The organism is Methanomassiliicoccales archaeon (assembly GCA_029907465.1).
Lineage (GTDB): Archaea > Thermoplasmatota > Thermoplasmata > Methanomassiliicoccales > JACIVX01 > JACIVX01.
In genome coordinates, this window is the sequence record JARYLV010000005.1 from 57,672 (window position 1) to 115,342 (window position 57,671).

51 protein-coding genes and 1 tRNA gene (2 of these 52 cut by a window edge) are annotated in these 57,671 nt (G+C 46.7%); 27 read left to right on the plus strand and 25 right to left on the minus strand.

Features of this window, described 5'->3' with window-relative positions:
• A protein-coding gene (gene radA / locus QHH00_03295; GenBank protein MDH7508406.1) for a DNA repair and recombination protein RadA crosses the window boundary here: on the plus strand, nt 1-1,255 show its 3' portion. The gene continues 209 nt to the left of window position 1, outside the view; 1,255 of the gene's 1,464 nt are visible here — the last part of the coding sequence; its start codon lies beyond the left edge, outside the window; its stop codon occupies nt 1,253-1,255.
• The gene (locus QHH00_03300) at nt 1,248-2,255 is read left to right on the plus strand and encodes a methyltransferase domain-containing protein (GenBank protein ID MDH7508407.1); all 1,008 of its coding nucleotides are present in this window, start codon (nt 1,248-1,250) and stop codon (nt 2,253-2,255) included. Before radA ends, QHH00_03300 begins: the two co-directional genes overlap by 8 nt.
• On the opposite strand, the gene QHH00_03305 is transcribed toward QHH00_03300, so the two are convergent.
• Nucleotides 2,239-3,690 carry a site-2 protease family protein gene (locus QHH00_03305; protein MDH7508408.1) on the minus strand — a complete coding sequence of 484 codons (1,452 nt, stop codon included), beginning with the start codon at nt 3,688-3,690 and terminating at the stop codon, nt 2,239-2,241. The genes QHH00_03300 and QHH00_03305 overlap by 17 nt on opposite strands.
• A gap of 116 nt (nt 3,691-3,806) precedes the next feature.
• On the opposite strand from QHH00_03305, the gene QHH00_03310 reads away from it, so the two are divergent.
• Together QHH00_03310 and QHH00_03315 are read left to right on the plus strand one after the other, a co-directional pair.
• A complete protein-coding gene (locus QHH00_03310; protein ID MDH7508409.1) occupies nt 3,807-4,622 on the plus strand; it encodes a UbiA family prenyltransferase in 816 nt (271 codons plus the stop codon).
• Entirely contained in the window at nt 4,619-5,353 is a 735-nt protein-coding gene (locus QHH00_03315) for a geranylgeranylglyceryl/heptaprenylglyceryl phosphate synthase (GenBank protein MDH7508410.1), read from the plus strand. The genes QHH00_03310 and QHH00_03315 overlap by 4 nt, the downstream gene beginning before the upstream one ends.
• A gap of 161 nt (nt 5,354-5,514) precedes the next feature.
• On the opposite strand, the gene pdxT is transcribed toward QHH00_03315, so the two are convergent.
• Complete coding sequence (pdxT, locus tag QHH00_03320) at nt 5,515-6,105, minus strand: pyridoxal 5'-phosphate synthase glutaminase subunit PdxT (protein ID MDH7508411.1); 591 nt, start codon at nt 6,103-6,105, stop codon at nt 5,515-5,517.
• Between the two features lie 54 nt (nt 6,106-6,159).
• The gene (locus tag QHH00_03325) at nt 6,160-7,611 is read right to left on the minus strand and encodes an AMP-binding protein (protein ID MDH7508412.1); all 1,452 of its coding nucleotides are present in this window, start codon (nt 7,609-7,611) and stop codon (nt 6,160-6,162) included.
• Between the two features lie 148 nt (nt 7,612-7,759).
• Between QHH00_03325 and QHH00_03330 the strand changes: the two genes are divergently transcribed.
• Entirely contained in the window at nt 7,760-8,533 is a 774-nt protein-coding gene (locus tag QHH00_03330; GenBank protein MDH7508413.1) for a DUF169 domain-containing protein, read from the plus strand.
• A 152-nt stretch (nt 8,534-8,685) separates the two neighbouring features.
• Nucleotides 8,686-8,991, plus strand: a complete 306-nt coding sequence (locus tag QHH00_03335) for a hypothetical protein (GenBank protein MDH7508414.1) — start codon at nt 8,686-8,688, stop codon at nt 8,989-8,991.
• Here QHH00_03335 and QHH00_03340 read toward each other — a convergent pair.
• The 5 genes from QHH00_03340 to amrS form a co-directional block, all read right to left on the minus strand.
• Nucleotides 8,988-10,355, minus strand: a complete 1,368-nt coding sequence (locus QHH00_03340; GenBank protein ID MDH7508415.1) for a radical SAM protein — start codon at nt 10,353-10,355, stop codon at nt 8,988-8,990. The genes QHH00_03335 and QHH00_03340 overlap by 4 nt on opposite strands.
• 222 nt (nt 10,356-10,577) lie before the next feature.
• Nucleotides 10,578-11,036, minus strand: a complete 459-nt coding sequence (locus tag QHH00_03345; protein ID MDH7508416.1) for a hypothetical protein — start codon at nt 11,034-11,036, stop codon at nt 10,578-10,580.
• 11 nt (nt 11,037-11,047) lie between these two features.
• The gene (locus tag QHH00_03350) at nt 11,048-12,166 is read right to left on the minus strand and encodes a uroporphyrinogen decarboxylase family protein (protein MDH7508417.1); all 1,119 of its coding nucleotides are present in this window, start codon (nt 12,164-12,166) and stop codon (nt 11,048-11,050) included.
• Nucleotides 12,167-12,529: 363 nt separating this feature from the next.
• A complete protein-coding gene (locus tag QHH00_03355; GenBank protein MDH7508418.1) occupies nt 12,530-14,062 on the minus strand; it encodes an MBL fold metallo-hydrolase RNA specificity domain-containing protein in 1,533 nt (510 codons plus the stop codon).
• Between the two features lie 204 nt (nt 14,063-14,266).
• On the minus strand, nt 14,267-15,337 hold the full coding sequence (gene amrS, locus QHH00_03360; GenBank protein ID MDH7508419.1) for an AmmeMemoRadiSam system radical SAM enzyme: 1,071 nt from the start codon (nt 15,335-15,337) through the stop codon (nt 14,267-14,269).
• A 528-nt stretch (nt 15,338-15,865) separates the two neighbouring features.
• Here amrS and QHH00_03365 point away from each other — a divergent pair.
• Entirely contained in the window at nt 15,866-16,456 is a 591-nt protein-coding gene (locus QHH00_03365; protein ID MDH7508420.1) for a gamma-glutamyl-gamma-aminobutyrate hydrolase family protein, read from the plus strand.
• Nucleotides 16,457-16,698: 242 nt separating this feature from the next.
• On the opposite strand, the gene QHH00_03370 is transcribed toward QHH00_03365, so the two are convergent.
• Nucleotides 16,699-16,811 (minus strand) — tRNA-Leu (locus QHH00_03370).
• Nucleotides 16,812-16,949: 138 nt separating this feature from the next.
• A complete protein-coding gene (locus QHH00_03375) occupies nt 16,950-18,284 on the minus strand; it encodes a cyclic 2,3-diphosphoglycerate synthase (GenBank protein ID MDH7508421.1) in 1,335 nt (444 codons plus the stop codon).
• A 230-nt stretch (nt 18,285-18,514) separates the two neighbouring features.
• Between QHH00_03375 and QHH00_03380 the strand changes: the two genes are divergently transcribed.
• From QHH00_03380 to QHH00_03390, 3 genes are all read left to right on the plus strand, one after another.
• Entirely contained in the window at nt 18,515-18,940 is a 426-nt protein-coding gene (locus QHH00_03380) for a hypothetical protein (protein MDH7508422.1), read from the plus strand.
• A gap of 189 nt (nt 18,941-19,129) precedes the next feature.
• On the plus strand, nt 19,130-19,321 hold the full coding sequence (locus QHH00_03385) for a CooT family nickel-binding protein (GenBank protein ID MDH7508423.1): 192 nt from the start codon (nt 19,130-19,132) through the stop codon (nt 19,319-19,321).
• Nucleotides 19,322-20,131: an AAA family ATPase gene (locus QHH00_03390; protein ID MDH7508424.1), complete on the plus strand. Its 810-nt coding sequence runs from the start codon at nt 19,322-19,324 to the stop codon at nt 20,129-20,131.
• On the opposite strand, the gene QHH00_03395 is transcribed toward QHH00_03390, so the two are convergent.
• Nucleotides 20,118-20,900 (minus strand): short-chain-enoyl-CoA hydratase, encoded by a 783-nt coding sequence (locus tag QHH00_03395; GenBank protein ID MDH7508425.1) that lies wholly within the window; start codon nt 20,898-20,900, stop codon nt 20,118-20,120. The genes QHH00_03390 and QHH00_03395 overlap by 14 nt on opposite strands.
• 468 nt (nt 20,901-21,368) lie before the next feature.
• On the opposite strand from QHH00_03395, the gene QHH00_03400 reads away from it, so the two are divergent.
• The 7 genes from QHH00_03400 to acsC all read left to right on the plus strand — a co-directional run bounded on the left by QHH00_03400 (nt 21,369) and on the right by acsC (nt 32,103).
• Entirely contained in the window at nt 21,369-21,905 is a 537-nt protein-coding gene (locus QHH00_03400; GenBank protein ID MDH7508426.1) for a PadR family transcriptional regulator, read from the plus strand.
• Nucleotides 21,902-22,909 (plus strand): ATP-binding cassette domain-containing protein, encoded by a 1,008-nt coding sequence (locus tag QHH00_03405; GenBank protein ID MDH7508427.1) that lies wholly within the window; start codon nt 21,902-21,904, stop codon nt 22,907-22,909. The genes QHH00_03400 and QHH00_03405 overlap by 4 nt, the downstream gene beginning before the upstream one ends.
• Entirely contained in the window at nt 22,910-23,773 is an 864-nt protein-coding gene (locus QHH00_03410) for an ABC transporter permease (protein MDH7508428.1), read from the plus strand.
• Nucleotides 23,774-24,011: 238 nt separating this feature from the next.
• Nucleotides 24,012-24,947, plus strand: coding sequence for a hypothetical protein (locus tag QHH00_03415; protein MDH7508429.1), 936 nt, complete (start codon nt 24,012-24,014; stop codon nt 24,945-24,947).
• 771 nt (nt 24,948-25,718) lie between these two features.
• Entirely contained in the window at nt 25,719-29,795 is a 4,077-nt protein-coding gene (acsB, locus tag QHH00_03420; GenBank protein ID MDH7508430.1) for an acetyl-CoA decarbonylase/synthase complex subunit alpha/beta, read from the plus strand.
• 21 nt (nt 29,796-29,816) lie between these two features.
• Nucleotides 29,817-30,773 carry an acetyl-CoA decarbonylase/synthase complex subunit delta gene (locus QHH00_03425; GenBank protein ID MDH7508431.1) on the plus strand — a complete coding sequence of 319 codons (957 nt, stop codon included), beginning with the start codon at nt 29,817-29,819 and terminating at the stop codon, nt 30,771-30,773.
• Complete coding sequence (gene acsC / locus QHH00_03430; GenBank protein MDH7508432.1) at nt 30,751-32,103, plus strand: acetyl-CoA decarbonylase/synthase complex subunit gamma; 1,353 nt, start codon at nt 30,751-30,753, stop codon at nt 32,101-32,103. The genes QHH00_03425 and acsC overlap by 23 nt, the downstream gene beginning before the upstream one ends.
• Before the next feature lie 65 nt (nt 32,104-32,168).
• Here the strand turns inward: acsC and QHH00_03435 are convergent, their stop codons facing one another.
• From QHH00_03435 to QHH00_03445, 3 genes are all read right to left on the minus strand, one after another.
• Nucleotides 32,169-32,921 (minus strand): AAA family ATPase, encoded by a 753-nt coding sequence (locus QHH00_03435; GenBank protein ID MDH7508433.1) that lies wholly within the window; start codon nt 32,919-32,921, stop codon nt 32,169-32,171.
• On the minus strand, nt 32,918-33,949 hold the full coding sequence (locus QHH00_03440) for a hypothetical protein (protein ID MDH7508434.1): 1,032 nt from the start codon (nt 33,947-33,949) through the stop codon (nt 32,918-32,920). Before QHH00_03440 ends, QHH00_03435 begins: the two co-directional genes overlap by 4 nt.
• Before the next feature lie 284 nt (nt 33,950-34,233).
• Complete coding sequence (locus tag QHH00_03445; protein ID MDH7508435.1) at nt 34,234-36,183, minus strand: ASKHA domain-containing protein; 1,950 nt, start codon at nt 36,181-36,183, stop codon at nt 34,234-34,236.
• A 499-nt stretch (nt 36,184-36,682) separates the two neighbouring features.
• On the opposite strand from QHH00_03445, the gene QHH00_03450 reads away from it, so the two are divergent.
• The 5 genes from QHH00_03450 to albA all read left to right on the plus strand — a co-directional run bounded on the left by QHH00_03450 (nt 36,683) and on the right by albA (nt 40,511).
• Complete coding sequence (locus QHH00_03450) at nt 36,683-37,933, plus strand: Glu/Leu/Phe/Val dehydrogenase (GenBank protein ID MDH7508436.1); 1,251 nt, start codon at nt 36,683-36,685, stop codon at nt 37,931-37,933.
• Nucleotides 37,934-37,946: 13 nt separating this feature from the next.
• Nucleotides 37,947-38,588 (plus strand): helix-turn-helix domain-containing protein, encoded by a 642-nt coding sequence (locus QHH00_03455; protein ID MDH7508437.1) that lies wholly within the window; start codon nt 37,947-37,949, stop codon nt 38,586-38,588.
• Nucleotides 38,589-38,731: 143 nt separating this feature from the next.
• Nucleotides 38,732-38,908 (plus strand): ferredoxin family protein, encoded by a 177-nt coding sequence (locus QHH00_03460; GenBank protein ID MDH7508438.1) that lies wholly within the window; start codon nt 38,732-38,734, stop codon nt 38,906-38,908.
• A gap of 40 nt (nt 38,909-38,948) precedes the next feature.
• Nucleotides 38,949-40,097 (plus strand): DUF166 family protein, encoded by a 1,149-nt coding sequence (locus QHH00_03465; GenBank protein ID MDH7508439.1) that lies wholly within the window; start codon nt 38,949-38,951, stop codon nt 40,095-40,097.
• A 141-nt stretch (nt 40,098-40,238) separates the two neighbouring features.
• A complete protein-coding gene (gene albA / locus QHH00_03470) occupies nt 40,239-40,511 on the plus strand; it encodes a DNA-binding protein Alba (protein ID MDH7508440.1) in 273 nt (90 codons plus the stop codon).
• Nucleotides 40,512-40,642: 131 nt separating this feature from the next.
• Here the strand turns inward: albA and QHH00_03475 are convergent, their stop codons facing one another.
• A complete protein-coding gene (locus QHH00_03475; protein MDH7508441.1) occupies nt 40,643-41,383 on the minus strand; it encodes a DUF835 domain-containing protein in 741 nt (246 codons plus the stop codon).
• A 100-nt stretch (nt 41,384-41,483) separates the two neighbouring features.
• Here QHH00_03475 and QHH00_03480 point away from each other — a divergent pair, with 100 nt between their 5' ends.
• A complete protein-coding gene (locus tag QHH00_03480; GenBank protein ID MDH7508442.1) occupies nt 41,484-43,022 on the plus strand; it encodes a hypothetical protein in 1,539 nt (512 codons plus the stop codon).
• An 18-nt stretch (nt 43,023-43,040) separates the two neighbouring features.
• Here the strand turns inward: QHH00_03480 and QHH00_03485 are convergent, their stop codons facing one another.
• From QHH00_03485 to QHH00_03510, 6 genes are all read right to left on the minus strand, one after another.
• Nucleotides 43,041-44,063 carry a class I SAM-dependent methyltransferase family protein gene (locus QHH00_03485; protein ID MDH7508443.1) on the minus strand — a complete coding sequence of 341 codons (1,023 nt, stop codon included), beginning with the start codon at nt 44,061-44,063 and terminating at the stop codon, nt 43,041-43,043.
• A gap of 50 nt (nt 44,064-44,113) precedes the next feature.
• The gene (locus QHH00_03490; protein ID MDH7508444.1) at nt 44,114-45,283 is read right to left on the minus strand and encodes an NAD(P)/FAD-dependent oxidoreductase; all 1,170 of its coding nucleotides are present in this window, start codon (nt 45,281-45,283) and stop codon (nt 44,114-44,116) included.
• A gap of 151 nt (nt 45,284-45,434) precedes the next feature.
• A complete protein-coding gene (locus QHH00_03495) occupies nt 45,435-47,027 on the minus strand; it encodes an ATP-dependent DNA ligase (GenBank protein ID MDH7508445.1) in 1,593 nt (530 codons plus the stop codon).
• A 70-nt stretch (nt 47,028-47,097) separates the two neighbouring features.
• Complete coding sequence (gene fsa / locus QHH00_03500) at nt 47,098-47,745, minus strand: fructose-6-phosphate aldolase (GenBank protein ID MDH7508446.1); 648 nt, start codon at nt 47,743-47,745, stop codon at nt 47,098-47,100.
• Nucleotides 47,742-48,689 (minus strand): transketolase family protein, encoded by a 948-nt coding sequence (locus tag QHH00_03505; protein ID MDH7508447.1) that lies wholly within the window; start codon nt 48,687-48,689, stop codon nt 47,742-47,744. Before QHH00_03505 ends, fsa begins: the two co-directional genes overlap by 4 nt.
• Nucleotides 48,686-49,522 (minus strand): transketolase, encoded by an 837-nt coding sequence (locus tag QHH00_03510; GenBank protein ID MDH7508448.1) that lies wholly within the window; start codon nt 49,520-49,522, stop codon nt 48,686-48,688. The genes QHH00_03505 and QHH00_03510 overlap by 4 nt, the downstream gene beginning before the upstream one ends.
• 135 nt (nt 49,523-49,657) lie before the next feature.
• Here QHH00_03510 and QHH00_03515 point away from each other — a divergent pair, with 135 nt between their 5' ends.
• Nucleotides 49,658-50,434 (plus strand): HD domain-containing protein, encoded by a 777-nt coding sequence (locus QHH00_03515; protein MDH7508449.1) that lies wholly within the window; start codon nt 49,658-49,660, stop codon nt 50,432-50,434.
• Here the strand turns inward: QHH00_03515 and pcn are convergent.
• The 4 genes from pcn to QHH00_03535 all read right to left on the minus strand — a co-directional run bounded on the left by pcn (nt 50,431) and on the right by QHH00_03535 (nt 53,334).
• Entirely contained in the window at nt 50,431-51,168 is a 738-nt protein-coding gene (gene pcn, locus QHH00_03520) for a proliferating cell nuclear antigen (pcna) (protein MDH7508450.1), read from the minus strand. The two genes, QHH00_03515 and pcn, sit on opposite strands and share 4 nt — an antisense overlap.
• 68 nt (nt 51,169-51,236) lie before the next feature.
• Entirely contained in the window at nt 51,237-51,536 is a 300-nt protein-coding gene (locus QHH00_03525) for a transcription factor S (protein ID MDH7508451.1), read from the minus strand.
• A gap of 260 nt (nt 51,537-51,796) precedes the next feature.
• Nucleotides 51,797-52,828 carry a hypothetical protein gene (locus QHH00_03530; GenBank protein ID MDH7508452.1) on the minus strand — a complete coding sequence of 344 codons (1,032 nt, stop codon included), beginning with the start codon at nt 52,826-52,828 and terminating at the stop codon, nt 51,797-51,799.
• A gap of 140 nt (nt 52,829-52,968) precedes the next feature.
• Nucleotides 52,969-53,334: a hypothetical protein gene (locus QHH00_03535; GenBank protein MDH7508453.1), complete on the minus strand. Its 366-nt coding sequence runs from the start codon at nt 53,332-53,334 to the stop codon at nt 52,969-52,971.
• Between the two features lie 366 nt (nt 53,335-53,700).
• Between QHH00_03535 and QHH00_03540 the strand changes: the two genes are divergently transcribed.
• The 3 genes from QHH00_03540 to nadC all read left to right on the plus strand — a co-directional run.
• Nucleotides 53,701-54,117 (plus strand): secondary thiamine-phosphate synthase enzyme YjbQ, encoded by a 417-nt coding sequence (locus QHH00_03540; protein MDH7508454.1) that lies wholly within the window; start codon nt 53,701-53,703, stop codon nt 54,115-54,117.
• A gap of 25 nt (nt 54,118-54,142) precedes the next feature.
• Nucleotides 54,143-55,372, plus strand: a complete 1,230-nt coding sequence (locus tag QHH00_03545) for an MBL fold metallo-hydrolase (GenBank protein ID MDH7508455.1) — start codon at nt 54,143-54,145, stop codon at nt 55,370-55,372.
• A gap of 1,523 nt (nt 55,373-56,895) precedes the next feature.
• Nucleotides 56,896-57,671, plus strand: partial view of a carboxylating nicotinate-nucleotide diphosphorylase gene (gene nadC / locus QHH00_03550; protein ID MDH7508456.1) — the 5' portion only. It continues 61 nt past the right edge of the window; only the first 776 of its 837 coding nucleotides appear in the window; its start codon is at nt 56,896-56,898; the stop codon falls past the right edge of the window.

The window sequence follows — 57,671 nt, forward strand, 5'->3', positions numbered from 1 at the left end:
TCAAGTCCTCGAAAGGAGAAAGAATATCCACAAACTGACCTCCTGTTCTAAGGCCCTCGACGAGTTGATGGGGGGAGGATTTGAAACCCAATCAATTGTCGAATTTTATGGCGAATTCGGGAGCGGGAAGTGTGTTTCTGCCGGAACACCCGTCATCTTTGAGTACGGTAGGTCACCATTAGTATCCACTATAGAAGATGTTTTTGACATTTACAAAGAAGAAAACGGAAAGGAGACTTTCGATAACGGCGAAATTGTTTCAACTCATGGTACGAGAGTCCTAGGCTTCATCAATGGAGTGGTCAAACCAGTATATGCATCACATATCTATAGAGAGAGGGTCAAGGAGCTTGTTGAAATTGAGACCGTAAAGGGACGCACGATTGCACTCAGTATGGCTCACAGACTCCCAGTTGTCGTTGACGGGGGGGTTCAATGGCTTCGAGCGAGTCATATCAAAAGGGATCAAAAAATTGCGGTCGTAAATGCCGTCTATGATGAACTTCTTCGATCATTCGATAAGGGTCAAAAAGTCTTCTCAGATAGGGTCAAATCTATACGAATAAACCAGTACAATGATTACATCTACGATTTCGTGGTTCCTGAGGGTCATTCATTTGTCGGCGGGTCCTTGCCAACAATTCTCCACAACACTCAACTGTGTTTTCAGCTCGCGGTTAATACGACGATGCCCGTTGAAAGGGGTGGATTGGAGGGCGAAGTCGTAGTCATTGATACGGAAAACACATTCAGGCCAGAGAGGATCGTTCAAATGGCGACAGCCCTTGATCTTGACCCTATCGAGACTCTGCGAAAAATTCACGTCGCAAGGGCTTACAATTCGCATCATCAGATGCTTCTCGTCGAAAAGGCAGCAGACCTTGCGAAAGAGCGACCGATCAGGTTGATGGTCGTCGACTCGCTCACAGCCCATTTCAGAGCGGAATACATCGGGAGGGGAGCGCTCGCAGAGAGGCAGCAGACTCTCAATAAACACATGCATGATCTCATGAAGTTCGCGGATGTCAATAACGCCGTCATCGCTGTGACAAATCAGGTCGCAGCGAAGCCAGACGCATTTTTCGGAGATCCCACGCGTCCCATCGGAGGACATATCGTCGGACACACAGCGACTTTCAGGATTTATCTCAGGAAAAGCAAAGGGGGAAAGCGTATCGCAAGATTGATCGATTCGCCGAACCTCCCCGAAGCAGAGGTCGTCATCACGATCTCAGAGGAAGGAATTCGTGACTGAGGACTCTTTCCTATTCGAGCTCTCGGGTGAACATCCCACACTCCCGAAGGCTGAAGCGCTCGCATGTGTATACGCTGAATGCGAGCAGTACTCAATCATCGCATCCGGTCCAGGATATCTTGTTTGCCGTTTCTCGCCAGAGAAACTCGATCGAATCGCGTATCGTCTCGCGCTCTCGCACCGCATCGGACGATATCTTGGGTCTTGCAGGATACAAGAGCTCAGCGAATTTGTCGACGGCCTAGACCTCCCAGGTGGAACCTTTTGCGTTCGCGTGAAAAGATATCAACAGTACATGCAGGAAGTTGATTCACTAAGTGTTGCGAAAAAAGTCGGGGAGATCATTGGTAAGGAAAGAACCGTGAACCTCAAGTCCCCAGATCTCGAAATCCGAGTCCTCCTTTCTGATGCGCTACACTTTTTTATAAATGATCGCGCCATTGACAGAAAGCAATATGATCGCCGAAAGGTAGCACTACGACCGTTCTTTTCACCAATTTCGCTACACCCGCGGTACGCAAGAGCACTCGTTAATTTATCTAGGGTAAGAGCTAATGAAACCCTGTTGGACCCGTTTTGCGGTACTGGTGGTATTCTCATAGAAGCGAGCTTAATTGGCGCAAGAGTGTTCGGATCTGATGTGTCAGAGGAGATGATCGAGGGGTGCAAGAAAAACATGCAACATTTCGGAGCGAAGTGGGAAGATATGAAGGCCATCGATGTTGGCTCGATTGCCGAGGAGTTCGATCAAATTGATGCTGTCGTAACGGATCCGCCCTATGGCCGTTCGGCGACGACAAAAAAGGAGCTGCCGAAACAATTATACGAGAGGGCAATGGGAGCGATTGCTGATACCCTGAAGACCAATGGACACCTGAGTATCGTGTTCCCCTCACCCTGCCATTCAACACATGACAAACTCAAGCTACAGGAAATCCATACACAGAAAGTTCATAGATCACTGACAAGGCACTATTGTGTATTCACCCGTTTACCGTAATTTGAAAATTGATCGTCCGTGATTCACTCTGTGACGAGGTATCGAGCACGATTGTGCGCAGCCCTTCCTCTGCGTTCTCAGGAACGGTAATCTCCACGGTCACATTCGCCGATCTCTTATATGGAATCTCGAATTCGAGCGCGTTCGTCGCGTTTTCTCGCGACTGGTTACTCAAATAAATGATAGCACTCCAGTTCTGAGGGACTTGTTTCATAACGAAGTTGAGATGCAAGTACGTGTTACCAGTGTTGTTCACAACCATGTAGAATACCACGTTCTGACCTGGAGTGACATTCACAGAGGACGATTGTGGCTCTATCAAAACGATCTCGTATGAGTGATCTGGGGGTATTTCGACCACTGGGATTGGAACAAATGTCAATAGGAGTATAACCAGAGCTGCGGCGCCAATCGCTTTCCTCTTATTATCCACTTTGGAGATATCGTTAAGCGGGGCAGGGTGTCTTAGACCGAGAAGGAATATCAATAACGCGAAGAAAAGCCAGCCGATGTAAAAGAAGGACATGATGAAAAGGAGAGCGATTGTCGCATAACTCAGGTATCTCGACTTGTCTCCAAGAAGCCCCCTTGCGATGTGTCCACCATCAAGCTGTCCTGCTGGCAATAGATTAATCGCCGTTACGAGTAGACCGACCCAGGCCGCAAATGCCGTGGGGTGAAGGGCAACGCCTTCAGGAACAGGTACAAAAAGCATAAAGAACTGGTAAAGTGGTTGGACGACGATCGCGATGGCACCACCTGTACCAAGCTCACCAGACTGGACTTCACCATGTGCTGTGAGATAAAGACCAATAATGACGAGTGGAATTGCAACAATAAGACCTCCGATTGGCCCAGCTACTCCTATGTCCACTAGAGCCTTTCTGTCGGGCATCGGCTCACGCATTGAGATAAACGCTCCGAATGTCCCGAGAGGGGGAACTGAGGGAATGAAATATGGAAGGGAGGCTTCGACGCCATGTTTCTTTGAAGCGAGGTAATGGCACAGTTCATGCATCCCGAGCATCGTCATCAGTGGGATGGCAAAGAAAACTGCGCCCCAGAGGAAATTGTCGACAGTGAGAACTGAAGACACGCCCTTGTAACTCGCCCAGAGGTATGCGCCAGCAAACGTAGTTGAGAAGAAAGTAACGATAAGAAGGAGTTGGTTAATCCACGTCCCCCTCCGTTTGATCTCGGGCTTCCTAGCGATCGCGATAATATATTCTCCACCCTGGTGGTGAAGAAAGGGGATGTAACCCCTAGCGCCGAGTTCCCGACGAAGCGATTCAAAATTCTGATCGAGGGTACGTGGGTCAGGGGTGATGAAAATTGATAGAGAATCGTGGGTCAATCTAACATCATAGATTGGAAAATACTTTCCAATGATCGACTTAATCGCTTCGATCTCAGCAGCCACATCAACATTGGCCATCACGCACGCTATCTTAATCTAATTATTAACCTTTTGCCCAATACTATTTCGTAATACAATCTTAAATGGTTACTTCCCGGGGAAAAAAAGTAATTATAACAAAGAAATTCCCAACGGTGAATCGGTTCATTCAGCTTTTCCGCATCGGCAATTGTATTATGGGCGTTGTTGGGGTCATATTGGCTGCGCTGGTCGGCGCGGGAACTTCAATAGTGGATTATACCATGGAAATTCTTGTCGCTTCCGCAGTCGTCTTCACATTCATCGCCGCGGGAAACTCGCTCAATGATTATATGGATCGAGAGGTCGACAAGAAAGCTCATCCCGAAAGACCGATCCCCTCAGGGAAGATTAGTCCTTCAACAGTCTTGAGAGTCTCAGCAGTCCTCTTCTCCATCTCGCTCCTTCTGTCCTTGCTCCTCGACCCGATTTCCATCGGTATCGTAGTAGTCGCTGTTCTCTTCATGATTTCCTACGAACTAAAATTCAAAAAAGAGGGTTTCAGTGGCAACTTTCTCATCGCCCTATTGACTGGTTTCCTATTCTTTTTCGGTGGTGCCGTCGTGAGACACATTGAACAGACACTTGCGCTCGCAGCGATGGCATTTCTTGCAACCCTAGGTAGGGAAATCATCAAAGACGTAGAGGACATGGAGGCGGACTTTGACCGGATGACTTTGCCTAAACGGATCGGGAAGAGAAAGGCTGGTGCAACTGCAACATCATTCATTTTGGTCGCAGTCATCCTGAGCTTCGAGCCTTACATTGTCGGCTTCTTCCATATTGAATATCTTCTAATCGTTCTCGTTGCTGATGCAATCTTTATATACTCCTCATATCTTCAATTTCAAAATCCGAAGCGAGGTCAGAGATTGATAAAAATAGGAATGTTTGTCGCACTCATCGCTTTCCTCGTAGGTGGTCTTCTATGAAGATAAAAGAATACCTGATAAAACGCATGCGTGAAGGAACTGTCCATATGACACTCATCGATCCGGCGAAGCAGGATTCGGTCGTCGCCGCCAGAATTGCTGAGACGGCTGAACGGATTGGCACGGATGCGATCATGGTGGGGGGATCGACTGGTGTCACGCAAGAAAACCTCGATCTCACTGTTCTTGAAATTAAGAAACTCTGTAAGCTCCCTGTTATTTACTTTCCGTCCGGAGCACACGCAATTTCGAGACACTGCGACGCAATATACTTCATGAGTGTGTTGAATAGCCAGAACGTAAGACATGTCATCGGGGAACAAGTGAGAGGTGCGCCAATCATTGAGAAACTGGGCCTTGAAACAATCCCAATGGGATATGTCATAGTGGAACCAGGAATGAAAGTAGGTGAAGTGAGTAACGCCGATCTGATCCCCCGAAACAACCCTCAACTTGCCGTCGCTTATGCTCTTGCCGCGCAATACATGGGTATGGAATTTTTTTACTTAGAGGCAGGTAGTGGGTCGCCTCAACCAGTGCCAGAAACAATGATCCGCGAAGTAAAGAGGCATGTCTCGATTCCCCTTATCGTTGGTGGCGGGATTAGGGAGCCTGAAGACGCACTGGCGATTAAGGAAGCCGGCGCCAATGCGATAGTCACCGGCACAATTGTTGAGAACGGAGACTTTTCGACGAGACTGGAAAAAATCATATCGGCTATAAAAAAATAGAGAAATTATAAATCAATCTAGAGATATAAATCAATTAGAAGACAATCAACGAGTACATTTTGTTGTTTTCGATCCTATTTTTTTCTAAAGCCGGGGCATTGCAAGATAATTAGAATTGACATCTTATGTCTGCATTGGTTTTCGATATGACAATCACAAAATCATACCATCTCGATCAACATCTCGTGGATTCTCGTATCACTTGAGAGTTCTGGATGGAATGCAAGACCTAATAAATTGTCCTGTTTAGCCATCACAATATTTCCCTCAAGGGTCGCCATAACTTCGCATTGCCCCCATACTCTTTTGATTGCAGGAGCCCTAATAAAAACTGCGTGGAAGAGGCTGTCCAATCCCTTTACCATGATGTCGGCTTCGAATGATTCGCGTTGCCTTCCGAAAGCGTTTCGATCCACTTCCATGTCCATCAAACCGAGGAGCTCTGTGCCAGTTTTGATAACCTCTTCGTCCCCGACCTTCGCCAAAAGTATGCATCCTGCACACGTGCCCATAATTGGCATGCCCTTTTTGCCCCTTTCGACGATTGTGTCAAAGAGATTGAACCGCCTCAACAATCTCGAGATCGTCGTGCTCTCGCCACCAGGGATGATCAGGCAATCAATCCCTTCCATATCCTTCTCCCTTCTGACAGGAACGGCACGACCATTGACCCCTAATCGTTCGAAGGCCGAATTAGTCATTTCAATGTGTTCCTGCACAGCTCCTTGTACAGCAATGACACCTACTTTCATAACTATCGCCCTAGAACGACCGCGCGGTCAAGAATCTTTCGCATTAGCGTGGAATCAACTGTATTGGTTTCTCAGATCGACGATCGACATCGTCTTCGGCACAAATTCGAGAGATCCGTTAGGAACCATTTCGATTATTGGCTCTTCAAGAAGATCGTTTTCGATGCTTGTCTTGATCTCAGGAATACCCATAATTGCTTTCAGTATTTTCATTCGACCCTCTTCCTGATCGCCGATGAACTCGACCTTAAAGCGCAACCGGTCCCTAAATTCAGATTTCTCAATGAACACGACATAATTTACGACGCCAGAAACGCCAAGTATCGCCTCATCAAAAAGCATAGGGAAAACCTTTTCTCCCATCCCAATTTTCCTCATCATATCGAGGCGTCCTCGAATTTTCCCGACTTTTCCGATCGTCTTCAGACCACAAGCGCATGGTGGTTCGATGAGGCATGAAAGGTCATATGTTCTGTACCTCAGTAACGGCGTTGCCTGGTAATTGAGACTCGTGATGACCAGTTCACCGGGTTCACGTAGCCCTACGTGCTCGAGCGTTTCTGGGTCTATTGCCTCAACCAAAAAATCCGCATCATTAACATGGAGTCCATCTTGTGCTATGCACTCGACGGTCGTCGCTAAGCCCATCTCAGTGAGTCCATACTGGCTGAGAGCTTTGCAGCCCCATGCATCTTCGATCTCCCGTCGCATCGCTTCCGATAGCGGTTCAGCTGAAAGAATGATCGCCTTAATGCCAAGGGATCGGAGATCGTATTTGTCCTTCGCGAGCATAGTGACCCTATAAATAAACGATGTCAATCCTATCATCATCGTTGTACCTGATTCTCTCATGATGCGTATTTGTTCGTCAATATCCAGCATGTCTGCGATTACTGAATGAAGACCCGCGATTTTACATGCACCGTCGAGCATGTATCCAGGGTCCCAACTCGCGATCGTGGGAAACATAATCTGCAAAACATCATTTTCGGTCATGCCGACGGTCTTTAGAGCGGCAGAGATTGAGTCTATAATTCTTAAAATATCATCTCTAGTGAAGAAAATTCTTTTCGTTAGGCCTGAGGTGCCAGAGGTGGTGAAAGCACGCATTACTTTGCCTTGGGAAACGCATAGGAAATGAAAAGGTTCTTTTGCAACCTCCGCAGGCTCAGTCAACGGGATTTTCGTCAGATCTTCGAAGTTCTTAATTTTCTTCGGATCGATATCCGCTTTGTTGAGGAGTGTTCTATAATAAATGCTATTGGCTCGAACGTACTCAAGCTGCTTCCTGAAGCGATAAATTTGGTACCCACGAATATCCTCCCGCGTCACCTCATCCAGGCGCCTTTTCCCAAGGATCTCTCTTAATTCCGAACTCGACTTGAAATTCTTTTTGACCTGATTGTGAATCCATTCTTCGAGCGGATATTTCGCTTCATCAGAAATATCTCTAGATGACAGTCGCCTCCTGGCGATTGCGATTTTCAGCTTGGTTAAAACATCCACGGGGAGAGATAATATAAATTTCAATAATAAACCTTTTGACCAGGAAATTTTGGAATTCAAACTAATTTATCGTCTCAAGAGAGATCCGAGTTGCAATTCGTTCAATTGAACGACAACACTAATAGCCAACACACACTTTGCTTCCTTCATGATCAATGATATGTGGAAAGGCGCCTTCTCTTCGTTGAAAAGAATGCTTAATCTCGCGAATTCTCCTGTTGGCATCAAGATGCTCGCTGAAGCAAAGGAATTAATTAAATTCGACAATGTGAAACTTCTAACCAAGACAGCGCCCTGCCACATGGCCGCTATTGCCAGATACTATAGGGAGCAGGGGATTGTTGGTGCTTCCTCAGAAGGTGTAAGATGCGTTCTTGGTTCTTCGTGTACTGGTCTCATAAAGACACCTGACCGCGTTCTTAACGGGACTCTAAATTTGCCATTTGTTAGAGATATAAATGCGGCTGAAAATCTGCAAAAGGCTATCAAAATGATCGGAGTGCACGAGAAAAAATATAGCGCAGTTCTGATGGCACCACTGGATTTAATGCCAACCGATCCTGATCTCATTGTCATTTATGCAACTCCTGCACAGGTTTTGAGAATGATCATCGGTTATGCGTACTGGAGGGGAGATGCAATCTCAACGACCATGACAGGTCAAGGTAGTCTCTGTGCGGCAATCGCGAAGATTCTCGATGGCCAGAAGGTTGTCATCGACATCCCTTGTATGGGAGATAGAGCGTACGGACTCGTGAGAGAAGAAGAAATGCTATTTGCTTTTTCAGCTGATATAACGGCGGAATTCCTTGAAGGGCTCAGAATGACAGAATCAACCGCGTCACATCCATTCAAACCTTTTCTCAGCTGGCCTGTTGTATTGCCGCCAGATTTTGATGTCCGCGCGAACGAAGTCGAATAATATCGTTCATTGAGAGATCCTGAACATAGTGTTGAGACAAGGGGATCATTCAGAGAAGCCGTATGAGAACGATCAAATTGTACTATTGTCGTCACATATTGCCAAGGATTTAAATATCAGGGTTATCCTCAGGAGACGAGGAGGAGGACAGAATGGTACTGACGCCGCACATGAAACAACTCGGCATAACTCCAGATCTTCTTAAGACAACGAAACGGGTAACATGTCCCCGTTGCGGCAAGACTTTTAGCTTGTTCCAGTCGAGGGCGATCGCATGTAGAGGATGCAGAAGGTCCGCTACGACCTGTGAGCTAGCAAGGTGTCCCTTCTGCGACTTTGAGTTCCCACTCCAGCAGCTCATCGTGTCCAGTGAACAAAGACAGAGAGAGATCTCAAGATACATGAACAAGATCGTCGGTGATTATCACAGGAGCGTTGGCAAGAAAACCTCCCGTTAACCTTTCTTATATTTGGAAAATATCTCGTGCCTGTACAAAGTCTTTCCGTGAACGCTGTTTATGTTGAAGAGGCAGAACGGGATCAAGCGACCATCTGGGGTTACCGTGTGGATACAACAATTTTTAAGCCTCTCTGTCTCCACATTCCAGACATCCTGGAAGGGCATCGTCGAAACGGTAAGGTAGTGCGTCTTCGCTCTCTGAATAAATCCGAGCCATGTTCCGTCAAGGTCTCCCTCATTACTGCTACTGATCGAGTCTTCGATGTACCGCCAGAGATCGCATATCTCCTGCCTTGTCTTCTTCGCAATCTGGCTTGTTTCACGCGGTGGACCGAGTGCTCTTTGGGTCAGTGGAAACAGCGTGCCATCTTCCATTAGAATCGACATCGATTTCGCATCGCAGTGCACGTTTGCGCAGGAAGTGGGGATAAAATTATCAGCCCTTAGTTCTCCCTTTGTCTGCTCCTCGATCGCTTTGAGAAGGTCTGGGAGGAGTACGCGATCCTCATCTCTTGGTACCGATGGGTATCTACCAAAATAACTCAGCGGTTGGAAATGGACCCCTTTGACGGTCGGTATCCATTTCTTGGCAAACTGGATGATATCTCCGATCTGGTGAAAATTCACATTTCTCGAAACGACGACCACTAGGGTGACACCCATACCCACCTTCTGACAGTTTTCGAGGGCTTTGAGTTTCGTGTCAAGAAGGTCTCTCCCGCAGGTCTTCACAAAGACATCGCCGGTGATGCCGTCAAACGAGAAATAGAGAGAGTCTACGCCAGCCTCCTTAATTTTCCTCAAGTAGTCCAGATCCTCTGCGAGCCGAACGCCATTGGTATTGACTTCGATATAATCAACGCCCATGCCCTTTCCCATTTTCACTATATCAGGGAGATCATCCCTGATTGTGGGCTCTCCGCCACTGATCTGCACGGCGATTGGATGCTTAACATAATCAACAACCGTCTGAAACATCTCTCGGATTTCTTCAATCGACGGATGGAACCTGTATCGCTCGTTCGCACTGGCAAAGCAGATCGGACACTTGAGGTTACAGCCGTTGGTGACCTCAAGGACAACGAGACAGGTGTGCTGGATATGATCTGGACACAGACCGCAGACTTCTGGACATGTGCCACTATTCTTAACTGCAATCCTCTCAGGCTTCGATTTTACACACGAATAGCGTTCAAGGTCCTTGTAGTCCATAACGCCACGCCAGATAAGAACTTTGAAAGTTCCGTGATCTGGGCATGTCTTGACTAGATAAACTTTGTCATCCTCAGCAATTTTCTCTGCGGGTATCGTCCTCAGACATTCTGGGCAGAGGCTCTCTGTTTTCCCAATTAGTTCGCTCATTTGAACACCAGAAGTAAGCTTCGTTATGGATTCAAGAGATTTTTAATTTTCTGAAGATGCATCCCGCAAAAAGGCTCCCACCGAAATTCCACTTCTCGTGATTGTGATTCTGAATCGACCAGAACGAGCCAAATATAGTTATCGAAAGCCAGAAAATTCCGATATCATCCGATGAAGATGAAAGTAAAAGGGTAGAGGCCGCATTTGCGGCCCTGAAAGAGTTTAAGCGCGTTTCTTCTCGAACAGACCTTCGACTGCAGCCAATGTCTTCGTTGCAAGGTATTCCTCAACCCAAGAGTCCCTGCATTTCGGACAGACGACAGCTGGTCCGTTTCTCGTGACCTGCATGTATGTCATCGCGACGTGTCCATACATCGCGGGCTCATTGCAGTGAGCGCAAACCCAATCACTCTTATCAGTTGCGTTGACTATGTCTCCCAGCATCAGTCTATGAGAATATGCGGACTTCACTGTCGCATGCTTTCTCACGAGGCCCTTTTCAAGCTCGTAGTCGACATAAACGGTGGCCTGGCCAATCAATTTCTTTGCGATGTTCCTGTTGCCCATTACAATCTTCTTGTTCGACGACTCCGCCGTCTCGATGACGTCCTTGACATCGGCTTCCTTGATGCCCCTCTTGCCGATCAATTCCATGACTTCATTTGGGATCTTGATTTCCATTCTTCCTCACCTCACCATGTTCCATATGTTCCGTAGTCCCTGGCCGCTTTGACCAGCGCTAGGAGGTTGCCTGGAATCGTGTACGGCGGCGTCTCGCATGAAGTACCAAGAATGTATCCCTTCGGGCTGTCACGTCCAGCCAATATCTGCGCCTTCGCCTGCTCATATGCAATCTTGGGGTTCGGGTTGATCATCAGCTTTGTGTCAACCGATCCCATGATGGTCGAACGGTTTCCGAATTCTTCCTTTAGAAGCTTAGACGGGAATGGATCCCTACCGTAATACCCGATGTGAATCACATTGAACGGAGACCAGAATAGCGTGTCCTTGAACACTTTGTAGTCGGTCTGGTGGTTGCCGCAGAGGTGATAGAACAGCTGGGGTCCTGCCCCGCCTCTAAAGGCCTTGTCAACATAATATTTCATGTAGTTCGCTGAGTACTCTTTCACGGCTTCGTCTGAAAAGATATCATTGTTAGCAAGGACGGAGCCGACGATCAACATCGCCATGCCAAACCTGTTCGCCAATCCAATTGCCCCGTTGACCGATGTATCCGTGTATTTCTTAACGAGTTTGTGTGCTGCTTCGGGTTCAGTGAATGTCCACATGATGAAATTCTCAACGCCACAGAGCTCGGCTGCCGCACCAACAAGGTCGAAACCGTAGGAGATCGGGACGAGCGTCATCGGAAGGTTCTTTTGCACATACTCGTAGATCCTGATGAATTCGGGCAGGGTATACCCCTTCATTAATTCATCAACATCTGGTACGTGGATGTTGTCGACCTGTCCCGGCTCAGATATGATCGGTCCAGTAGATATCGGAGGCAAAGTGTCCTTGTACTGCAGTGTCAATCCCAACTCCCTTACCCACGGAAGCGAGTAGAACCAGTGCGTCACAGGTAGTAGGTCGTACAGTTGCGAGATATATCCGACGCAGTGGATTCCCAACTCAGGCTTCTCGTAGAAGTCTCGAATCGTGAACCCGCAGGCTACCGCAGCGTGCGATAGAATAATCGGATCCACGTCGATCCTGTCGTGCGCTACATCGACGAACGGGGAGGCGAATCGCTTATTAGCATTTGCATGCCACTTCATATCCATTCCTGGAAATAGTTCTTCGTAGCCCATTATGTACCCCCAAAAAAGATTACCGCCTTTACGATATTTAAGGATTACTTTATTACTTTTGAAACAATTTTTCAAAAAAGATTGTTAAGTTGTGTTAATATGCAACATTATTCGATTTCATTTCAATAATAAGCAACAATGTTTCATTCTAGAAGATATGTCTCATCCAGCCCATTCTCCGCATTTTTAGAAATGGAATGATAGATACTTAAAGAATAGTTTAAAAGAAAATGGAGGCGAAATGATCGATTCGTTACAAATTAATTGCCACCTTTTCGATTTGACTAGATCCAGCTGCTTAAAAATAACTCCCTCTATTGGAATTGATGGTCCCAGCACTGATCAATAAGTCTCTTTCTATACTTAACCGCTCAATTCAATGGGACTTCCTTCGATGGGAACCAAGACCTCGCGATCAATCAATTCTGAAAATCTTTCTGGCTTCACGGTATGAACGGGAATGACGACTTCCGGATCTATCATGTCAATGATTTTGACTAGATCTTCAGCAGGCGCATGTCCGGAGGCATGATATCCTGGGTCGAATTTCGGTCGAGGACCTTGCGAATCTTCAACGATCTCAAACCCCCTTATCTTCATCCCGAAGAGCGAGAGCCAATTTCTTAACCGATAAAAATCGATAGCCTGCTCTTCTGTGTAAGCCTCACTGCTTGAGTAGATATAAGTGCCACCTCTTGGCTTAATATCAAGTAATCTATTCATATCCCAGAAAGAAAAACAAACAATAAATTTCCTGGGATCCAGGGCGATGTCCATTGGGTCAATAAGAGCTTCCTCATGCCTTGTTTCAACTTCTGTTTCATAACTCTCCATTTTTTCCTTGATATCGCGATAAACCCGCACATTCTCCATGTGATCTCTACCGTCAACACACGAGATAGCGTCGAGGCAATAGGCGTCTTTCATGAGAACGACGAGTTCTCGTCCCAATTCTTTAGCGATCCTTTTGAATGTATCAAGTCGCTCGAAATTCCGTGGCGAGAAGTCTGCGACGATCAGTCCTTTTTCATCTGAAGAAGCGCCCAAGCACGTTTCGTAAACGGTTTTCTCGGTAATGCCCTCTTGTGTCGCATCGATCCTCGTGCCCTCGATGATGAGGGCGCGTGGGCAGAGCGCTCTTGCTTCATTGACGAAGGTCTTTGTCTTATCGGCAAAACGACCATGCATTCTCAGATCTCCAGTATACACAATCCAACCGCAAGACGTGTTCACGCCAAACGCCGAAGAACCGTAAATAGAATGATCAGTATCGAATTGTCTAAATTCTATGTCGACATCCTCCTGCTTCAAGAGTTCGCCGCTATCGAACCTTTTTCGCAACGGACAAAAGGTCATGAAATTCTCAAATCTGTTCGTCATCGGTCCTGCAATAACCAATTTCCTCCCCTTAAGGGGATCACTTCTTGCAACCGCAAGATATCTGTCGTTTTTTCCAGGCGTTCTCCGATTAGCATATACTACCTCATGCTCAATGTGATGGCTATCGCAATCCCTTAAACATTTAAGCAAAGCAAATGTCATGGGCGATGCAACGAACGGTATTTTGAAATCAAGCATTGACGCCCTCCCAACGTGATCGAGGTGTGCGTGCGAGAGGAAAACGGCATCGACCCTCATTTTCTGAAATTTTGATAAATCAACGTCAGTTGGTACGAGATCATCTCTATAAATATTTAGATGGGGTAACTGGCCGATATGCAGATAATCATGAATTCCTCTTCCAGGCCTCGGTGCGAGGAACTCCTCGCAAAACCTGCCTAATTTCTCATAATTAATACCGAAATCGAAAAAGACGCCATGCCCGTCAAATTCCAAATAGATCTTGTTGCCACCAATCGACTGACATCCGTCATAAACAGTAATTTCGGCAGTCAATAATTTCCCCCACCTCAATGTTATGTCTTAGCCAACTATCAAAGTTTTCCGGTCATTTCACTCAGTAGGTTCCAAAATGACCTCGCTTCAATACACACAAACGAAAATAGTGAATGGACAATCCATTTTATCTTGATCAGGATGAAAGCTGTTAGCCAGTAACCGGCAACAAATACTCCCCAAATCTCGAAATCGGAGGAGCCATCATCGCTCAACGACTTTGCCGATGATGGGGACCACCTTGCCACATCTCATGCAGCGATGATCCCGCGAAAGCTCTCCTTTTATAACACGATAATACGACCTTTTGATGAGAACTGCGCCACACTCCGGGCATACCGTGTTTTCATATGTACTCTCCGAAATATTCCCTAAATAGACGTATTCGATTCCCGCGTCTCTCGCAATTTCATAGGCGTTGTACATAACACTAAGATCCGTCGGTGGTTCTTTATACTTATATGCTGGGAAATACCTAGTGAAATGCAAGGGCGTCTCAGGACCAGCATTCTTGATATGCTCTTCAATCAACGATCGTATCGAGAATTCGTCGTCATTGACCCCCGTCACGAGAAGATTGACGATCTCAACGTGCACTCCCAATTCTATGGCGAGACGGACATTTCTCCATACCTTATTTATATCGACGTTGCCGCAGAATTTCCGATAGACCTCTTTGTCACCCTTCACATCGATTTTTGCGCCAGTAAGACCGGCTTCTCTCAGAAGCATAAGAGCTTCAGGAGTCAAATAGCCATTCGTTACAAAGCATGAATACAATCCGCGTGCCCTCCCTTTCCTGAAAGCATCTAGAGCCCAATCGGTAAGAAGTGTCGGCTCCTGAAAACTTGCGCAAAGCCCATGATCCCCTCTTAATATGGCGAGGTTGACAATATCATCCGGACTGGTGTAATCATCGACTTCTGGATCGGGAATTCTCCTTGAGAGATGATAATTCTGGCACCAAGGACAATTGAAATTGCAAGACCATGTGGAGAAGGTGAGAGCGGTTGAACCTGGCCAATAATGATACAACGGCTTGATTTCGATGGGGCGGCTTTCAATCGCGCTCAAATTGCCATAGACGAGGATGAAGAGTCGCCCTTCGATGTTTATCCTCGTCTTGCAGAATCCTCTCGCACCAGAAGCAATTACGCACCTTCTTTCGCAGAGTCCACAACGCACTTTAGAATCCCCGACCCGTTCATAGAGAATTGCTTCCCTCACCACCTGCTGTTTAAGAATCCGATCCAGATCTTTCTTATTATTCGTCATCGATGAATATTCTCGTCATGTTCTTGAGCTAAATAAATTTGTCAATACTTGTCGATTGGTTTCGCTAGATTCCTGCGGCTCGATGAGCCTATCGATGTTAGGGAGACTAGAGACCTGGCAAGATCCAAACTCCCATCAAATGAAGGGCCCTCATGAACGACACTAAATCGCAACGCTGAGATTTCGAACACAATGCCCTGGCAAATATCCCGTACTTTTTGATTGTTAGTACACAGCAAGCGCCACAAAATATTAACTGGCATACAAGCATTTAGGCATCGAAGGATATCTATCGAAATAACCTTGTGCCGCATTTCAATACAATCTATCTTCAACCATCGGTTAAGAGTGAGGTATACCGATTTCAGCAAAGAAAAAACCGGCTTCGCAGGAATTTTCTCCTGCATGAAGAACAAGTTCATCCCGAAATATAATTTCCATTGCGGTGGAATTTATTCACAAAATTGTTTTTAGATTTAATGCTGCTTATGGAAAGATAGCATGAGATCTTTGATTATTAATTGCTATATGAACCCAAAAGAAATCAATGAGCTCTATAATGCAATTAAACCATTGAGTGATTGCCATATCTTACATTACGAAGAAATGGAAAACAAAGATCAATTGAAAGATTTTTTTGACGCAGTTATCATCAGCGGCTCTGAAGCGAGAATAGTTAATGAAAACCATAGAAAGAGGTTTGGTGCGATAATGGATTTAATAAGGAATCTCGATATTCCGACATTTGCAATCTGTTTTGGACACCAATTACTCTGCTGGACGTTCGGTGCTGGCGTCTCATCCTTGTGCAAGCCTGTCAAAGATCAATTTGAAAGGATCAGGATCATTGAATTTGATGAGATATTTGATGGCTTCGAGAACAGACATATTGTGTTGGCTGAATGGCACAACGATTATGTGATTAAAGAAGGGCTGAACGATTCGGGTTTTATTCTGCTTGCAGACTCCGAATCATGCGAAGTAGAGGCGGTCAAACACATCAGGAAACCATTTTATGGCGTTCAGTTCCACCCGGAACGAATCAGGATTAAGAATGAGGTTCATGGAGAAGGACATTTGCTTATCAAGAATTTCTATGACAAGGTAGTCAGGAAATAGGTAGACCCCATTTGACACAAATGGTCCTCAATCTTGTCTTCTCCAGCACTTATTCAAATTCAAGACGCACGTGTTTTCAAAAAAATGTATTCGTAGGTCTTTTCATAGCCCTCATTTTCACATATTTCAGTTTCTCCGTATGCTGCTCCGCATATGGGCGCGTCTCTTCTTTGTAAGCACTTCTTCTAAGCCTCAAAAACCAGATAATCCAGGTCATTAACACTGTGGTATTTTCATTCTAGTGCGGGGGGAGGGATTTGAACCCTCGGACCCCTTCGGGACAGAATGCCTTACGGAAAGGCGCATGGCTTCCGTCTTAAGTCCTGCGCTTTTGGCCAAGCTTAGCTACCCCCGCTCATACAAATTGAAACCTGGGATTCACTTGATGCGGCGATTGGCAGTTGAGTATTTCATCCTTTTGTGTTAACTTTTCTTATTAAAAAAACATTAATGAAAAAAAGAAAAAAATCACTTCCGCAAAGAACAATAGAAACTAGAGGCCCTTTATTTTCCCCTTTAATTTCTCTGTAAGCAGTTCTTCTATCGTAGGATGACCAATCTCGCACAATTCATACCTCACCCTGACAACTGGTTTATTGACTTTGATGATCCTCCTTAGATCGACTGGTGTGCCAGAGACAACGACATCGCATTCAGCCCTGTTGATCGTCTCTTCGAGTTCTGAAATTTGGTCATTGCCGTAACCCATTGCCGGTAACAACTTCCCAATGTGTGGGTATTCCTTGAATGTCTCAAGGATCGATCCGACTGCAAAGGGTCGCGGATCAATGATCTCACTGGCCCCATAGTCTTCTGCTGCAATCATACCCGCGCCATATCCCATGCCACCATGTGTCACTGTTGGCCCATCCTCAACAACCAATACTTTCTTTCCTCGAATCATACTCGGATCTTCAACAGAGATCGGCGATGCCGCTTCAATTATGATCGCGTGGGGATTGATCGATTTGACATTTTCTCGCACCTTCAGTATATCATGTCGATCCGCCGTCTGGATCTTGTTAATTATGATGACATCTGCGAGTCGCACGTTCGTTTCACCAGGGTGATAAGTGATTTCGTGTCCTGCCCTATGCGGGTCCGCAACAACAATATGGAGATCCGATTGGAAAAATGGGAGATCGTTATTGCCACCATCCCAGACGATGACATCAGCTTCCCTATCCGCCTGCTCAAGAATTTGCTTATAATCCACCCCTGCGTAGACGAGGATCCCTTTATCGATCAACGGCTCGTATTCTTCCCTCTCCTCGATCGTGCATTCGTTCAGATCCAAGTCCTCGTAACTCGCGAATCTTTGAACAACCTGTTTCCTCAGATCACCGTAGGGCATTGGATGCCTGACAGCAACAACCCTTAACCCCTTATTCCTCAGAATCGTGCATATCTTTCGCGTCGTCTGGCTCTTTCCTGACCCCGTTCTAACGGCGCAAACGCTGATGACTGGAACTTTGGATTTTAGAGTGATACAAGGATTCCCCATTAACCTGAAATCCGCCCCTGCCGCCAAAACAATCGATGCTTTATGCATCACGTCAACGTGTGAGATATCGCTATACGCGAAAACAACTTGTTCGACGCCAAATTCTTTGATCAAATGAGGTAGTTCTTCCTCGGAGTAGATGGGGATCCCATCTGGATACAATTTCCCTGCGAGCTCTGGTGGATATCTCCGACCCTCAATATTCGGTATCTGTGTTGCCGTGAAAGCAACAACTTCGTACGAGTCATTGTCCCGAAAGTACGTATTGAAGTTGTGAAAATCCCGACCAGCTGCGCCCATGATGATGATCTTGCTGCGACTCATGCTTGTCCCCCTCCCCCCTCCATCCTCGACTTCATGTACGCGAAAACCATTGTATCAAGATGAATAACGAATCTGACCATATTTGACACTTCTGTGAGACCAGTTATCATAGCATCAGTGAAAAGTCGCTCACTTAATCAATCTCACTTGATCATTCTTCTTTGATTTGTGTGCGACGAGAGCCCTTGATCGGGAAAGATATCTGTACTCTTAAGACGATCTGGTAAAGGATGAGTTATCGGATCCCATCGGCAGAGATCCTGTCCGAGGCGATAAAAGAAGCACTGAGCAGTCGCTCAATGATACCGTCGCAGAAGGCACTCTCAAGTCTCGTCAATCAAAGATTGAAGGTCGTGGATTCTGCTTACACGGCGACAGAAGAAAGAATCAGAAGGATCCTTATAGATAAAGGCCTTGGCAAAATCGAGATTCATGCAAGAGAAGGTGAGGAGAGGAGTAAAGCTGGTCGTTGTCCCGTCTGCAGCGGGAGGATGAAAAGAATCAGAAACCAGACGATTTTCGGAGGAACGGTCACACTCGGTTATAAATGCATGAAATGTCCGTACTGGACTGGGTTAAAGAGACGAATACCAATCCGTTATGTTTTTTATGGCGATGAACGCAGGGCTGGAAAAGCATTAGAAGCAGAAAGGTAGGAAGTTCCGATCCAACCGTTTTCCCTTTGAGAGATCCAGTTAGACACTACCTTTCGTCATGTCTGTTCCTTTCGTCATGTCTGTTTTATGGACTTTACATGGAGACTTTCAAAAGCTGGCGGAATGTTATTGATTCTCCATTTTTGGCGCTCAGAGAGGTTATATACGAATTCCATCAATTCCAAACACATGTGTGAATCATCGGTTTTTCTTGAAGAAAAGGATGAGGTCCGCGAAGTAATGAAGGATGTCACAAGGATCATCATGGACGGTCACAATGCGATCTGTGTCAATATCATAGGGGAAAGGATGATTTTGGAAAACGTGGTATTGAAAGAGGCTAATCTCCTCAGCCATGGTATCGTTTTCAAGAGGATGTGAATGGCGCTGAAAATCGCTGTCTCGGGTAAAGGAGGTGTCGGTAAGACGACCGTAGCTGGGATTCTGGCCCGACTCTTTGGAAGAGATGGAAAAGAAGTTCTCGTTCTTGATGCAGATCCAGCATCAAATCTTGCGAGCGCGATCGGCGTTCCAAAAGAGGTGGCGGAGAAAATTGTCCCCCTCTCGAGAATGCTCGATCTCATCGAGGAAAGAACGGGCGTCAGGCCAGGTTCTAGCTACGGTGGCGTTTTCACAATCAATCCGAAGGTCGATGACATCTCGGCGAAGTACGCTGTAGAAGGAAAGGATGGTGTTAAACTCCTCGTACTTGGAACAATTAGCACCGGTGGGGGAGGCTGTTTCTGCCCTGAAAGTGCGCTCCTCAAGAACCTCATACGTCACCTTGTTCTCCAGAAGAATCAGTATCTCATCATGGATATGGAAGCGGGACTCGAGCATCTCGGGCGCGCCAGTTCAAGGAATATGGATGTGATGCTTGTTGTTGTCGAACCAGGCATGCGATCGCTCGAAACGGCTGCCAAGATCAAGGAACTGGCAAATCAAATCGGAATCAAAAGAGTCGTGGCAGTTCTAAACAAGGCGTCATCACAAAATGATAAAAAAGTTGTTGAAGAGACGCTAAATAAATCAGGATTGCCGCTTGCTACGACAATCCCATTCAATAGAATGCTGATAGAGGCTGACCTCAAAGGCGTCTCGCCTCTTGACGTAGAAGGGACCGAGGACGTTGTTTTGGCCATTCGAAAATTGAAGGAGGAGTTGGAGAAAGAGGTAGCTATTTCCCAGTAAATTTTGCATCCCTTTTCTCCAAAAAAGCTCTCATCCCTTCCTTTTGATCCTCCGTGGAGAAACAAATCGCGAAGCCTTTTGCTTCGAGAGCAAGCCCTGTCTCAAGATCAACATCAATTCCTTCATTGATGAGCTGTTTAGCCATTCTTACTGCGATCTGCCCCCTTGAAGCGATCGTCTTTGCCAGATTCCTTGCTTCTTCCATCAGTTTCTCAGGGGGGACAACCCGATTGACGAGACCAATTCTCAACGCCTCCTGCGCGTCGATCATGTCGCCCGTGAAAATCAATTCCTTGGCTTTCATCTTCCCGAGAAGTCTCGGCATCCTCTGTGTGCCTCCAAACCCCGGGGGGATTCCAAGCTTCACTTCTGGTTGACCTATTTTTGCCTTTTCTGAAGCAATGACGATATCGCAGGCCATGAGCAACTCACAACCGCCACCGAGCGCGTAGCCGTTAATCGCAGCGATCACTGGCTTTGACATCTTCTCGATGTAGAGGAAGACGCTATTTCCGAATTCTGAGAAGGCTTTGGCCTTTACTGGATCGAGTTCACTCATTTCCCCAATGTCCGCACCAGCGACGAACGCACGATCACCAGCTCCAGTAATGATGACCACGCTCACAGCGCTATCATTCTCGCATTCCATAAGCGCTTCTTTTAGGTCCCGGAGCACGTCGGTCCTCAACGCATTCAAAACCTTTGGTCGATTAATCGTAATGATCGCAATCCCTTCGTCCTTTTCGAGAATTACATGTTCGTATGGCATTTTTCTTTCCTCCGAGCAAAAATATTCTTGCCGGCATAAAGTCTTTCTTGATCTCCCTATACGAGAATTTTCTCAAAACATGATGCTAACAAACCGATTAAAATGAGGAGCGAACCGCTTGAATGATGCATATGTCAATTGATAATAAGTTTCGAAGTTGAAATATCAAAATCAATTAAGGAGCTTTCATCAAAATTGAAACGAACTCAGTGGCAACTGAATCAAAGGGATGGCTGACAAACCAGCCCATGGGTTTCTATAAATTTGGACGTCATTAGTCCATACTGTCCATAACAATTTTATGATATTTTTGGGGAACCCCCAATAAGTTGAGAATCATTAAATAGGTCTTTTAGCATAGTAGCGCGCAATTCAGTTTCGCAATACCTAATAAGCTACAAAACTCATAAGGCCGCATCGGGAGGCTGAGAAATCAAAAGACCGATTCAAATGAGAGGAGAGAACTAGATGATCGGTAAGGGATACTGCTACAAGGATAAAAGGATCAGCCCACTTCAATTCACAATGATGATCATGCTTCGCGAAAAACCGATGTATGGTTACGAATTACTGAAAAAATTGAGGGAGGAATTCAAGGGACTCTGGACTCCTCAAACTGGTTCAATTTATCCATCTCTCAAGAAACTTGAAAGCCACGGACTCGTAAAATCTGAAACGAGACACGGTACCGATTATTACTACCTTTCAGACGAGGGAAATACCTTCGTTAGTGAGAGCCTCGCCAAGATTCCAGGCGATATCGAATTCATGATTCGATACCTGAACATACTGGCTCGTGCCGCTTCTAGTGTTCGCGATGAAAATCCAGAAAAGCATATTCGTGCTTTCCTCAACGATTTTGAACAGGACGTCTGCGATCCCAAGGAAAGACTAGAGGCTCTTAGAAGCATGAGGGAAATCCTCGTCTCGAAGCTTGCATCAGTACAAGCCAAGATCGAAGAAATCGAGAAAATGATGAAACCGAAAAGGGGTGAATCACCTTGAACGCGGTTATTGAAGTCGAAAATCTCGTCAAGGTATACAATGGAACGATTCGTGCAGTCGACGGTGTGACATTTTGTGTTGAGAAAGGCGAAATCTTCGGATTCCTCGGTCCCAACGGGGCAGGCAAAACGACGACGATTTCGATTCTCACGACTTTACTTAAACCGACGAGTGGTGTTGCAAAAATCCTAGGCCACGATGTCACAAAAGAACCTTACAAAGTAAGGAAACTCATTGGCCTTGTCCCACAAGAACTGACTGTGGACGATGATCTAACAGGTCGAGAAAATATGCTACTTCAAGCGGACCTATACGGTGTCCCAAGGCGTGAAGCGATTGAAAGAATAGATGAGTTGCTCTCACTTGTCAACCTCGAAGATGCTGCAGATAGACTCGTCAAGACCTACTCCGGTGGAATGAGAAAGCGCCTTGAACTGGCAGAAGGACTCATTCATCAACCATCCGTTCTATTCCTCGATGAGCCGACACTGGGCCTTGATGTGCAAACGAGAGCGGCTATATGGAATCATATCCGTGATCTGAAAAAGAAACACAATATGACGATATTTATGACGACACACTATCTCGAAGAAGCCGACTCTCTTTGCGATCGCATCGCGATCATCGATCACGGACGAATCATGGCGCTGGACACACCTGAAACACTTAAACGGTCGATCGGCGGGGATGTTGTTCAGATCAAGGTGAACAGTGATTCAGATCTAACAGACCTGATTCAAAATGTCGCAGGTGTCGTGAATGTAAAGAAAGAGGGGGACGAGTACAGGATTAAGGCCGTTAACGGTGAGAAAATCATACCTGCGCTACTCAAAGTGATCGTTGATCACGGCGTGAGTGTTGAAAGTGTGCACCTGGAGCGACCAAATCTTGATCAGGTATTTCTCGAGTACACGGGTAGATCGCTTCGGGATGCCGAACAAACTGGATCGATGGACAAGTTTCAGCGAAGAGCTGCAGCACTTCAAGCAAGGAGGAGGAGGTAAATGGAAAGCGGGAATGTTTTAAGGCAGACATGGACGCTCATGATTCGCGAGCTGAAACACTGGTATCGCGTCAAAATTCAGATTTTCATGGCCCTCATACAACCTATAGTTTGGCTCGGACTTTTTGGACAGGCGTTCCAGCTTAACAAATTAATTCCGGCGGGCGACCAGATTCCGGGATCATTGCCGCCTTTTAATTTTTCCTTAATGTTTGCCGGAGCTCCAGATTATTTCTCCTACATGGCCGCAGGCATGCTCGCTGTGATCGTCTTATTCACTTGCATGTTCGGCGGGATGTCGATCGTCTGGGATAGAAGGTTTGGATTCCTCGACAAGCTACGCGCATCGCCGATTCCGAGAGGAGTAATTCCAGTTTCAAGGATTGGAGCAACGGTCATTCGTGCTATGATTCAGATGCTGATCGTCTTCGTTATTGCACTCCTCTTCACGTACGTACCAGGACTCACTGGGCTAACCCTCAACCCCGGATTCAATGCACTGGACTTCGTCGGACTATTCCTCGCTATGCTGCTACTTGCAATAGCGTTTGCGTCGTTATTCACAACAATCGCGCTCGCTGTTGAAAACCAGGAAACTCTTTTCGGCGTGATCAATCTACTGAACCTCCCGATCATGTTCGCATCTGCGGCCCTATTCCCAACGACCCTCATGCCAGACTGGCTAAAGGCGGTAGCAAACTACAACCCGTTGACGCTTGCCGTCGATGCAGCAAGGATATTCATATTCCACAATCCGAATCCAATCTACAACCTCTGGATCGACCTCGGTGGACTTGCACTCTTTGCATTCACGCTACTGGCAATCAGCGTTATACTCTCGAGAAAGCTAATGGGCGCAAAGTGAAGGACGCTGGTTTTTTTCTTCTTTTTTATTCCTTTAATTGCAATCTTATTGCAACCAATGATAGATGAAACAATTATTCCCTCGATTTGGCTGATGACACGATTTGAAGTCAATCATTCCATAGCCATCTATCTTGGTCTATTGTCATTGATTTTCCAAATTTCGATCAAATAATCCATCAGAAACTGATAACAACTTTTATCAGGGGAGATCATATTGAGGGCATTCGGGCGCGGGAATGAGACTTTGGGACTTTGCAAGACTCAAGGGATCAAAGATAAAAATAAGTGAGAAAATCGGAAAACCACTTGGACTTGTTGACGGGAGCCAGGTCTTTAGTTCGATGTTCCGCTATGACTACAACGGCAGGACGAGTTACGAGATCGTCCTTTCAACATTCGGGCCTGAAAACTACAGAGAAATATGTGACGCAACTTTCTATATGCTGGATGTTCCCGGAGCATGTGCACAGATTGCAAAATTCCTTGGCGATAGGAATATCGACATTCTTAACTCCGTATCCCTCAGCGTCATTTCAAACGTTTGCATGATGTGGAAAATGCTTGTCGACTTGAGTTACTACGGCGATTATGAAACTCTCCAAGAAGAATTCGCAAAGCTGAAACAAGAGCGGTCTTCACTCATAGACAAGGTTGAAGCAATGGAGATCAGACCTTCACACATCAGCGATCGGTATACAAAAGGTGTTGTCCCGCCAGGAACCTCAATAAGGACAAAAACGACGAGGAAAATTCACAGGACCCCATCGATCATCAAGAATGGAGAGTTCGAAATCCCATCTGAATACCTAGAAACGATAGAGGGAATCGCCGAGGGGCAGATCGTCATGATGGTAGGCGATACAGACGCTTGGATTCTCTCATTGACCTTCCTTGACCCGCGTACTGAACTCCTTGAAATCGATTTCATCATCCCCGATAAACCTGGTGCGATATATGAAATTACCAAAATACTCGCAAATTTCAATATTAACCTCGTGTCAGTATATACAAAAGTACTCGTCTATTACGATACGATGACGCTTGAACTGGTTGGCGACATCACAAACTCGAATTTAAAGGTTGAAGATCTGAAGGAAGAGATCAAGGAAAGAGTTATGAAACTAAAGGGTAGATATGAACTGATCAGAATTGAAAAAATCGAAATCCCATAAGTAGGAAGTTGATCCCTCTTGCAGTTGATTTGATACAGATCTGGGTAGCCTATAACTAAAATGAGCATTTTTGCGAGAATATTGAAAAAACGTATCACGCCTTTCAAGAAATAATGGAGATAACGATAGAGATTTTGAATTATGAGAAGCCCATTGGGACGATGAACGAATAATGACTTCGTTTATCATCGATTCGGTTAACGATGATATAAAACTAAATATGCGTAAGTAATTTCGCTTCTGAAACGGCACTTGCGAAACAAGTCGCAAGAACAAACCAGCGATGAAGGATCGAGAAGAAAAACGAGACAAAAAGAGGTCTCGGCTGCCCCCGAAGATCAGTAAAAAGGGAAGAAATCGATGCGTTTGAATGCACGCGTATCAAGAGGTCGATTTCGACATACGTCGAGAAATCCAGAAAGTCGAAAGAGCGCCACCTAATAATTAGAGAGGCATCGCGGTAATAAAAAGTGAATGGGATGATGATAGCAATAACCGATGATGAGTGTCCTCACTTGAGCTGCCGGAACGAGCTTTGCGGAAAAGAAGTAGTTGAGGCCATCTTGGTTATGTCATCTCCACCGAAATTCCCGAATCGATCAACTCATCGGTGGAAAAAAAGAAGTTCAAACGATCAGAACCTATTTTTCGATCTATTTACTAAGTCAGTTGGCCACAGCCCTTACTTTTCTGGCCATATTAAATGTAACTATCTCAATAATTTGAATTTTATCTTTAATAAAGAAAAAAGGAGGACAGGAGGATATAAGAATGGAAGCTAACGAGAAGATTTGTGCAACCAGGACTTGCGACATAGGCGCCCAGCCTATAATAATATCCGCTTCAGAGAAGAACATTGAGACGACATGGGATCGTTATGAAACACAGCTACCACAATGTGGATTCGGTGAACTGGGTATCTGCTGCAGGAACTGTCTGCAGGGCCCCTGCAGAATAGATCCTTTTGGTGGAGAACCTAAGAAAGGGATCTGCGGAGCGAGAGACTATACGATCGTTGCGAGAAACATCATTAGGAACATCGCGGGCGGTGCTGCCGCACACTCAGGCCATGGCAGACATATCGCTGAGACGATGCTGAAGGCGATCGAAGGCAAAACTACGGCTTATAAGATTAAAGACGTGGGCAAACTCAAGAGAGTTGCCAAGCGTATTGGCATCGAGACCGAAAAAATCGACACTAACGAACTTGCGAAAGAGGTTGTGATGCAGGCCCTCGAAGATTACTCGCGATACGAGCGCAAACCGCTGACGTTCACAACGACGACAATCACGAAAGCCCGCACTAAGTTATTCGAGGAAAAGGGTGTAATGCCAGACAATATTGACCATGCAATTTCCGATGTGATGCACCGCACAACACTCGGTTGTGATGCTGATCCTGTCCCTATTCTTTTTGGCGGCATCAAATGCGCGATTGCCGACTACAATGGTATGCAGATTTCGACTGACTTATCCGATATTCTTTTTGGGACACCGCGTCTCGTTAGAACCTATGCCAATCTCGGCGCGCTGAAACCAGATGCGGTTAACATCGCAGTTCATGGCCACAATCCAGTCCTCAGCGACATAATCGTTGATGTTGCGAGGGAAATGGAGGAGGAGGCAAGAGCTGCCGGTGCATCGGGCATCAACATCGTCGGTATCTGCTGCACCGGGAACGAGACGTTGATGAGGAAAGGCGTCGCGATGGTTTCGAACTTCGCTTCACAGGAGCTTGTGCTCGCGACGGGCGTTGTTGACCTAGTGGTTGTGGATTACCAATGTGTCATGCCCTCTGTCGCAGAAATCTGTTCATGCCTTCACACCGAGATGATCACTACAATGCCAAATGTCCACATCCCTTACGCAACGCATGTTCAATTCAGAGAGGAGGATGCTGAGAAGAGCGCCAGATCAATCATCCAGATGGCTATCGAGGCGTTCAAGAAGAGGGATAAGAGCAAGGCGAATGTACCAGATGTCAAGTACGAGGTCATTGCGGGATTCAGTCTTGAACAAATTGAGGAACTTTGCTCGAAATTCAACCAAGACGATCCAATCATGCACGTTGTTGATAATATCCGCAACGGAACGATCAGGGGAATCGCTCTGATGGCTGGATGCAACAACCAGAAAGCCGTGCAGGATTTCAACCATATCACCATTGCAAAAGCACTCATAAAGAACGATGTTCTCGTGCTCGCTACAGGATGTTCCGCAGGCGCGTTTGCGAAACAAGGTTTGCTTTCCGCCGAAGCGACGGAGAAATACGCGGGGGAGGGCCTCAAGAAATTCTTGAAGGAGCTCGGAGAGAAAAATGGCATTAATCTACCCCCGATATGGCACATGGGCTCTTGCGTAGATAACACGCGTGCTGCGAATTTTGCAACGGCGATCGCCAATAGATTTGGCGTCGATGTTCACCAGATTCCTTTTGTCGCCAGCGCACCTGAAGCGAATCATGAGAAAGCGGTTTCGATCGGTACATGGGCCGTTGCTCTTGGATTACCTGTTCATGTGGGGACGATCAACTACATTTTCGGGTCATCACTCGTCACTGAAGTACTCGAGAACACGGCGAGAGACGTCTACGGCGGATACTTCATCTTTGAGAGGGATCCGTTCAAAGCCGCAAAGAAGCTCCTCAACACTGTCGAGTATAGACGTTGGGTTCTCGGCCTTGATAACAAGTATGTTGTGGAAAGTGGTGAGCCGATCAGCCAGAAGAGATTGTTCGAGATGGCGATCGAGGGTGCAATCATAGCGGTGGGGTACGCTGATCAGCTTCTAAGCGTCGCAATTGAGAAGTATGGATATGATCAGAAGATAGAATATCCAGATACTGGTTTCGAACTTCCATCGATTTATGCATGGGATGGGAGGGAGGTCAAGAAGCTTGGTGATCTGCCACCAATACTCGGTAAAGTCAGAGGGAAGATCAGAGAGGAGCCCACATATGAAAATGCACTAATCGCAGGCGAGGCGACAATGATTGCGGCGGAAATTGTTGAGGCGTTGAAATACATCGAGACGGATAAGCCCTACGAAGGGACACCGTACTGCGGGTTCGTGCCCGACAGGACACTGAGAGAACTGGGTATTGCGTTCGTTGACGACACGATACCAGGCTGTGCTGTGCTCGTCGGCTGTGCCAAGAACCCGAAGGACCTTGCCAAGATCGTGAGGGACTGCCAGAGCAAGGGGATGCTCATTATCGCGACGTTCGACACCATCAGGCAGCTACGTGATGAAAACATCAAGATGGGTCTCGATCGGATGCTGTATCCGGTTGGTGAATTCACTCAGGCGATACATGGTCTGAACTTCGCGATTAGGGCTGCGCTTGCGTTCGGCGGTATCAAGAGAGGTGACCGCGAGAATCTCTACAAGTATCTTTCAAAGAGGCCAAAAGTCTTTGTGCTCCAGATGGGCCCCATTGACCATATTAAGGCTGCTGCAGAGTTCGCCGTCCTCTTTAACGGTTCCCCGACGATCACCGATCAGGACGTCGAGGCGATTCCTGACAAGTATGTTGTGCAGAAAGATTACGACAAAATGATCCAGACGGCAATCGAAGTCAGGAACATCAAAGTCAAGCTCGCGCCCGTTAACATACCAGTTGCATATGGGCCCGCCTTCGAGGGCGAAACGGTCAGAAGACCAGACACTTACATCGAGGCGGGTGGTGCTGCAAAGACGCTTGCTTTCGAACTCCTGAAGATGCGCCAGGAACACGAAGTTGAGGACGGTAAGATCACGCTGATCGGAAAAGATGTTGATGAGATGGAGGAGGGCGGCAAAACGCCACTTGCCATCATCATAGAGGTCTATGGCAAGAAGATGCAAGAGGATTTCGAGGCCGTACTTGAAAGGAGGATTCATCAATTCATCAACTTCGCCGAAGGTGCATGGCATACAGGTCAGAGAAACATTCTGTGGATAAGGCTGAGCAAGAGCTCTGTGAAAGCAGGCTTGAGATTCAAGCATTTCGGTGATATCCTCATCACAAAGATGAAGGAGGAGTTCGGGAGCATCATAAGTCGTGTCCAGGTAACCATCATCACGGACGAGGCGGAGATCAGGAAGAGGTTACCTGAAGCACTGGAGACTTACGCGAAGAGAGATGCGAGAATGGCGGGATTGACTGACGAATCGGTCGACACATTCTACAGCTGTACACTGTGCCAGTCCTTTGCACCCGATCATGTCTGCGTCATTACACCAGAGAGGTTAGGTCTCTGCGGTGCGATCAACTGGCTCGATGCCAAAGCAAGCAACGAAATCGCACCAACGGGTCCAAACCAACCGATCGTCAAGGGAGGAGCCATCGATCCCGTCAAAGGATCGTGGGTTGGTGTCAATCAGGCTGTTTACGAATTCAGCCATCACAAGATCGAGAGATTCAACGCGTACACGATGATGGAAGATCCGATGACGAGTTGTGGTTGCTTCGAGTGCATCGTCGCGATGACGGCTGATATGCAGGCAGTCATCGTCGTCAATAGAGAATACCCTGGTATGACACCAATCGGGATGAAATTCTCAACGCTCGCTGGATCTGTCGGAGGCGGAAAGCAGACACCAGGATTCATCGGTGTTGGACGGAAGTATTTAGTCAGCAAGAAGTTCATATCGGCTGACGGTGGATTCCACCGCATCGCCTGGATGCCGAAGGACCTCAAAGAAGCAATGAAAGAGGACCTGAAGAAAAGAAGTGAAGAACTGGGCACACCAGACTTCGTCGACAAGATCGCTGACGAAACAATATGCACCGATGCAGAGGGACTCATGGAATGGATGGTCAAAGTCGATCATCCTGCGCTGAAAATGCCTCCGATGCTGCAATAGGTTACTGTAGGAGGAGACGATATGGTTGAGGTGCCGATTCCAAAAGAGAAGTGGACGGGCAAAATCTGTACAATTGTAATTGGAGCAACTGCGGAAGATGGTGGGTCAAGGGGTAGGAAGGTAGTCATAGGCGGAGAGACAGGGATGCCGTTTCTCTCCTTTGAAGGGCCGATCGCGAACAGGCCGGCAATAGCTGGCGAGGTCATTGATACATTAAGGGACTACCCGCCACTCGCGAAGAAGGCCTTCGGCGATGCTGCCGAAGACCCGGTCCAGTGGTCGAAGGTCTGGGTCGAAAAATATGGAGTCGATCTCATATGCCTCAAGCTACATTCAACAAACCCGGAGGAGGAGAACAGGTCTCCCGCAGAGGCGGCCGAAACGGTGCGCAAAGTCCTCGCTGCCGTGCCGGTCCCGCTCATCGTCTATGGTTGCGGACATGAGGAGAAAGATGCGAAGACGATGGAAGCTGTCAGCAATATCGGCGCGAAGGAGAGGCTCTTGCTTGGACATGCGGAAGAAAGCGCTTACAAATCGATCGCAGCTGCTTCGATGGCGAACAACCACGCACTAATCGCGTTCTCAAATCTCGATATCAACCTGGCGAAGCAAATCAATATCCTCCTCACAGATTTTGGTGTCAAGAAAGAGAACATCGTCGCAGATCCGCTGATGGCGAGCCTCGGCATGGGTCTTGAATATTCATATTCTGTCAACGAGCGCATTCGACTCGCAGCGCTTATGGGCGACACCATGCTCCAGGTTCCAATGGTTTGCGACACGACGATTGCATGGAAAGCAAGAGAGGCGACAGAGGAGAACGATAAACTCGGGGATGTTGATTTGAGAGCTGCCTGGTGGGAAGCGACAACCGCTCTTGCAGCACTCGTTTCAGGTGCGGACATGCTCATCATGAGAAGCCCGAAGGCCGTCGAAATTGTCAGGATGGCGCTCAATGAGCTTCTTGGAGGTGATTGAAGTGCCGACCGCAATGGAGATCTTCAAGCTACTACCGAAAAAGAACTGCGGTGAATGCAAATTTCCCACGTGCCTGGCTTTTGCGATGCAACTGGCTAACCAGAAGGCAAAGCTCGAAGACTGCCCCTATGTTTCAGATCAGGCAAAGGCCACGCTCGCTGCGTCCGCCGCGCCACCGATCCGGCTGGTCAAGATCGGTACGGGCCAGAATACAATCGAGATAGGGGACGAGACAGAATTGTACCGGCATGAGAAGAAGTTCTTCCATCCCACGGCATATGCACTCATTATTTCGGATTCCTCATCCGATGCCGAGATCAAGGCGAAGGTTGAGAAAGCTCATTCCCTTAGGTTCGAGAGAGTTGGACAGCTGTTGAAAATGGACATGGTTGGTGTCAGGAACGATTCGGGAAGCGCAGAGAAGTTCGCTAACGTCGTCGAACAGGTTTCAAAGATGACTGATCTCCCGATGATTTTGATTTCAGACAAACCTGATGCCATGAAACTTGCAGCGTCTAAGATTGCAACGAAAGTGCCTCTCTTACACGGCGCTAAATCAACCAATGCCGAGGCGATGGCTGCTGTGGCAAAGGAAACAAAATGCCCGCTGGTCGTTTACGAAGACACGGGCCTCAACCAGCTGGCCGATCTCGTTGCCAAGGTGAAGGCGGCTGGTGTCGAAGACATCGTCCTCGACTTCGGTGCGAGAACACTCAAGGATCTGATCGAGAAAAGCACAATTATCCGGAAGATCTCGGTGAAGAAGATTTTCAGAGGACTCGGATATCCAATATACGTTCACGCGGGTGAGGGCGAGAAAGCTATTCTGAAAGGTCTCATTTCGACGATGAAATACGGTAGCATTGTTGCCTTTGATGATATCGATCCCGCCACAGCACTACCACTGTACGTCCTGAGACAGAACATCTACACCGATCCGCAAGTCCCAATCCAGGTCAAACCAGACCTGTACGCGATTAATAATCCTGATGAGAAGTCGCCACTCCTCTTCACGACGAACTTCTCCCTCACATACTTCACCGTTGTCGGGGACATTGAGAAAAGCAAAATCCCGGTTTGGCTACAGGTCATTGACACAGAAGGTTTGTCGGTCATGACCGCATTCGCCGCTGGAAAGCTCACACCTGAGATGGTCGCGAAAGCCCTCGAGGCATCGGGTGCTAAGAACAAATCAAAGCGCGGCGAAATCATCATCCCTGGTATGGTGGCCAGGATGAGTAGCAAGCTTCAGGAACTGACGGGATTGAAGGTCATCGTCGGGCCAAAGGAATCAAATGGATTGCCGAAGCTTCTCAAATCGCTTGACTAATTTCTTTCAATCTTTTTTTATCTTTTTAGATAGAAAAATAATAATATCAACACTGGTCGTATCATTCAAGTCAAATCCCTAACGATCTCCCTCACAGCCCTCAATGCTGGACTTGTCGAGTCGAGCCTGGTCAAAGGTTCGCCGACCATGGCTAGTTCTTCTATTTTTTTGTCATTAGGAACCTTTCTCACGTCTTGGAACCCACCTGCCTTGATCACCGCCTCAACAACACTGTGCAGCTCCGGCGGCGAGCGGTTGACAACCAGCATATTCGATTTTATTTGGAGCCCCATTTCCTCGGCGAGTTCTTTAATCCTCACCGCTGTCTCCACGCCCAGTTTGGTCGCATCTGAAACGACGATCAACTTGTCCATTTTCCTAGTCGTCCGACGAGAGAGGTGTTCCATGCCAGCTTCGTTATCAATGACGATGTACGCATAATCATCGACCAGCTCGTCCATGAAGGTCCTCAGAATGTTGTTGATATAGCAATAGCACCCAGGCCCCTCAGGTCGCCCCATTGTCAACAGATCGAATTGATCTCCTTCAACAAGAGCCAGTTGAATTTGATATCTGATGAATTCCTGTTTGCTCGTGCCCGCTGGAATTTCATCTGCTTTTTTGAGGAGGTCCTCTCTGAGGTCGCCGATTGTCTTATCGACTTTTACACCGAGTTTTTCTCCAAGGTTAGAATTGGGATCTGCGTCGACAGCTAGAACAACTTCTCGAGATTTCTCAGCTAGTGCTCGAATAAGGAGCGCGGCTATCGTTGATTTACCCACGCCTCCTTTCCCCGCTACGGCGATTGCGTAACTCATGATACTTCCTCTAACCCGAGTTTCTTCCTGAGCTCTCTAGAGACCGAGACGAGTGTCCTGATGGCCGATTCACTACCTTCTTCCGACATTCCACCGAGCCCGCACTGGGGCGTGACCAACGAATTGCGGATTAGCAACTCTTCATCGACCCCCTTCGCCTTCATTGTCTCGATCTCCGAAATCACCTTCTCAACAAGCGAATCGATGTTCTCTTCACGGGCAACCTCCTCGTTGTTCGGCACGATCCCCCATGCCAGCGCACCTCCCCGCTCAAGAAAGCGAGAGATCTCTTCAGGATAGAGAGAGATCGTGTATCCGTAATCGTACGCATCAAATGAAAGAATGTCTATATCCGCCTCTATGACCTTTGACCAGTCCGTGTTCCCGCAGCAATGGATACCTTTCCAGCCCTCAACACCTTCGAGAACATCGTTAATCCACGCGATCGCATCTTCCCATTTGATGCTCGCGTAAGGCGTCCCCAGCAGGGAAAGTGACGGTTCATCGATAAAAATGATCGTTTTCTGACATTTTTTTAGAAGTGTCTTCACCTGCCAGCGCGTCATCATATTGAGATTTTTCCTCACGATCTCGCAATAACTCTCATCGTAAACGATCGGCTTGTTCTCTTCATTGAAAATCTGAAGACCTGTGCTGATCGGGCCTGTCGTCTGGCCTTTGACGATCGTTTTGGAACTTGGAAATTCGCGCTTGATCATTTCAAAAAAACCAGCGAAACTATCTAGCGGAAATGAGAAAAAATCAAGATTTTCATTGATCAATTGTTCGTAGAAGTTAAATGGTTCGTACCGATGAAGATCAACCGTGATTCTTTTTTTGTCTACATCGATCTCAATACCAGGCAAGTGGACAGAATACTGCGCGTACATGTTCTCCTTGAACCCTCTCTTTGGCAATTGCGGCCAAAAAGGAATAAGATCTCCAATGTCAAGGATGAAATCGACAGCTTTCGCTGGATCTTGATGAGGAAGGGAACCTATGCACGTCGCAGCGAAATGCCAAGGCACGGCTAGCGAGATTTTGAAGTAAATATAATAAACCTTTCCCGAGTGAAATAAATAAAAGCCAAAATCGTTGTCTGTCGAGTAAAATCGTCATTGGTCGTAGGATAATATTATATATCGCCGAATCCAAGATACACTAGGGATCATTATGGTCAGGTGTCCGTTTTGCGGAGCGAACGTAGAAATATTAGATGATGAAGTCGCGTGTCAATGTGGGGAACAACTACCAGAAAGCTTTTACAAGTTCGAAAGAGAGAGATGCTTATGTGGAAAGACTCTAGAATTTCCTAGAGCTTCCTGAGCAGTTCCGCCACAGTCGGAAATCTGCTGATATCTGTATGCGGCAAGAAAAGGGCCGAGGAGAATTCATCGAAGAACATCTGAGTCGTACTGAGTTCGAGATAAGTCATCATCTCATACACCTTCTGCGCCTCGATCCTCTTATCCTTTGAGAGTAGCGTCAAATAGGCACCGGCCAGCGCTGCATTACCCAGAAATACAAAACGGTTGAATGGCAGATCTGGTAGCAAGCCTATCGCAACGGCGCGTTCCATGTCGATGTAGTTGCCAAAACCACCAGCAATATACAATCTTGAGACATCATCAAAAGTCAAGTTGACTTTCTTAAGTAAGACACAGCAAGCAGCGTAGACTGCGGCCTTTGTCCTGATTATATTACCTATATCATTTTCCGTGATCACGATGTCGCGTCCCTTCTCTTCTTTCACAACGATCCTTTGCTTTCCGTCAAGTTTTGTTATCCTGTCTTTCCCTATAGCAGTCTCATTAGCCCAAGCAATAACAAATTCCATGCCGTCCTCGCCACGCCTAACGCGCGACGTATTGGCCTGCTGGATATGGCCTTTTTTATCGATCAAACCACGGAGGAACATTTCCGCTATGAGATCGATCAGACCGGATCCGCAAATCCCACGTGGCTTTGCGCCGCCAATCGTTGAATACTTAACATCGTAATTCTCAAGGATGCGAACACGTTCGATCGCACCTGACATTGCTCTCATCCCGTACCTAACCTCTCCGCCTTCGAAAGCTGGGCCTGCGGAGCACGAGCACGAAATAAGCCACTCGTTGTTGCCAAGAACAACCTCGCCGTTCGTACCGACGTCGATCAACATTGCGATTTCCGGTCTGAGATGCATCCCAGATGCGATGATATCAGCCGTAATGTCTCCTCCAACATAGCTCGCTCTGCTAGGGACGCAGTAAATTGGTGCATCTGGATTGATGTTCACACCAACCTCATCAGCCCGATAAATTGGCGGGATGCTCACAGTCGGGACATATGGTTCGTAACGAATGTATTTCGGATCGAGGCCTAAAAAGAGATGAATCATCGTGGTATTACCAGCGACCGCCATGCTCGATATTTCGTGGGCGCAGACTTTACCGCCGATTCCCTCGCAGTTTTCTGAGACGCTGCACAATTCTGCTATCAAGTAATTTATTGTCTCAATGATCAACTGATTAAGGCGCGGCAGACCCCCCTCCTCAGCGTAGGCGATTCGCGAGAGTACATCTTCACCGCACATAATCTGTTTGTTATAATTCGAAGCTTGAGCGATCACGTTGCCTGTCGCAAGATCCACGAGACTGAGAACAACCGTTGTCGTTCCGATGTCGACGGCAATTCCAAAATTCCTTTTTGTGGCGTCACCTGGTCTTAGGTCAATTAATCTCTTTGTCTCGCCGCTTTCATCAAGGACTGCGGTGACCTTCCATTGACTTTCCCTCAACACCTTCGGCATTATCCTCAATGCCCGAAGGGTCGTGGAAAGGTCAACCCCTGATGACAGAAGAGAGCGTCTCAACCGTTCAAGATCCGCGAGATTATCATCAAGAGTTGGCAAAGGAAGCTCAAGATATCTTGCCGAGGATAATGGTGAAAGTTCACCAAGCCTTTCGACTTTGTAGGATGTCAAGATTTGATGAGAGGCGATCTGAATTTCTTCTGGGACTAGTACCTCTACATTGTCATTGATACGTGTTTTACAGGCAAGGCGATATCCCGCTTTCCACTCATCCTCCGAAAAAAACTCCCTGCCGCCAAATGGCTCAACATCACCTTGCACGATAACACGACATTTTCCGCAAGTACCTTTTCCACCGCAGATGCTGTTGACCATAACCCCAGCTTGATAAGCCGCTTCTAGTACCGTTGCTCCTGGGGTCACTTCAACCGTCACGTTCTGAGGCAGAAATCGTACCAATGGATGCATAACATTATCCGAATCAGGTATAACTTATTTAACAGTCATGCATTTGTAGTGCGCCCGCTGGGCAATTGTCCAGACATACACCACATGATCGGCAAAAGATTTTTGTGACTGCTGCTTTTTTTCCTTTCATCACAATCGCATTTGAAGGGCAAGAGGAGACACACGCACCGCACCCCTGGCAAATCTCTTGAACAACCCCTACAACCAAAGTATCACCTACCAGAGGGTATGATTTCATTGCTATTAATGAACATTTAGCCGAAAACTTTCGTTCCCAAAGAAGACCTGGATCGAATAGATAATAGTTCACTCAAGTTCACGAATATTTCAAAAGGAATGATAATTACCTTTCTTATTGATGCCTGGTCGTACGGACGCAGTTTTAGTTGTGTAGAAAGGATAGATCGATGGCACAACCGCATTATATTTAGGGATGTCGCACAAATACCAATGATATTTACTCAAGCTAATTCATAATAATTCATAAAGGAGGAGAAAAATGAATCAGAACAATCCATACGAAATGGCTGTCAAACAGACTGAAAATGTGGGAAGGCTCCTCGGACTCGACCAAGATCTGATCAATTTCCTGACAAGACCGCAGCGTGAGCTGACGGTCAACTTCCCCGTCAGGTTGGACGATGGTAGGGTAAGAATGTTCACGGGATTCCGCGTTCAGCATAATTTCGCGCGAGGACCATGCAAGGGTGGAATCAGATATCATCCGAACGTCTCGCTCGATGAAGTGAGAGCTCTCGCCATGTGGATGACTTGGAAATGCGCAGTCATGGGCATTCCATTTGGTGGGGCCAAGGGAGGAATTATCTGCAATCCGAAAGAAATGAGCCGAGGGGAAATCGAAAGGATGACGAGACGATATGTGACGGAGATTTCAATGATCATTGGCCCTCACAAAGACATCCCTGCACCCGATGTTTACACCGATGCCCAGACCATGGCGTGGATCATGGATACTTACAGCATGAACAAAGGATACATGGTACCTAGTGTAGTAACGGGAAAGCCGCTGGAAATTGGCGGGTCTAAGGGACGGGATGAAGCGACGTCTCGCGGCTTAATGTATGTGATACGGGAAGCGGCCAAAGTGAAGAATATTGAGTTGAAGGGAGCAACGGTTGCCATTCAAGGTTACGGCAACGTGGGTTGGCATGCGGCGAGACTCCTTCACCAAGAAGCTGGATGCAAGATCGTTGCTATAAGCGATTCGAAGGGCGGCATCCTGAACCAGAATGGACTCGATCCGATCAAGGTCTACGAACACAAACAAAAGACTGGCTCTGTTCAGGACATGGAGGGGGCCAAGAACATCACGCAAGAGGATCTGCTTGAGACCGAATGTACGATCCTCATTCCTGCAGCGCTCGAAAATGTTATCAGAAAAGACAATGCGAAGAAGATTAGGGCTGAAATTGTTGCAGAGGGGGCAAATGGTCCGACGACGCCCGAAGCAGACAGAATCCTCTTTGATAAGGGAATCATGGTGATCCCGGACATCCTTGCAAATGCGGGTGGTGTAACGGTCAGTTATTTTGAATGGGTGCAAAACCTGCAGTTCTATTTCTGGTCGTTAGATGAGGTCAAGAGCCGCCTACTGCAGATGATGACGGAGGCATTTGAAACAGTGTACGGGATTGCAAGGAGCCAGAATGTGGATTTGAGGACTGCTGCGTACATGTTGGCGATGAAACGCGTCGCGAGGGCGATGGAAATGAGGGGGTTTTACCCTTAGGAGTGATGGACGCATGATGGAAGCAGTCATATCGCTAAAAATGCCCGAGAATTGGATCAAGGATGCGCTCATGCAATACCCGTCAGTCATCAAGATCATCGGCTCTAAGCCTGTCAATGGGAAAGCGGTAAGAGATCTCGTCGAGATCGAAGTTGAGAGGGAGGAGGACCTGCCTTCGGTCATCGAATCAATCAGATCGAGTCCCAATATTTTTAACGTCGATATTACACCCATTGAAAGGGGAAAGGTTCTCGCGGTTTTTTCGACAACTGAGTGTGCTGTCTGCCGATTGCTCGCGCACACAGACTGTTTCCTCACATCTTCAACTTCAACAAAAGACGGCCGGCTCGAATGGTCTCTGCTAGTAACAGAAAAGGAGCCACTTCAGAGGTTAATGAAGAACCTCGAGAAGGTAGGCGCCGAGCCGAAGTTAATTAAGATCACTGAGATCAGTGACAAAGACGCACTGACTGCAAGGCAAGAACAGATTACACGGATGGCCTTTGAGAAAGGATATTTCGATTTCCCGCGGAAAATCAGCCTCAAGCAGCTGGCTAAGAGTCTCGGTGTTTCGACATCAACGCTGTCCGAAATCCTGAGGAAGGGGCAGAAGCGCATCCTCACGAAGTACTTCAGGGAACATCGCGAGATTTAGGTTCAACATTACCGAATTAATTCGGGGAAAGGTCTATCACAAACATTCTGTCATCATACGCAACTGAGGTCTAAAGGATAACTGGACATTGAACAGGTTTAAATGTCGGTATTGTATCCCCTCAAGAACGGAGGTCGTCGAATATGCCACCAAAAGTTGATGAAGATCTGTGTACTGGATGCGGAAGATGTGAAGAGGTCTGCCCTGCGGGCGTTTTTGAAATCGTCGACAACATTTCGAAAGTCAAAAATCCTGAAGAATGCACTGAATGTGGTTCCTGTGTCGATGAGTGCCCCGTTGAAGCAATCAAACTTGAATGATTTGACTGAACAAGAATAAATCATTCGTCCCCTGGTCACCATGACAAAAAGGAAGGTCATACTAACACAGGAGCTTTTAGGCAGCGATATCGTGAGAGCACTATGGGCTATAGCAAAAGAACACGGAATGTGTCTCGACTATCTTCCGATCACGATCGCATACGCAAATATCGGTTCGTCAGAAAAAAAGATCTTTTACAATATCCGAATTTTATCGGAAAATGCGACACTTGCGATTTCATCACCTGAAAGGGACGGAGCAATAAATTCCGAATCTCGATACCGCGAGCTCTTTTTGGACATTCCCGATGAATCAATAGATATCTTTTCCTCCTTAGTCGAGGACCTCAGTGCAAAAATTGTTGACTATAGCGCTCAGCCATCAAGTATGTACAAGCCAGAGACTCAAGTCGAAAGAATCGATACTTACACAGCCCCACCACCGAGAGATTATTCTATGGGATTCAGAGTCCTCGTCGTTTGGCAGGGAGAATACGGAGAAAGAATCTTCAGAAATCTAGAAAAAAGAGCTCCACCTCATTGGCAAGTCAACGCACTGGAATTATCAAGGGATCTACCAATGATCATTGACGACCCTTCAGAATACATTCCAGAGGAGATTCCAGAAACGGATCTCCTTCTTTTTCTCTCTGAAAGCCAGAACTCTCCGCAACTAGTGCCTGAGCTCGTACGTCGATCGAGAGCCCGGGGGCTCATCGCACCAATCGACAATAGCGAATGGATGCCATTTGGGCAAGTAAGCCAGATCAGCAAAATCATGGATCAATGGCACGTTGAATACGCCTTTCCACGGCCGTTCTGTTCTCTTGACCTTGTTGGAAAGGAAACAATTGACGAATTCGCCCGATGGTTTGGCAAACCTATTATTGAAATTGAGACCGAGGACAACAAGACCGCCAGTAATATTAAAGTGATCAGGGGCACACCATGCGGAAATACTCATTACCTCGCGGAGAACGTGAGGGGTGTGCGGCTTGATGAGATTGTTGAAAAGGCCGCGCTCACTCACCATCATTATCCTTGCCTCGCATCAATGAAAATTGAACCTGATTTGAACGATACTCTGATGCACGCCTCAGGGTTCATTACGAAAAATGTTTTCGAGGAGCAGGTCAAAAAATACATAAAAAGGAATGTGGGATATCTGGATCCGTCTCAATTTAGATAATGAGATAAAGATTGGCTTTGCGGCTTTATACCTATTAGTTGCATGATTCCAATTCACCGTTTCTTCCAGACTTTTGCGAGAAAGAAATAAATATCGTTTTTGTTATTGTTCACAACATACCACCGCAAGGGAGGTTTAACATTGGCAGACGAAAATACGGTATACATTGGAAAAAAACCAACAATGAACTATGTTTTGGCTGTTGTGACGCAGTTTAACAGCGGCTCGACCGACGTCATCATCAAAGCAAGAGGAAGAGCAATTAGCCGTGCGGTTGATGTCGCTGAGATCGTCAGGAACAGGTTTATACACGACGCTGTGGTGAAGGACATCAAGATACAAACTGAAACAATCCCAGCAGAGGGCGGCGGCAGCGCCAATGTGTCTTCCATCGAGATTTACATGAGCAAGTAGCGTAAACTCGATGGGTCGTTCGGAAAATGGGCGCTGTGCCAGAGTAGACTTTCCACAGCTTTTTTTTCTATTTTTATCAACCCTTATCAACCCCTATACATTATAGCGGACACCATAGACGCGGTAAAGAGCTATCTTCCCATTTCGAGTTCCAGTAAACTGAGATCCTTTTGTTCGAAGGTGGAGGGGTCGATCGGGATCAGCAGGATCGATTTTGACAAGACAACTTGATCTTTTACGTTTTGTAAAAATCTCAAGACATTCCTGAAATCATTCTGTGTGATCAAGTACTCAACACCCTCAAGCAGAATGACCTTCGTCGATCCTTGGTCGTTTCCAGATTTGCCCGAAGTGAAGGTCTTTACTATTGTCGAGAGCCTTGGTAGATCCGTTGGTGAAACGTACAACTGCTCATCGGCAGCGCCTTGATCAGGAGGTGGCATCTCCTCCTTTGTGAGCCATACCATTGGGACGTTCAATGTGAATTTTCTTTTCACCGTTGCGGGATGCGATCTCGTCACGCAGAGACCTTTGAAGCCCTTTTCGATGAGCGATTTGAAGGAGATGAACGCCCCATCAATTTCCTTCCCCTTGAGAATAATAACTGATCCAGGAACTAATTCTGTGGGAACGACTAATTCTTTCGGCGCTCTCGTCTCCTCTTCATCGAGCTCGCCGAGTTCCTCTTCGAACTTCTTCCTTTTTTGTCTTATTCTGGCAACGATCGAGTTACGCGACGACTTTGCGAGTACCTGTATTTCGCGTGCGCTGTAACCTTTCATCGTCAACGAGATCAGCTCTTCCCAAGCTTCTCTTAATCCATCTTCATAGCCCTTTAAATAGCCCTTGGCGTAGGACTTTTCGGCCGGCACCGCATCCCTCAACACGAAAATGAATATCTTCTCCGTTAAATCCTTTTGTATTGACCTGCACAAAAGCTTATCGTGAGAGCATCACTTCATGGTAGAGATCATGCAAAAAAGTTTCAAGACGCGTGGATTAAAAATCACACCGAAAAATTTGGAAAAGGAACTGATTGAAAAAGCGAGGAAACTCGCTGACAGTCCTTCAATCCTCTTTCCTCGATGCACCTCAAAATGCAGGAAATGTTCATTTGAAAAAATACTAAACAAAATAGAAAAGATTTCTGAGTTCAGGGACGACACGGAGCGCTTGATTTCTTTTGCAAGTTGGGGAGACCAACTTGTTCGAAGCTACGCGGCAACGATATCGCTCAAGAATGCGACAAAGATTCCTTATCTCGCTTTTGTCGATCTGCCGATTGGAAAGATCTCTTATGCCGTCCGAGGGAAGGTTGACAAAGAGAAACTGATCGGCGTGCAATATTTCGATGATCCCGAATTGAGATTATTGGCCTTCTGGGATATCGCGAGAAAAGACAATCTGTATCTCTATTCGTCTGCGAGCGGTTTCTTTTGCTCTTCGGACTCGCCAAAGGTGCCGATGGAATATGTTAGAGATTCGCTGCAATCGGCACCATATAAACTCGATGATCACGGCAAATGTCCTCATGGGTCAGCGAGAATGAAACTTGAGATTCTGTGGAAATCAGCAGGGCTTACCATATCAATATGCATGGAATGTCTCGGTGAGGAGAACCTCTTACATCACCTTATGAAGGGCATTGCTGGAAGGGATCCGGCATCGGACTTTGATGTGGGTATTAGCTATGAATTCGAATGCCTGTCATCGTGTCAGGTCTGCAGGATTAAGAGCAGCATCGAGAAAGGAGATGTCTTGTACAACGACTATCTCAACGGTAAAATCGGAGATCGCGAATTCTTTGAGAGATATTTGAAAGAGATCGTCATGCGTATCCAGAACCGAGGCGATCCAACTCTGGTGATCGGCGAGAAATGCTTTGGATCGGATATTGACACATTTGTTTCGCATTTGAGGGGGACTGATGCGGAAAAAGAAGCGCTCAAGGGCCTGCTCCTCAAAGAAAAGATTTCTGTTATCTCGACCAGCGATCAAGCGGGAAAGATCATTGGTGAACTGTGGGATCAGTACGGAAAATTGCTTCTCGAACAGGTTGCTTCACCAGCTGTAATAGACTCGATACTCAATCGTGGATCCGAACTGAGTCCCGCCCAGATGATTAACGAAGCGAAGAGGCTGGAACTTGCCAATCAAGTTCACGCTCTTTTGCCCTCATACTCATCCCTCGGCAACATCGGCCGATTGGCCGATAGACTTGCGAGGATCGTGAAGACACAGGATAGAGAGTACCTGGTGAAGATCATCGAAAAAGAGAGACAACTTGACCATCGGGCGCGCGCTGTGACTTATGCCTTTTTGTGCGTCACGAATATGGCTGACCAGAAATCATGGCAATATACCAATGAGGAAAAAAACTTTGGAACTTACCTAGCAGATTTCGCAAAAGAGCTTGTCACAAGTGAAGGGGAAGGGTATCATGAAGCTCTCGCGCGATTAATAGCGGCGACCGGTTCAATTGAAGAACTTGTACGGGAAGAAAGGAAATAAAAGAGAGGAAACCATGATTTATTCGAGGACGCGTATGTCCACAACGACGTGAATTGTCGATGGTCCATACGATTTCACCTCTCGGATACTGAGGATCTCATACCTCCGCCCATGCATCGCATCGTCGATGCGACGCATTGGTTGCTCGGGGAAAAGATTGATCGGACAAGTTTCATGATAATGGATTATTCCGCTGGGTTTTATTAGTTCCAGTGCCTTGGGAAGGTAATGGTGTGTCGTACCGACATACCCCATGATAATTCTATCTGCGATGCCTTTACCCGGCAAATTACGATTATCACCGAGGAACGCCGTAACCTTCGAGTCGACGTGATTGAGACGAATATTTTCTTCCAGGTAACGATAAGAGAGGGGATTAATTTCACAGGCGACGATCTTCTTTGCCTTTGTATAAACTGCAATGGGTAAAGTAAAATAACCGATGCCGGCAAACATGTCGATGACGGTTTCTCCATCACATTCAAGTTCACTCATCCGCTTCCGCTCATTGATGTTGCCGGAGGAAAACATGATCCTGGCGACATCGAATTTATATTTGATTCCATTCTCGATGTGCACAGTCTCCGTCTCATCACCAAGAATCACCTTAAGATTCGGTTCCCTGTATGGCCCCGTGATAATACCGATCTCCCGGCAAACAGCTTTTGCACGCAAAACTCTTGCATAAACCTCTGCGATCTGCGCCTCGTATTTGTCAAGCTCAGGAGGTAACCTCAGGATGAGGACATCCCCGAGTTTCTCCCATTTGTCTGGCAATCGTGACTTGAGACTATCTGGGATATCAACGCGGTCTCTTATTTCTTCGTAAGGGGATCTGTAAAAAGTGCGCGGATGGCTTTTCCCCTCAACGAGTACCAAATCAAGTTCCCTGATCGTCGCCGCGTCTAAATTCTCCTTCAGAGGAATGAGTATACTGTCCCGCTCTTCCAGGATCGCGAGGTCCTTTCTCACGATGTCTCGTGCGAAAAGGGCTCGTCTCACCGCTTCAGCTCTGTGTTTTTCGACTTTCGCCAGCAACATTTCGGAGTTTTCAAAATCGACCTCATATTTCTTTTTTCCGGATCATAGGATCATTTTCGTATGAATGTGCGCAAGAGCTGCGGCGAAAATTTGAGGAGAGAAGGCGCGGCCTTTAGAACAGATGGGGCGAGCAGGCTCGGAAAATCGATGTCCCCTTCAGAAAGAACTTCGGTGACTTCTTCCCTATTAAAAATCGACCCTATCTCATCGAGTTTCTTGTCGTCAAGCTGAGTAAAGACCTTGCGGATACGATAGCTCCGATCTAGTTCACGGCCGATCTTTCGCTTCCAAGCCCTCTGGTATGTTGAGGTCAAACGCTGAGAGAAGTCCCCTTCACCAAAACAGCGTGAGACCGTCTCTGCCGCGCACCAGGCGGCAACGCACCCCGTGTACAATCCACCGCCACTCAGCGGCTTGGCTTGGCCAGCTGCATCGCCCACGATCATCAATCGATCGGCATACGTTTTAGACAAAGTGCCGATAGGGATAACTCCAGAACTCGTTCTGATCCTCCTGCGTTGGTCGAGACCCAGCTGCTTTAGAAGTCGCCTAAGATAATCCGCTGGTGCACCAAATTGCTCTGAAATACAAAGGCCCAACCTCGTGAATGAACCGCAGGGGATCATCCATGCAAAGAACCCGGGCGCTACCTTTTCGCCAAGGTACACTTCCACAGCATCCTGATCATTCATCTCGTACTCGATGTCAACTTGAATCCCTTTCACCCTCTCTAAAGGTCTTCCGAGGCCCCCGATCTCAGAAACGTGGGACCTATACCCGTCAGCACCGACTAGGAGCTTGGTCGAAATGACTTGTCGCTCCCCGTTAACCTCAATAGCCAGTTTGAGCTTATCTCCCACATTCCGGAAATCGATGAATTTTGAGCAGAAAGAAAATGATGCACCAACAGAAACGGCTCTTTCATAACAAATCTGGTCGAACCGCCTCCTATCGACCACGAAAGCCTTTGTACCCTTTCCTCTCACCTCCAGAACTAAACCGCTTGGAAAATGAAAGTGTGCCGCAGAGAATTTATTGAGAATTGAATCTCTCGTGCCAGTCATTTCAACTACTCGGGGAGTGATCAGTCCAGCACATTGAACGGGAAGACCGATCTGCTCATGCTCTTCGATCACCAGAGATTTTAGACTAGACCCAACACGTGAGGCAATCTCACAGCCAACCGGCCCTCCGCCAACGATGACGAGATCGTAATCCACGAACGGTCATGAAGTCCACAGATATATCTTCTTTTTGTGCCAGCGATGGACCATGAAGTGTTAGACTTGTGACACCAGTCATGATATGTCTTTGTCATTACTCAATTTCGGCGGGATTGCAACCGCAGGGAAGATAATGGCAATTCTTCTCCTACGAATCGACTTTTTGTCTTTTTTGCACTCTATAAAGGTGTTTAACTGTCTCCAAAGTATCCGCTTCTTCTGGGGACTTGTCACTGCGGATTGACTTGATCCTCGCGAATCTCAATGCAACGCCTGATCGATACCTCGGACTCTTTTGAATCTCGTCAAATGCAACTTCGACCACAATCTCTGGTCTAACGAAAACTGTGGTCGAAGTCTCTTTAACTTTGATCGATAAGAGTTTATTCGTCATCCATTCAAATTCATCATCTGTCAAACCCTTGAACGTTTTTCCAACGATTTCGAATTCGCTCCCGGAAACAGCAGCGAGATAATAGTCGCTGAGCCATCCCTCCCTTCTCCCATACCCCCAATCTGCAGCGACCACAACGAGGTCCAGCGTCATGCTCTTCTTGATCTTCAGCCAGTGACGCCCCCTCTTGCCAATGACATATGGACTGGATAGACTTTTCGCGATCAGACCTTCATGCCCCTCAGAAAGGGAACGTTCGAAAAAGTTATTCGCTTCATCACGATCGTCAGTCACGATTCTTGGTGCAATGAACTCTGATGGCACTACCTCCTGCAGAATGCGCCAGCGTTCGATGTATGGCTTATCAAGGAGGGGTTGCCCGTCAAGATAGAGAATATCAAAGAGGAAGAGTCTGACCGGCACCTCTCTCATAATCTCATCAATTTGATGACTGCGCATCAAACGGCGCATCAACTCCTGAAAGGGAAGAGGCCGATCACGAAACCCGATGACCTCGCCTTCGAGTATGAGAGACTGTGTGGGGATTGAGCGGACAATCATTTCGATGACGTCGGGAAAGCTATTTGTCAGATCTGTGAGCCGGCGGCTAAAAATCCTCACTGCTGTCCCGGATTTATGGATCTGTACCCTCACGCCATCGAATTTGAACTCGAAGGCGGCCTTCCCAAGCAATCTCAGAGCCTCATCTGTTGATCGGGCCATCTCCGCAAGCATAGGCTTGAGTGGCACAAACAGGTTTATGCCGAAAGATTTAACCGCATTCCTCCCCCCAGTCAATGCAGTTTCTGCAACGAGTCCGATGTCCCCTGACACCATATTAGCCAACCTGATCTCCTCAACTGGAATAGAAGATGCGAGTGCGATCGCCTCGATCATTATGCCCTCGTTGGCGCCGATCCTCATTTCACCCGAAAGACCTCTCACAACGTATTCCCTTTCTTCCTCAGTGAGCCTCGCTAACAGACCGCTGAGAAAGTCTTTCTTAAATTTCCTCGAACCACTACCCTTTGCGTCGGCGATCTTACTGATCATTGATGCGAACTCATGAATAGTCAAATTCATCTCAACTGGAAGTCGCTGTTGCTGGACCATCAGTGCGTCAGTGATCGTGGAATATCCTACGCGGAGAGCTCTTGACTCAGATTCTGGTAAGGGCCTGCCCAACAAGAAAAGGACTGCTGGCTTAATCTCCCCCGCCTCTAGACCCCTAAGGAAAGCTGAGAGAAGTTCAATCTTCTTCTTCCTGCTTCTTGTCGATTCGATATGCTTGCACAGCAATACCAACGATGCAATAGACGTTGGCACGGATGATAGATAACGCGTCACCTTATTCAATATTCGTGTCTCGCTGATGCTTGCCAATCCATTATTATCAACAGAGAACCAACACTGAGGATCAACGACCGCTGACTTTTTCCCAATCCTTGAGGAAACGTTCGATGCCAACATCTGTCAAAGGGTGCCTGAACATTTTCTTGAGGACATCATACGGTACCGTTGCGATATGAGCACCCATCATCGCCGCTTCGATCACATGACCAGGATGTCTAACGCTCGCGACAATTACTTCTGACTCAAAATCATAATTATCAAGGATATCCAGGATCTGCCCAACAAGTTCCATTCCATTGTGGCCGACGTCATCAAGGCGACCAACAAACGGCGATATATATTTCGCTCCCGCCTTGGCAGCGAACAACGCCTGGGCCGGAGAAAACACGAGTGTCATATTGACCCTGATGCCCTCCTCCGACAATCTTTTCGTCGCCTTCAATCCTTCCTCAGTCATCGGAATTTTCACCACGATGTTCTTATGAATGGAAGCGAGAGATCGTGCCTCGTTGATCATCTCGTCTGTGGTGAGACTAATCGCTTCGACACTGATCGGCCCATCGACAATATCACATATCTGCTTGATCAGCGACTTAAAATCAGTCTTTTCTTTTGCAACCAATGTAGGGTTCGTTGTCACACCATCGAGAATACCCCAGCTAGCGACCTCTTTAATCTGTTCGATATTCGCACTGTCGATGAAGATCTTCATTTTCTCTTCCTCCTCATGACATCAACTGCCGCTCTGACAATCTCGTCACTCGTGAGGCCGTATTTAACCATTAACTCTTCGCTCTCCCCCGATTCCCCGAACGTATCAGGAATCCCAACCCTTTTCATCGGCACCGGGTAATTCTCGCAGAGGCATGCCGCAACAGCACTTCCCAAACCTGAAAGAATGTTGTGTTCTTCCGCCGTAACAATCGCTCCTGTCTTCCGAGCGCACCTGATTATCGTTTCCTCGTCGAGCGGCTTGATTGTGCTCATATTGATGACCGATGCAGATATCCCTAGCTTCTTGAGCTCCTCCGCGGCATCGAGAGCGACTGCAACCATCTGGCCAGTAGCGATCACCGCGACATCATCGCCTGGAAGCATCTCCGTCGACTTTCCGATCGAGAAGGGGGTTTCTGGCGTTGTCACAACAGGAAAATCAACTCGACCTAGCCTCACATAACAAGGACCTGGCCAATCGACAACAGCCTTGATCGCTTTGTAAGTCTCTGGCGCGTCAGCTGGAACTACGACAGTCATGTTCGGCAAAGTGCGCATTAGCGCAATATCTTCCGCTGTTTGATGAGAAGCACCGTCCCCACCGACAGTGATCCCAGCATGTGTCGCAACAATCTTGACGTTGAATTTCGTATAGGCGATCGATTGCCTGATCTGGTCCCAGCACCGACCAGTCGCAAAAACTGCAAACGATGACGCGAAGACAATCTTGCCGCTAGCCGCCAGCCCTGCCGCGGTCCCCATCATATTCTGTTCCGCAATGCCACAATTGAAAAACCGGTTGGGGAATTTCTTAGCAAAATCTGCGGTCCTCGTTGATGTGGAAAGATCCGCGTCAAGAACGACGACGTCGGGTCGCATCTCTCCTATTTCGACGAGTGCCCGGCCATACTCTTTCCGCTGGCTGGCGAGCGGTCTCTTCATATCTCCTCCCCCAGCTCTCTTAATCCACGCCTTAGTTCTTCCTCATTTGGCGCCTTGCCATGGAAGCTTATCGAATTTTCCATGAACGAGACTCCTTTCCCCTTGATCGTGTGTGCGATGATCACTGTGGGTCTACCCTTAATCGTTTTGGCTTCCTCGCAGGCATTCCAGATCTCTCTCATGTCATGACCATTGATCTCGATAACGTGCCAACCAAAACTCGCCCATTTCTCTGCTAACGGTTCAATTGACATGACGGATTCAGTTGGGCCGTCGATCTGTAGACCATTCCTATCAACAAAAACGGTGATGTTATCGATCTTGTAGTGTGCCCCAAACATGGCGGCCTCCCATATCTGGCCGCTCTCTATCTCCCCGTCGCCGCAAAGGCAGTAAATACGGTAATGACCTCCATTCAGCTTTGCAGCAAGTGCCATTCCATTGGCGACACTGAGTCCCTGCCCTAATGAGCCGGTGGACATCTCAACCCCCGGCGTTTTCCCCCTGGACGGATGGCCTTGCAGTCGACTCCCCAGCTTTCTCAGGGTAAGTAGCTCGCTGACCGGGAAATAGCCGCTTTCGGCCAATGCAGCATAGTATGCGGGAGCGGCGTGGCCCTTTGACAGCACAAAACGATCGCGGCCTTCCCAATCAGGCTGGTGCGGTCTATGATTGAGGATTTTAAAATAAAGTGCAGAGAGTATGTCGGCACTTGAGAGCGATCCGCCCGGATGTCCTGATCCAGCTGCAAATGTCATGCGGAGCACGTGTCTTCGAATAAGGTTTGCTTTTTGCTCAAGATAACGCACGTCTTCATCGCTCAAAGTGGCCAAATTCGAGCACCTCGGGAAGGGGATTGGAGAATAGCATGACTCCGATTAAAAAGCTTTTGCGCTTTTCTAATCGCTATTTTGACGCATTTTCTGCAGATATAATTTTTAATGGATCAGTGGAATACCAAGATGATGATGAAGGGAGTATTTAGAATACCCTGCGGCTCAAACTCAGTTCTTGCAAGAATTGTTGACAAGATTAACGATGATCAGGAGGTTTTGGCACTATGGAAGGCCTCTAACATAATGGCAATTGATAGAATGGGCTATAATGATCATGGGCCGACGCATGTTAAGATTGTCGCATCCATTGCACTCAAGATGCTACGTCTCCTGATTGAAAGCGGAGAAAAGCCTAGCGTGGTGGAAGACCATGGGATGAGAAATGAGGATGCGGAAGTCGTCGTCGTTCTCGCATCAGCACTTCATGATATTGGACATGCGATCCATCGAATGGCACATGAAGACTTTTCACTCATACTAGCGCCACCGATAATCCGAAGAATTCTCTCTGACTTCTATTCAGAACCACTGTTGACGCTTCTTGTGGCAGAAATCATGCATGCGATGATCTCACATCACGATGAATTCACACCTTTAACTTTGGAGGCAGGTGTCGTCAGGGTCGCTGATGCACTGGACATGGAGAAAGGAAGGGCAAGGATTCCTTTTAAAGCGGGAAGCGTCAATATCCATTCCGTCTCGGCTCTCGCAATCGATAAAGTCTCCGTATTGAAGGGCAAAGAGAGACCGATTAGAATCGAGATCAGAATGAACAATTCCGCCGGAATCTTTCAGATCGATGAGTTACTTCGTGACAAAATCGAAAAATCAGGCATCAGAGATAAACTATCCATCGTCGTCGAACTCCCTGATCAGGAAATGAAGATTCTTGAAAGTCTCAAGCTCTAATCGCTTTCAATCCTTGGCGCAAGCAGATAACTGACTTCGCCCTTCCCATCAGCAATTTTGAACTCGAGTTTTACAGGAAAATCATTGCCCAGGCTGATCTTTATTGTCGTACCTGAGGGGATTGCTCTTACCATATTCGAGAAGTAGTCAAGCGGGAAAAGACTTCGGACTTTCTCCTTGCATTCAAGCGAAACCAGAAGATCCTTGGAGAGCCTGAGGCTTACAGAATCCGTATCACCCTCTGAAAACATCTCAAATCCGTCAGGCGAAGCAGTCAAAGCGATGTAATCAGAAATATTCTCCGCCGCTTTGATCCCTTTTTGGAGCTCATCGGAAGTCACAACAACTACTGCGGGCAGGTTGAGATTTGGAACCTTGGGGTCAGACATACCCGTTGTATCTACCAAGTTCATTCTCCTTGTGATGTTTCCCACATTGATGACAAGTCTATTATGATTCTCGTCCTGTTCGATCTCAAGGATTTCTCCTGCCTTCGCGAGTCTTAGAACTTCTTTGATCTTATCAAGATCAATCCCGAGCTCAGTATCGTCCGCCTTATATTCTTCAAACGCACCCTTCTGAAGCAATAGGTTAACCATAGCAACGTGCGCGGGATCGACCGCTTTCAGACTGAGCCTATCCGGCGCAATGTTGAACTTCGCTTCATCCACAAGCGTCGAAACGACATCGACAATGCTCTTGAGAATCTCTGACTTCACTTTCGCATGAAGCATGAGTTCCCCCCATTGTTCGGTAAGCGTTTATAGAGTAATAAACCTTACTTAGAGGTTATTGACTGGAATTAGTATTCTCTCCAAGAATAACCACATTCCGTGCAGCGATAAATACGGGTCTCGGGCTCATCGGCCGCTCTCGTCTGTCTCAAAACCCAAAAAGCTTCGTCGTGTCCGCACTTAGGACACTCCACCTTTGTTTTCGGAAGCGTTGGGGCGTTTGAATCAATCACTACCAGTTCCTTTTCTCGAATCCTCGTGGTGAAAGTTTGTCTTTCACCGTTCATTTTCTGTTCTTTGCCACATTTACTGCACTTGAATACGCCGTTCTTAGGAAACATCAATGATCTACATTCCGGACAGAACATCGTTCAATCGCCAAGTGCGGTGGAAAAAGATTTTCATATAAATATTCTTCTACGAAATTTCACTGCATCTATTGATCATTGTAAGTCACAGATTTTTGGTGCTTCCAACGCTCCAAATGAAATTGGTACCACAAAACCAATTCACGTTCAATTCTCCCTGATTTCCATGAAGCCATAGGACTGCTCTGTTGCAGACGATATTCATGAAATCGATATTCACGAAATAGACCGACCTGGATATTTTTGACTTAAGAGCTCAATTACATGAATTCCCAATCGCTTGATTTTGAATCAATTCCCTCTGGTGCAACAGATTTGCTCACGCGTTTCTTCATCAGTGCTCTATTGATCAAACCCTCTGGCAAACCGGCTGACTTCTTTACCTTTTTCTCAACCACCCGCTGTTTCTTAGCCATTAGATGCGCCCTTTTATCAATAAGCTTCGCTTCCCTCGGCGACATCGACTGAGGCAATTCCCTTGATTCGATGATCCTATGAGCAGACCTAAGTGGCGGAAGTTCCTCGTCACCGTATTCGACGCTTGCTCCAACCGCCTGGAGCTCATCAAAGCTCATCCCGTCATATCCTTGCCGTCTCGGGTTAAGAGAAAAATTCGACCAGGAGGATCGAGGGGAGACGGTTTCGTGCGGGAATTCACTTCCCTCCACGACGACCGTTGTTCGGTGGCCACCGTGTTGGGAAATGTATTCCATTTCCCTCCTGGTCTGATCAGCGATAACTCCTCCAATATAAGCAAAGGCGATCGTCATCAGATAACCGTCAAGCCTGAACGAGATTGTGGATTGTAGCAACGACACAAAGTTGTGAAGGTATAGCGAAGCGAAATTCATATACGAATCAAGAATCGGAATGTTTGAGGCCATTGCATTTAGAATTGCCCCTGGGGTGATATTGATCCCGCCGATCGTGGTCGGGATCCAGCCGACATCAACGGCAGCAGTGATCGCAAATATGACGACAAGTGGAATAATAGCTGCAACAACACCTTTCCACGGGCTTCCAGCTCGCCTGCCTCCGACATAGCCAGCAATCATCTGGCCGATGATCGGAAGCCACCAGAGAAGAAACGATAAAATGAAGATATACTTAACAGCACTCCAGAAACTGTAGACGACACGTGAACTCCTGAATCGCTTTGTCTCTTCGCCGCTATCCACCTCAGCAACTTTATATACGCTACGGTGGACAGTATGATTTGCTTTCTGATCAACCATAGGATCTTTCTTTCTAAAGAGCACCCCAATCCCTTCGGTCGGACATGCGTCAGACAAGAATTCTAATGTTGTTTAACGTATATATTTTTTTTGGGGTTTCCTGTAAGATTTTATCCACATCTAAAGGGCGCACCTCATGAAAACTAAAATTCGTAATTGCAACTCGATGAGAGAGTGGGTCGACAATTCGTCAGACATCACCGCGGAATATAGTACCACATGCCGTGTTCCTGTAGGGCGCGTCTCGTGCTTTCAAAGGTCACTTTGTCACGCTTCGCCTGGTATTTTAGTATCTCATCCATTGACCATCCGAGATAGTCCGCTAACCGCGCGAGTCTGTTGTACGGAAAAGCTTGTTTTCCTAAAAGTATCTGTCTGATGCTCCATCCCGGATGTACCCTTGAGCGGTATCCGAGTTCTCTTCCTAGTTTATTGATGCTACCCGCTTTATCAATCCCATATTTTATCAGTTTAACCCTGAAATCGGATTCCAGCCAGATCCGTTCAGTTCTCAAATCCTTTTTTCCTAGATATGTACCTGCACCTAGGACGGGATTGGACACAGTCTTAATAGCCGAATTCGAATTATTAATTTTTTCTCCGTCTATTGACACCGGGTTTCCTTCGTATCATTCAGAGTATGACCTTCCTATCTAAGTCAGCTGGAATGGGGCGTCATTTTTTTGGAAGACGCCGCTAAAGAGTAATAGGCAACGACGATAGTAACTCAGATGAATTCCCTCTAGAATGTTCCAGTAGTGACGATATTCGAAAACAATACATATGGAAAATTTCGAACTTATTTTATTACAGCATAGTTGTTCGCAAATTGTGCCCTCCATCGATTTGTTCCTAAAGTATGTAAACCCTGCAATCCAATTTGTACCAAAAAATGCTTATATGTATGCTTTAGTTGGCGGTTTAGTGGAATGATGTTCAGAAAAACGGTGACTATTGAAACGAGAGGCGAAGAAGATCTGATCGACATCACCGATCACATAAAGAGTGCGATCAGGGAATCCGGAGTCTCTGACGGACTCGCCTGTGTTTTCGTCCCTCACTCGACAGCGGCATTGCTGACGATTGAAAATGAGCCAGGATTGAGAAATGACATCAGGAAAGCGCTCGAGCGCATTGCGCCGAAGAATTCTAATTATGATCACAATAGGGCCTGGGGGGACGATAATGGACATTCTCACATCCGATCGTCGTTTCTTGGAACCTCTCTAACCATCCCTTTTTCGGGAGGATCTCCCGATCTGGGGACATGGCAACAGGTCGTTCTCATGGAACTGGACATTCGAAAGAGAAGCAGAAAAGTAATCATTCAGATTATGGGAGAGTAATAAAAGTATATCGGAGCTGTCGGACATGATGATTAAATTTCTGGGCGGGGCGGACATCGTCGGAAGAATGGGTATATTCCTCCGACACAAAGATGCAAACTTACTTCTTGAATACGGCATGAGACCTTCAAAACCACCTCAATATCCAATGCCGAGTCCTCCAGTTGACTATGTTTTCCTTTCCCACTGCCATCTAGATCACAGCGGTATGGTTCCTTGGTTATGCAAAAGGTACGACACGGAAGTTGTTGCGACCTCTTCGACAATGACGATAACGAGGGTTCTGCTTGAAGATGCGCTCAAGGTTGCAGATGCAGAAGGATATCCCAGACCATTTGAGAGTACAGACATCAAGACAGCCCTGAGAAATTTTACGACGATGGAATTCGGAGAAACTGTAGACGTAGCTGGATTTGAAGTGGAGATGCACAGTGCTGGCCACGTGCCTGGTGCGGCGATGTACGAGTTGAGAGGTGACGATGTGACGCTATTTACCGGTGATATCAATACCAGAAACACTCAACTCGTTTGGGGGGCGCACCCCGTGAAATGCGACAACCTCATCATCGAGGCCACATACGCGGGCAGAACTCATCCAAACAGGGCAAAGACTGAAAAAAGGCTTCTCGAAAAGATCGGAGAGGTTGTGGACCGAGGTGGCAAGGTCATCATTCCATGCTTTGCCGTCGGAAGAACTCAAGAGGTTATGCTCATTTTGAGAAATGAGAAATACGATATGTGGGTAGACGGCATGGGGAGAACCGTCACCCGTCTTTATCTGGACCAACCTGAATATCTGCGCTCAGAAAAGAATCTGAGGGTCGCAAAAGGTAGATTTAAAGAGGTGAGGACGCCAGCTGGACGCGAGCGTGCAAAGAAGGGCGAAGTCATCGTGACAACTGGTGGGATGCTTGATGGCGGGCCTGTGATGGAATACCTCAAAGACATCAAAGACGATAGGAAAAGTGCGATTCTTTTAACTGGCTATCAGGTCGAGGGGTCGAACGGGAGACAGCTCCTCGACACAGGTATGATCGATATTTACGGGGTAAAGGAAAAGATCAAATGTGAGGTGGAAGCATTTGACCTGTCAGCACACTCAGATCATAACGAATTGATCGCGTTCATTCGGGCCTGCTCACCAAAGAATGTCGTGCTCTGTCACAGCGAGAACAGAGAAGTCCTCGCAAAGGAATTGGAAGGAGAATTCAACGTTTATCTGCCGAAACCAGGGGAAGAATTCGAACTAGGATAATTTCCGTTTAGGCCAGAGCACGTGCAAATCCATCGTCGATGACTTAAACAATCGTGATTTTGATTTGTACACTTTTTTTGAACCGCGACATTTTTTGTTTCAATTTTTGCAATAGCCCAAAGCCGTGACTCTTATCGAGCTGTTTAAAATATAAAGAAGCTCGAAACTCCATTTTCATCAACCTCCTCATGATATATAGCCACCTCCTTCTCAAACTAAAAAAACAAACTTGAATGGACTTACTTTTGCGGCCAGAAAAAAAGTATTGATAAAGAGTCTCTTGAACAAAAAACACTCCGCTAGGATGGATTTCTGAGGACGTCCTAGATTGTTTTGCTGATTTAGATTCAAAAAAATATTAAAATCAAAACGCGTATTTATCAACATAAATAGAATATATGTCCAAGTTTGAATATGGTTTCAAGAGAGCTTGTTTCGAAGTAGTTGCTGGGTGGGTCGCGTTCATTGTTTTATCTTCCTTAGTTAATGTAGGACTGTTTTCTGCTTCTTTTGTTTCGTTATTTCATGTGATGAGTGCGTTTTATACTGTGTTATTGGTTTTTGCCATGCCTTATTGGGCGACAAAATACATTATTGGGTGGCTTTTTGGTGTGGTGATAATGTACAGTCAGGGACTGGTGAGTGTGTTCGAATTGATAATTTATCTGGTGCCTTCATTTTTTATTGGCATAAGATTTGTTAAAGAGATTATATAGAATCATTCTCGTTATTTTGCTTTTACATTGTATGGCTTGGTTTGTTATGGTGGTCGTTTTCTTTGTGGTGTGTATGGAGTATAGAAAAACAAGACAATAAGCCTTTGAAAGTAACGACTTGTTATTACACGTTGTTTGGATAGCTGTGAAATGTCCGGCTTGTGGCAGTGAGGTTTAAACAAGCCCCTTAAATCATAGAAGTTTAGGTTATATGATTTGAAGCGTCATCAGTGTGGGCATTGCAAGACAAAATTCAACAATTGCGGTAGCCCAAAATCAAAATTCACAATACTTAAAAAAGACAAATGAGCAGCGCGATTTATAGTCTTATCCTTTGTTCAGCCTACTCATTTTTCCATTCCATGAACTCGTCAACTTCCAGTGCTTGTTTGCTGTTTTTTGTTTTTATTTCTCCATAATAATGCAAATCCGATTTCCATCTTTCCCAAAGCCAAAGAGGCATTCACAACCAATCCGCCGATCAGGATTGTCCTATAATAATCGATGGTGGATCCTAATAGCAACTCCGAAATGATTTTTGTTCTGATGGAAAGAAATCCAGATTTACTAGTCCGATCCGGATTCTCAGCGAAATCTTCCAATCTTGAAGAGCCAGTTCCGTTGTGCGGTAAGTATTTTTGATAAGCAATCTAAATGGCAGAAAGAATTGGCCTCGGCTTTTGTTTAATCCTGTAATTTTAGCCATACTGGGAGCGGCCATATAGAAATGATGTTAATTGATACAGTATGTCGAATCTAGCCAGATAATGAATAGATTTATATTAGAAAATATCTATCATAACTTGGATGAATGAGATCACTGACTATCTCAAGGAGGATGTGGGTTTTGGGGATATCACGAGTGACATCCTCCTCAATGATGAAGTAGGAAATGCAAAGATCGTCGCGAACGAGGAAGGTGTTCTTGCGGGTCTTGAAGAGGCGATCGAGATCTTCGAAAGGCTCGGCGTCAACACATTTCCGATGGCGAGAGACGGGGAGAGAATCACGAAAGGAGAAGACGTCCTCGTTCTGGAAGGGCCTTTGAAAAAAATTCTGCTTGGTGAAAGACTCGCGCTCAATTTCCTTATGAAAATGAGTGGCATTGCAACTGCCACAAATAATATTCTGAAGGAGTGTAGAAAGTTTAACCCAAATGTCAAGATCGCTGCGACCAGGAAGACTACCCCTGGGTTCAGAAAATACGAGAAGAAGGCGGTCATCATCGGCGGTGGAGATCCTCATCGTTATCGGCTCGACGATGCGATTCTCATCAAAGATAACCATCTGAGGGTCGTTGGGAGTATCACCGAGGCTGTTTCGAAGGCGAAAAGTGTTTCTTTCACAAAGAAAATTGAAGTCGAAGTCGAAACGATCGAACAGGCGGTAGAGGCGGCAAAGGCTGGCGCAGATATCATCATGTTCGATAATATGTCAGTGGAACAAGTCGAAGTCGCGTCTCTTGCGGTGAAGAAACTCAATGATCGAATTCTTGTTGAGGTCTCAGGGGGATTGACCCCTGAGACAGCGCCAAAATATGCCAGACATGCGGATATCCTTTCCCTGGGATGGATCACACATTC

What these genes read in the sequence shown, in the direction of transcription:
- QHH00_03305 (MDH7508408.1), bottom strand. Translation starts at nt 3,690, where the DNA reads ATGGCCAATGTTGATGTGGCTGCTGAGATCGAAGCGATTAAGTCGATC.
- QHH00_03315 (MDH7508410.1), top strand. Translation starts at nt 4,619, where the DNA reads ATGAAGATAAAAGAATACCTGATAAAACGCATGCGTGAAGGAACTGTC.
- pdxT (MDH7508411.1), bottom strand. Translation starts at nt 6,105, where the DNA reads ATGAAAGTAGGTGTCATTGCTGTACAAGGAGCTGTGCAGGAACACATT.
- QHH00_03330 (MDH7508413.1), top strand. Translation starts at nt 7,760, where the DNA reads ATGATCAATGATATGTGGAAAGGCGCCTTCTCTTCGTTGAAAAGAATG.
- QHH00_03335 (MDH7508414.1), top strand. Translation starts at nt 8,686, where the DNA reads ATGGTACTGACGCCGCACATGAAACAACTCGGCATAACTCCAGATCTT.
- QHH00_03340 (MDH7508415.1), bottom strand. Translation starts at nt 10,355, where the DNA reads ATGAGCGAACTAATTGGGAAAACAGAGAGCCTCTGCCCAGAATGTCTG.
- QHH00_03345 (MDH7508416.1), bottom strand. Translation starts at nt 11,036, where the DNA reads ATGGAAATCAAGATCCCAAATGAAGTCATGGAATTGATCGGCAAGAGG.
- QHH00_03350 (MDH7508417.1), bottom strand. Translation starts at nt 12,166, where the DNA reads ATGGGCTACGAAGAACTATTTCCAGGAATGGATATGAAGTGGCATGCA.
- amrS (MDH7508419.1), bottom strand. Translation starts at nt 15,337, where the DNA reads ATGACGAATAATAAGAAAGATCTGGATCGGATTCTTAAACAGCAGGTG.
- QHH00_03365 (MDH7508420.1), top strand. Translation starts at nt 15,866, where the DNA reads ATGAACCCAAAAGAAATCAATGAGCTCTATAATGCAATTAAACCATTG.
- QHH00_03375 (MDH7508421.1), bottom strand. Translation starts at nt 18,284, where the DNA reads ATGAGTCGCAGCAAGATCATCATCATGGGCGCAGCTGGTCGGGATTTT.
- QHH00_03380 (MDH7508422.1), top strand. Translation starts at nt 18,515, where the DNA reads ATGAGTTATCGGATCCCATCGGCAGAGATCCTGTCCGAGGCGATAAAA.
- QHH00_03385 (MDH7508423.1), top strand. Translation starts at nt 19,130, where the DNA reads ATGTGTGAATCATCGGTTTTTCTTGAAGAAAAGGATGAGGTCCGCGAA.
- QHH00_03390 (MDH7508424.1), top strand. Translation starts at nt 19,322, where the DNA reads ATGGCGCTGAAAATCGCTGTCTCGGGTAAAGGAGGTGTCGGTAAGACG.
- QHH00_03395 (MDH7508425.1), bottom strand. Translation starts at nt 20,900, where the DNA reads ATGCCATACGAACATGTAATTCTCGAAAAGGACGAAGGGATTGCGATC.
- QHH00_03400 (MDH7508426.1), top strand. Translation starts at nt 21,369, where the DNA reads ATGATCGGTAAGGGATACTGCTACAAGGATAAAAGGATCAGCCCACTT.
- QHH00_03410 (MDH7508428.1), top strand. Translation starts at nt 22,910, where the DNA reads ATGGAAAGCGGGAATGTTTTAAGGCAGACATGGACGCTCATGATTCGC.
- QHH00_03415 (MDH7508429.1), top strand. Translation starts at nt 24,012, where the DNA reads ATGAGACTTTGGGACTTTGCAAGACTCAAGGGATCAAAGATAAAAATA.
- acsB (MDH7508430.1), top strand. Translation starts at nt 25,719, where the DNA reads ATGGAAGCTAACGAGAAGATTTGTGCAACCAGGACTTGCGACATAGGC.
- QHH00_03425 (MDH7508431.1), top strand. Translation starts at nt 29,817, where the DNA reads ATGGTTGAGGTGCCGATTCCAAAAGAGAAGTGGACGGGCAAAATCTGT.
- acsC (MDH7508432.1), top strand. Translation starts at nt 30,751, where the DNA reads ATGAGCTTCTTGGAGGTGATTGAAGTGCCGACCGCAATGGAGATCTTC.
- QHH00_03435 (MDH7508433.1), bottom strand. Translation starts at nt 32,921, where the DNA reads ATGAGTTACGCAATCGCCGTAGCGGGGAAAGGAGGCGTGGGTAAATCA.
- QHH00_03445 (MDH7508435.1), bottom strand. Translation starts at nt 36,183, where the DNA reads ATGCATCCATTGGTACGATTTCTGCCTCAGAACGTGACGGTTGAAGTG.
- QHH00_03450 (MDH7508436.1), top strand. Translation starts at nt 36,683, where the DNA reads ATGAATCAGAACAATCCATACGAAATGGCTGTCAAACAGACTGAAAAT.
- QHH00_03455 (MDH7508437.1), top strand. Translation starts at nt 37,947, where the DNA reads ATGATGGAAGCAGTCATATCGCTAAAAATGCCCGAGAATTGGATCAAG.
- QHH00_03460 (MDH7508438.1), top strand. Translation starts at nt 38,732, where the DNA reads ATGCCACCAAAAGTTGATGAAGATCTGTGTACTGGATGCGGAAGATGT.
- QHH00_03465 (MDH7508439.1), top strand. Translation starts at nt 38,949, where the DNA reads ATGACAAAAAGGAAGGTCATACTAACACAGGAGCTTTTAGGCAGCGAT.
- QHH00_03480 (MDH7508442.1), top strand. Translation starts at nt 41,484, where the DNA reads ATGCAAAAAAGTTTCAAGACGCGTGGATTAAAAATCACACCGAAAAAT.
- QHH00_03485 (MDH7508443.1), bottom strand. Translation starts at nt 44,063, where the DNA reads ATGTTGCTGGCGAAAGTCGAAAAACACAGAGCTGAAGCGGTGAGACGA.
- fsa (MDH7508446.1), bottom strand. Translation starts at nt 47,745, where the DNA reads ATGAAGATCTTCATCGACAGTGCGAATATCGAACAGATTAAAGAGGTC.
- QHH00_03505 (MDH7508447.1), bottom strand. Translation starts at nt 48,689, where the DNA reads ATGAAGAGACCGCTCGCCAGCCAGCGGAAAGAGTATGGCCGGGCACTC.
- QHH00_03515 (MDH7508449.1), top strand. Translation starts at nt 49,658, where the DNA reads ATGAAGGGAGTATTTAGAATACCCTGCGGCTCAAACTCAGTTCTTGCA.
- pcn (MDH7508450.1), bottom strand. Translation starts at nt 51,168, where the DNA reads ATGCTTCATGCGAAAGTGAAGTCAGAGATTCTCAAGAGCATTGTCGAT.
- QHH00_03525 (MDH7508451.1), bottom strand. Translation starts at nt 51,536, where the DNA reads ATGTTCTGTCCGGAATGTAGATCATTGATGTTTCCTAAGAACGGCGTA.
- QHH00_03540 (MDH7508454.1), top strand. Translation starts at nt 53,701, where the DNA reads ATGATGTTCAGAAAAACGGTGACTATTGAAACGAGAGGCGAAGAAGAT.
- QHH00_03545 (MDH7508455.1), top strand. Translation starts at nt 54,143, where the DNA reads ATGATGATTAAATTTCTGGGCGGGGCGGACATCGTCGGAAGAATGGGT.